Source organism: Streptomyces fragilis (assembly GCF_003112515.1).
GTDB lineage: Bacteria > Actinomycetota > Actinomycetes > Streptomycetales > Streptomycetaceae > Streptomyces > Streptomyces fragilis.
Genome location: NZ_BEVZ01000004.1, coordinates 685029 through 742137, shown reverse-complemented (window position 1 = coordinate 742137; position 57109 = coordinate 685029). Strand labels below are relative to the sequence as shown.

Below are 57109 nucleotides of genomic sequence, written 5' to 3'. Positions count from 1 at the left end.
CGTTCCTGAACATCGGCCGGGGCGCGACGGTCGACCTGGCGGCACTGGAGGCGGCGCTGTCGTCGGGGGCCGTCCGCTCCGCCGTCCTCGACGTCCTCCCCGACGAACCGGCCACCCCCGACCACCCCGTCTGGCACCTGCCCCGCACCACCGTCACCTCCCACACCTCGGGCCCCACCACGGACGAGGACGTCGTCACCGACCTCCTCTCCTGCTGGCGCACCCTGCGGACCGGGCAGACCCCCGCCCTGGCGGTCCCGACGGGGCGCGGCTACTGACCCGCACCGGGCCGTACGGGGCCGAGTCCGAGCCGGTGGCCGCCTGCCCGGTGCGGGATGGGGCGGTTGTGTCCCAGGTGAGTCCCGCATGTGCAGCCACGGCGACACATTCGCGGCTCACCCCGCCACGCCACACATGCGCGCACGACGGTGCCCTGCACGAAAACCGGTGGAGTCGCGCCGGGGTGCGGGACACAATCCGCCGGGGACCGCAGGCCGCGGCGAGAGGGAGCCTGGTTGGACGTGTTCGTGTGCGCCGGGTGCGGCGCGGAGCTGACGGCGCCGGTGTCCCGGGCCGCCCTCCCCGTGCACACCTATTGCGGGGCATGGGAGGAACTCCATCCCCCGCTGATGGATTCCGCGACCTACGCCGTCGACCCGCGGCCCACGGGGACGCCCTGGCGACGGTGGGAGGAGGTCGGGGAGGAGGAGGCCGCCCGGCAGGGCGTGTACGCGCCGGTGTGCTCGCTCTCCTTCGGTGCGCGGAACAGGGTCGTCATCGCCCCCGGCGACTCCCGGGGCATGCGGTTGATCCCCGAGAAGTGCGACGGCTACTGCCGGGGCGTGGACGGCCGGACCGGGCCCAACCTGGCGTGCGAGGGGTGCGGGCGTGCCGTGGCGACCCGCGAGGACGACTGCGGGATGTGGCAGACGGTGTGGCTGGAGCCCGACGCGGTCGTCCGCCGCCCCGCGCCGGGATCACCGGCCGTGCCGCCTCCAGGCTGGGACGACCTGCTGCATGCCGAGCACCGCGTCCCGCCCGTCGAACCCGACGGATCGTGGAGCCGCCGCTGGGAGGCGGCGGTCGGGGTCGCCCTCGCCCACCTCATGGCGGTCACCGAGGCCCGCCCGGTGACCCTTCCCGCCGGCCCCGTCGCCGACCTGCTGGACCACGCCGTCGGCCAGCACCTCCCGGCCGGGCCGGCTCCCCGTTCCGTCGGCCTGGCCGGACCGGGGACCGGCATGCCGCAGCCCCGTCCCGACGTCCTCCTCGTCCCTCGGCACCCGCTCACGGGCGAGCCCTGGCGGGCGCCGGGGGACGAGGGGCCCGTGGTGCCGCTGGACAGCGGTGTCTGGGCCTACCTCGCCCTCCCGGGGGAGACCTCGCCGCTCCCCGCGAGCGGGGTCCTCCCGCCGGGCGTCCTGCGCGACGACTACCCGCTGCCACCGCTCCCTCGGTGGCCGCTGAGGGCACACGGCGGCGCCTTCCGCGACACCCTGGCCCGTCTCCCCGCCGTCCGCACTCCCCGGCTGCGGGAGTACCGCGAGGCACTGCGCCACAGCTGAGCCCGGGCCGCTGCCGTCAGGTCCCGCACGTCCCGGCGAGGGTGCCGAGGGCGCTCAGCAGGATGGCCGCGCGCCTCTTGCCCAGCTCCGGGACGAGCGCGCCGAGGACGACGGGGGCACGGCCGGCGAGGGACAGCACGCAGTACAGGAACGCGCGGTCCTCACGGCTGATGGTGGGGTAGTACAGCCAGCGGGTCAGCCGCTCCCAGTCGCAGGAGGCCGTGCCCGTCGTCGGGTCCTGGACGACGAACAGGTCCCGCACCTCCGCCCGTTCAAGAACCGTGCCCTCCGCGACCAGGGCGAGGACCGCGGCGCGCTCACGTCTCGCGCGCCCGCCGGCCCAGTCGGTGAGGCGGTCGGCGACGGAGGAACGCGCCCGCACGACCGCTGCCCGGGCCCGTTCCGCGGCGTCCGCGGCCGCCTCCGCCGCAGCCATACGCGCCCGGGTCTCGGCGGCGAGGGCCAGGTGGGCTGCGCGGACGTGCGGGCCGGTGAGGGTGACGGAGACGGCGGCGCCGGGCCGTGCGGGGGCCGTCACAGGAGCCCGTTCCGCCGGGCCTCGGCGCGCGGGCCGGGGATCCGGGCGGCGGGCCTCGCCGGCCGGGCGACCGGAGGGTCACCCGGCCGTCCGGCCTTCAGCGCCAGCAACCGCCGCGCGTAGGCGGCGCGGGTGGTGGGTGCGGCGAGCGCGGGCGTCCGGGCGAGCAGCAGCTCACGGTACGGGGGCCACCCACCCGTCAACTGCCGCGCCAGCTCGACCCGGTCGGCCTCGCCGAAGCCGTCGTCCGGTCGTGAGGCCAGCAACAACGCGGCCATGACGTGCGTCCACGCGTGCACGGCGGAGACGCGTTCGCGGGGGAGGGCGCCGGGGGTGCTGCGCCTGGCTCCCGGGTTTGTGCGCCCGGCCGCTTCGGCGGGGCTGGGGATGGGAAGATGCGCCATGGTCAGGTCCTGTTCGTAGCAGGGACTGGCAGCCCGGCCGGCGTGTGCGACCACGTGAGCCGGGGTTGCGCGGAGCCTGGTGTGCGACCACCAGGCTCCGCGGTGTTGGCAGTCCCGGAGGAGTGCGTCCACACGAGCGGGGCTGTGACGAGGCAGCGCGCATGCTGCTCGGAGCTGAACGTAAGGGGTCCCTTACGCTCAGCTCAAGCGGCGTGCCCGAACGAAGGAACCGGCATGCCTGAGGACTCGGTCGACGCGATCGAGGAGGAGGCGCAACGCGTCTTCAGTGCACTGGACGCCGTCGAGCGGATGAGCGATCCCTTGGCGCGGGCCAGGGTGGTCAGCCGTCTGCTGAAGGACCAAGCGGAACGCAACAGGCGGCTGAAGGGAATGCGGCGACAGGTCGTGCTCGACCTGCGCGCACAGGCTGTGCCGTACCGGAGAATCGCCGCCCTGCTGGGGGTGTCCAGCGGCACGGTCCAGGACATCGAACGCGGCTACTCGGGCTCTGGGACCAACAGGCCGAAGAGGGGCGACGCCGCACAGAGCACGTGACGGTGCTCACCAGGTGGCAGTGGCCTTCTCGTAGGCCTGCCTGACGATCTCCATGTCCAACGGTGCGTTCTCCGGGATGTCCACCTGCGTGCCGTGCAGTGATCGATACGCGTCGTAACCCAGCAGGTTCGGGGCGACGTGAACCTTCAGATCGGGCCCTATGGCCAGGAGTTCGTTGTCGAGCAGGCTGTGTATGTCGGCCCGCAGCATCAGCCCTTCCTCCACCCGGTGGACCCCGTGTGCGGCGAACGGGCGGAGGTGTGCGGCCTGGAGGGCCTCGGCCGGCGCGGGGCCGGTGACTGCGCAGATCATGCCGTACTCGCGTATCAGCGCCTGCCGGAAGGCGTCCTGTCCGCGCCGCACGGCTGCCTCGGCACGGCGATGGCCACCGGGGAGCCGACCGGGGTGTCGTCGGCGGTCGGCTGCCTCGCTGGGGGAGGGGAGCCGTATTCCGTACGCAGCCAGCTTCGCCAGCGTGGCATGCCGGTCCATCTCCCGGATCGACTGCTGCTTGGACCGGTGCAGGTACAGGGGCTCCAGTTCGTCCTTGCCGAGGCCACCTTCGAGCGCTTGCCACGTGGCGCCGTAGTGGGCACGGAAGTTGGTCACCTCGAGGAGTTCGATGCAAGGGTCCTCGAACACCCAGCCGCAACGGCTGCACAGGTATCGCTCCGAGACGGGCTTGGTCTTCCGCTCCTTGAACCCGGTGTCCCGGCAGTCCGGGTTCCTGCACCGCCGCCGCGCCTTCTCGCCGAGCCCCAGAACGTCCACGCGCTCCAGGTGACCCACCCCGAGGGCTGCCCGTCCGTCCCGGACCACCACCAGATCACCTGCGGCCACCTGCTTGTGGTTGCCCACCGTCGAGTCGTAGCTGTACGACTCCTCCAGCACGTCGTCGTATCCGGTGTTGCCCTGGAACTGCCGGGCTTCGCCGGCCACCAGGAACGACCAGGCCCTGCGTCCCTGCTCTCCCGCCCCACTCATGCTTGCAGCGTACAAGTGCATTGGCTGCGGCTGCGCCCGAGTTGACGACCCGTCGGGTCCGTCGCCGGGCCGGAGCCTCCGCGCCCCCTCGCTCCTGGGACGCACGTAACCGGGACCCGGGTGGCTGGGTTCTGGTGGTGCGGGATGCTCCAACTACCGAAAGACCTGGGAGGAAAGAAGGCCTGCCAAGCCCCTCCCGCCTCCCCGGCGCGGCGAGGCCCGGCGCGGTGCTCACACGGGTGAGTGAATATGCCCGCCCAGGAGCCGGGTTGGGTGGATCGCGGGCTTACGCTCTGCTCAGACAACCGCAGACATGAGACGACCCCCGCCGGGACGGCAATCCCGGACGAGGGTCTGACCACCGAGGAAGGCCGAACTTCCTGATGGGTAAAGGGCATCTTAGCGGGCGCGTTCTTGACGCCGCCCGGTGCGGCGGCGTGGTGCAGGAGATCCACCGGCACGCCAAGCAGTTCACCGTCGTGGGCAATCACGTCGCCCAGCACCGGTCGCTGTCGTTGACGGCAGTCGGGCTGGCGGTGCACATCCAGTCGCTGCCACCGGGTTCGCCCATCGGCATCAAGACCTTGGCCAAGCGCTGGCCCGAGGGCGCGCTGCGCATCGCTGCCGCGTTGAGGGAGCTGGTGGAGCACGGCTACCTGCGGCGGGAGAAGATCCGTGGCGCGGGAGGCCGGATCCTCACGCGGACCGTGTTCTGCAACAACCCGGAGGCCGCGGCCCGCGGCGAGAGGGCGGAGGTCCGCGAGGAGGGGGCGGGGGAGAACCGGCCCGCGTCGTCGCGCCGTCCCCGGGCGGTCGAGGCTGCCACGACCGCCGATGCGAGGGTCGCCGCGACCGGCACGGCGGAGGCTCCGCCGGTCTGGGGGCCGAGTGCCGCCGAGCCGCAGCCCGCGTCCGCGCCCGCGCAGTCGCGGACCGTGCCGCCCCCCGGGCAATGCGGTGCGAAGGAGCGCAAGCCCTTGCCGCCCGTGCCGCAGCCGTGGCTGTCCCGACCGGACCTGGTGCGACGGGCCGTCGAGCTGCTCACCGGGCTGAGGTCCTACGTGTCCGAGCTCCGGTTCTCCTCGGGCGAGATCGAACACCTCACGCCCGGGGTGGTGGCCTGGCTGGAGCGTGACGTCACCTGCGGGGAGGTGCGGCGAGCCCTGTTCACGGGGCTCCCGGAGGAAGGGCTGCGGCGGCCTGCGGCTTTCGTCGCGTACCGGCTGAACGCCGATCTGCCCCCGCCGCTGCCCCGGCGTCCCTCCGCCGTCGTCGAGCGGCTGCCGGAGCGGCACCCGCTGCGCAACTGCGAGGACTGTGACCGCGGCTACCGGGGGTCGGATCCGGAACGGTGCCCGGAGTGCCTGGCCCGGGCCGACCAGGCCCGTCTCCCCGGTGAGGGCGAGGGCATGGCCGTGCCCGCGCCCGTGCCGACGGGCCTTGGGACGCCGGCACGACGGTGACGGAGGGGCGACGCGGCGCCTCTCAGCTCGCGTCCGGGGCCGGGGCCACGCCCACCGGGCAGGACAGGCCCGTGCCGCCGATGCCGCAGTAGCCGTTGGGGTTCTTGGCGTCGGAGAGGTACTGCTGGTGGTAGAGCTCGGCCGGGTAGAAGGGGTGGGCGGCGGCCGGCTCGATCTCGGTGGTGACGGTGCCGTAGCCGGCCTCGGTGAGGACCCGCTGGTAGGCGGCGCGGGAGGCCTCGGCGGCCGCGGCCTGCTCGGGGGTGTGGGTGAAGACGGCGGAGCGGTACTGGGTGCCGACGTCGTTGCCCTGGCGGTAGCCCTGGGTGGGGTCGTGGGACTCCCAGAAGGTCTTGAGGAGGGCCTCGTAGGAGAGGACGTCGGGGTCGTAGACGACGCGGACGGTCTCGGTGTGGCCGGTGAGGCCCGAGCAGACCTCCTCGTAGGTGGGGTTCTCGGTGAAGCCGCCCTGGTAGCCGACGAGGGTGGTCCACACACCGGCCGGGAGCTGCCAGAACTTGCGCTCGGCGCCCCAGAAGCAGCCGAGGGCGAAGTCGGCCACGGCCATGCCCTCGGGGTGGTCGAACAGCGGCGTGCCGAGGACGGTGTGGGCCCCGGCGGCCTCGGGCGTGAGGACCGGCGCGGCGCGGCCGGGCAGGGCCTGGTCGGCGGTGACCATCACGGGCGTCGTGCGGCCGAAGAGCATGGGGTCCTCCCGGGTCGGGTGGGGGTCGGTGGGCCAGCGGCCCGCCGGAGGGGTGCGCCGGTACAACGCGTGGGACGGGCCGGGGATTCCTCGTCCCGCCCTGGAAACGGCGCGGCCCCGTCCGCCGGGGTGGAGGACGGGGCCGTGCCGCGGGAGCGGCCGGGTCAGGCGGTGGCGGTGTGGGCCTCCGCCGCCTCCAGGACGCGGACGGCGGTGAAGTCGCGGATCGCGGTGTACCGCTCGGCGAAGCGCGGCTTGCCGGCCAGGTAGGTCCACGGGGCGGTGCCGATGTGGCCGTCGATCAGCTTGAACTGCTCCATCGCGGCCTCGTACCGGTCCTGCCAGTACAGCATGTACGCCAGCATGTGCCGCATCGGCAGCAGACGCCGGGCCTTCGGGTCGCCGGCCTCGGCAGCGGCGGCGGCGAGGTCGAGGAGGGCGGCGTCGACCGCCTTCATCAGCTCGGGGCGCTTGTAGTACTCGTCCTCGTCGAGGTCCTTGTGGGCGAACTCGAACTCGAAGTGGGCCTCCAGCAGGACCAGCGTCAGCAGCTGGCCGGGGGCGCCCTTGGCCGCGGCCTCGCGGGCGAAGGAGAGGGCCAGCTCGTGGGAGCCGCGCCACTTGGCGCACCAGTACTGCAGCGCGGACTGGTGGGCGCCCAGATGGTGCGGGGCGCGCTCGACGGCCTGGTCCCACAGGTCGTTGAAGTCCTTGTGGGAGTAGCCGAGGCCCATCGCCAGCGGCATCTCCACCACGTACGGGTTCGGGTCGTCCCCGCCCAGCGCCTGGGCCTCCGCGCAGGCCTCCCGGGCCTGGGCGAGCACCCGGTGGAAGCCGTCGAACTGCTCGCGGGTGGTGTTCTTGGCCTGCATGCTGCCCCGGATCTCCCAGGCCAGGTAGATCATCGACTCCGCGTTGACCAGCGCGGCGTCCGCGTCGCCGGGGCGGGCCGCGCGCCAGGCCAGCAGCCAGGCGTCCTCCTTGGCGGCCTCGTGGCCGAGGATGCTCACCCGTCGGCCGCGCTCCTCCCAGTCCCGGCCCGCCTCGGCCAGGAACCGGGCACCGGCCTCCCAGTCACCGCGCCGGACGGCCTGCAGGACGGCCTCGGCGGCGGGGTCCGCGGCGCCCGGCCGGTCCAGGTCGAGGCGGCCGGCGGGGAGCAGTCCGAGCTTCGCGGCCGCCTCCGCGCCCGCGTTCTCGTCGGGCGCGTCGGGGTCGTGCTTGATGAATGTCTTGACGAAGACGAACCCGAGGTAGAGGCCGAAGGCGACCACGGGCAGGGCGAGGATCCCGAGGATCCAGAGCAGTACGGTCATCACACGCTTTCGATGTCGGTGCCGGTGCCCGTCTCGGCGGGCGTCGGGGGGAGCAGGGCGCGCAGCGGCGCGGTGTCGGGCACGTCGGCGAGCGCGGCGGTGACGGCGGCGTCGAGCGCCTCTCCCGCCGCCTCCGGGTCGCCGCCGGGCAGGACCACGGTGGCCGCCTGCGTCCAGGAGAACTCCCAGTCCAGCAGGCCCTGCTTGCTCAGCTCGGAGATCACCCAGGTGCGCAGGATGCCTTCGAGCGAGGGGCGGACGAACTCGCGGAAGGCGCGCCCCTGGGCGGCGGACGCCTCCTCGGAGAGGGGGAGGCGACGGGCCAGCTGCCAGAGGTGGCCCTCGTCGATCACCTGGAGGAGGGCGGGCAGGGTCGCCGCCGACTTGGTGTAGACGGCGAGGGCCCGGTGCAGCGGGGTGTCGAGCTCGCCGAGGCGGGCCGTCATGCCGGAGCGCAGGACGTCCGGCCAGTCCTCGGCGCGGCGGAAGCCCAGGAGTTCCTCGGCGAGGACGGCGGGCTCCAGCGCGGCGGCCAGGGCGCGCGGGTCGGTGAACAGGCCGAGGGCGGAGCCGCGGCCGTCGTCGGCGCGGCCGTCGTCCGGCAGGGCCTCGACGGCGCGCACGCGCTCGCCGATCGGCGGGTGGGAGTCGTACGGGGAGAGCTGCTGCACGGGAAGCTCGGCGCGCATGTCGGCGAGCTGCAGCTCGCGGGCGGTCAGCAGGTCGCCGAAGCCGCCGAAGAAGGCGCCGTGCGGAGGCATGGTGCGGGCGTCCAGGCCCAGGGTGGCGTACGACTCGAGGTAGAAGTCGTAGGCGGAGGACAGCACCGGGATCTCGCGCAGGGCGGAGGCGGTGGCGTCGCGGCCGGCCAGGCGGGCGGCGGAGCGGTCCGCGGCGAACTCCTCGGCACGGGCGGTGGACTGCGAGGCGCGCAGGAAGAACGTGCCGTACCAGGTGTAGATCTTCGCCATGGCCCGGTAGGTGGCGCCGGCACCGGTGGTGTCGACCTCCTTGGCCTTCTTGCCCTTGGCGACCCGGCGGGCGGACTTCTTCTCCTGCTCGGCGCGCTCCTGGGCGACCTTCTTGTCGGCCTTCTCGTGGAAGTGGGCGATGGTGCGCCGGATCTGCAGGCGGCCGCGGGCCACGATCGGGCCGAGGCGGGTGTCGCCGCCGATGTAATGGCCGTACTCGTGGGCGAGCACCGAGCGGAACTGGGCCTCGCTCAGGCCGGTGAGCAGCGGCAGGCCGAGGTGGAGGCTGCGGCGGCCGGGGAGCAGGCCACCGAGCCGGGGGCGCTCCATCACGGACGCGTTGACCTCGGCGGTCAGGATGATGGTGTCCGGGGCACGGGTCCCGGCGGCGGCGGCCAGTTCGCGGACCATGGCCCACAGCCGGGGCTCGGCCTCCTCGGTGAGCGGGACGCCCGGGGGTTCCTCGATGTCCGGCAGGCGGAGCATGAACATGCCTCGGACCACGGGAACCGCGAGCACGACCGAGACCAGCCAGACCTTGGTGGTCACGCTGCTGGGGGCGTAGACCGCCGCCCAGTCGATGGCCGCCAGGACGCCGAGCAGGACCAGGCTGAGCAACTGGAATCCCGCGAGCAGGATCAGGGCGCGGACGGCCCGCAGTGTGGAACTCATGGAGCTTCCCTACACATCACTGGAAGAGGGCAACGAGGAGGAGCAAAGGGGAAAAGCGGCTGGAAAAGGGCATGACAAGGCGCGGCCGGGGCCGTGTGGGGGATGCGGATTATGACGCACCGCCGCCCCGAACCGCAAAGGTGTTCGGGGCGGCGGCGGTGGACGGCAACCTGTGGGCGACGGACGGCGACCTGGGCGACGGACGGGTGCCGGTGCCGTGGCACCGCCGGTCGGCCCGGTGCCTCCGGAGTGCCCGGGGCGGCGCTGCGGTCAGTGCAGGAGCGACGCCGGGGTGCCGCCGTTGGCCTCGAAGCCGGCCACGGCGAGGGCACGGTAGACGGCGTACTCGGCGGCCGGGTCCTGGCTGAGCGTCCAGGGCAGCGCGCCCACGTGGCCGTCCACGTGGATCAGCTGGCCCATCGCCTCCGACCAGCGGGAGGCGTTCACCAGGAACCAGATCAGCAGGTGACGCACGTGCGGGAGGACCGCGTCGTCGGGCCGGGCGCGGCCCGCCGCGTACAGCGCGCCGTGCATCGCCTTGGTGACGACCTCGCTCTCGTACAGGCTCGCCACCAGGGTCAGTTCCTGCAGGTGCTCGAAGACGGCGAACAGGGGGAGCGCGGACAGGAGCGAGCCCTCGGGGGCCCGGGCGGCCGCCGATTCGGCGAAGGAGTAGGCCAGTTCACGGGAGCCGTACCACTTCTCGCACCAGTAGTGCAGGGCGGCGAGGTGGGCGCCCATGTGGTGCGGGGCGCGGTCCAGGACCTTGAGCCAGAGCTGCTCGAACTCCTCACGGGAGTAGCCGAGCCCGCGGGCCACCGACAGCTCGGTGAGGTACGGGACGGGGTCGCCGGGGGCGAGCAGCGCGGCCTGGCCGCAGGCCTCCCTGGCCTCCTCCATGATGATCCGGAACTCGTCGCTGCCGGGCGTGGAGGTGCGCCAGGCCTGCTGGACCAGGAACTCCGCGTGCACGGCCGCGCCGCCCGCGTCCTTGGGCTGCTCGGTGCGCCACACGCGCAGCCACTGGCCGCCGGGCGTCTGCGACGGGTCGCCGGCCGGCTTGTGGGCGAGCTCCAGCGAGGCCGCGCCCGCGAAGGCCTGCACGCGCTGCCAGCGGGCCTCGCCCTCCTTCTCTGTACCGGCCAGCAGCTGGGCCGCGGCCCGGTAGTCCTGGGTGCGCTGCACCAGGTCCAGGACGTCGGTCAGGTCCTGGTCCGGGCCGGGCAGCCGGACGTCCAGGTCCTCCTGGCGGAGGAACCCGTACGCCGCCGGGTCGGCCGCGTCGGGGTCGCCCGGGCGTGCCAGGGCGATGCCGCCGGCGTTCCTGCGGCGGTAGATCGACGCGACGACGAAGCCGAGGAAGGCGACGGCGAAGAGCACCCAGATGAATTCCATGCCACCAGCGAACCAGACGGGGTGGGGGTGGGGCCAATGTGGGGGTGACCTGGGCGGCCCGGCGCCCGCCCGGTGCCCGGTCCGGGGGCGAGTCGGTCCGGCCGGGCGGGCAGGCCGGCGGTTGGGGCGGTCCGGCCGCGCGGTCCGCGCGGGCCGGGAGACCGGGTCAGTCCGCTATGGCGTAGCCCGCGGCGCGCAGCGCCCGGTGCACCTCGGCGCAGTGCTCGGGACCCTTGGTCTCCAGGTGGACCTCCACCTCCGCCTCGGTGGGGCCCAGGCGCGGGGCGGTCCGGCGGTGACTGACGTCGAGGACGTTGGCGTCCATCTCGGAGAGGACCGACAGGAGGGTGGCGAGGGAGCCCGGACGGTCGTCGAGGCGGACGCGGACCGCGAAGTAGCGGCCCTGCACCGTCATGCCGTGCCGCAGGACGCCCTGGAGCAGCACCGGGTCCACGTTGCCGCCGGACAGGACCGCCACCACCGGGCCCCGGAACGACCGCGGGTCGGCCAGCAGGGCCGCGACCGGGCTGGCGCCGGCCGGCTCCACCACCAGCTTCGCGCGCTCCAGGCAGTGCAGCAGCGCAGCCGACAACTGATCCTCGCCGACCGTGCGCACCTCGTCGACGAGCTCGCTGACCAGGGCGAACGGCACCTCGCCCGGCCGGCCCACCTTGATGCCGTCGGCCATCGTCACCGGCCGGGGCACCGCCACCGGGTGGCCCGCCGCCAGCGAGGGCGGGTAGGCGGCCGCGCCCTCGGCCTGCACGCCCACGATCCTGACGTCCGGGCGCAGGGACTTCACCGCGACCGCGATCCCGGCGGCCAGACCGCCGCCGCCGACACCCACCACGATGGTGCGGACCTCGGGGCACTGTTCGAGGATCTCCAGCCCGACCGTGCCCTGCCCCGTGATCACGTCGGGGTGGTCGAAGGGGTGGATGAAGACCGCACCGGTCTCCTCGGCGTGGGCGATCGCCGCGGCCATGGTCTCGTCGACCACCTGGCCGTGGAGTATGACCTCCGCGCCGTACTCCCTGGTCGCGCTGATCTTGGGCAGCGGGGCGCCCTTCGGCATGAAGACCGTCGCCTTCACGCCGAGCAGCGAGGCGGCCAGGGCGACGCCCTGCGCGTGGTTGCCCGCGCTGGCGGCCACCACGCCGGCCGCGCGCTCCTCGGGGAGCAGGCCGGCGATCCGGATGTAGGCGCCGCGGAGCTTGAACGACCCGGTGCGCTGCAGGTTCTCGCACTTCAGGTGCACCGGGGCGCCCACCAGCCGGGACAGGTACCTGCTGCCCTCCAGGCCGGTGACCCGCGCGATGCCGGAGAGCATCTTCTGGGCGCCGCGTACGTCGTCGAGCGTGACGGGGGACGGAGCCGCGGATGTGCGGTGATTCATGGGGCCAGTCTCGCAGGGAGAACTCGAGCGCCACCTGCCCTGTGGAAAACCGTGGCCGGTCGTGCCCAGGGCCTGACGCTGCGGGGACAGGTTTTCCACAGGCTCATTACGCACCGGTGCGAGTCCGCGTAGCCTGTCCCCCATCACCGGCCCAGATCGAAGTGAGCTTCCGGCCATGCCCACTGCACCCGACATCTCGATGGAGTCGATGGACGTGACGACCACCGACGACGACGGTCTCCTCGAGTCGCTCCAGTACCAGATGGCCCTGTTCGCGCGCCGCGCCGAGCAGACCCGGCTGGGGGCAGTCGGACGGCTGCGCGACTCCATGGACCGTGCGGCGTACCTGCTTCTCAACCGTCTCGAACAGGAAGGCCCGATGGGGGTCAAGGCGCTGGCCGCCGGGATGGGCATCGACTCCTCCACGGTCACCCGCCAGGTGGCGCCCCTGGTCGAGGCCGGCCTGGTCCGGCGGACCTCGCACCCGGAGGACGGCCGCGCCGTGGTGCTCGACCTGTCGCCCCGCGGGCGGGCGCGGCTGGAGGAGGTCCGTGCGTCCCGGCGGCAGCTGATGGCGGAGCTGACCGAGGACTGGTCGGAGGAGGAGCGGCACTCCTTCTGCGGGCTGCTGACGCGGATGAACGACGCGCTGTCGGAACGGATGGCGGGCCAGGCGGGGGGCGGCCTCGGCGGCGCGCGCGGGCCGGCGGAGCCTTCCGGGTCCTGAGGTCCCCGCGGGCCCCGGCGGTCCCGGAGGCCGCGGCTCCGCGGGGGCGGACGGGCGGTGCCTGAGGGGCGGGTGACCGGGGGAGGGGGCGGATGTGACGGCTCTCGGAGTCGGTGGAGGGTGGGGCCAGGAGGAGTTCCGGGTCTTCGCCGCGGCGTCCGGCGGACGGCTGCTGCGCACGGCCACGTTGTTCACCGCCGAGGATCCGCGGGACTGCCCGTCGGCGCGACGGCTGCTGGCGGAGGCGCTGGCGCGGACCTGTGCCCGGTGGGGTCGGAGGATGGACGGGGAGGACCCGTACGACCTGGCGCGGGCCGAGCTCACGCGGGGGTACCTGCGGCGCATTCGCTTCCGGCGGGGCGTCCGGGACGGGTGGCGTGGCCAGGGCAGCGGGCGTGACCGGGGCGACCGGAGCGGTGCTGTCCCACCCGGTTCGGCCGGTGACCTCGCGCCGTTGGCGGAGCTGCGGCCGTTGGCCCGGTTGGTGCTGGTGCTGCGGCTCCACGAGGAGATCGACCCCGAGCGCGCGGGGGTGCTGCTGGGGCTCACGCCGGGTCGGGTGGAGGCCCTGACCACACGGGCGGCCAGTGGGTTCGCGGCCGGGACCGGACCGCAGTGCGAGGCAGCGGCGCGGCGGGCTCTGGGAGCGGTGCGGTTGCCCGCGACGCCGGTGGGGCTGCCGGAGCGGGCCCTCGCGGAGGGCCGGCGGCTGCGGAGGCGGTCGCGGGTGGTGCGGGGAGCGGGGGTGGTGGCTGTGCTGCTCGGGGTGGGGGTGCTCGTCGCGGTGGCCCTCCGCGGGCAGGGGGCCTGGGGGTAGCGGGGCACGGGGCCGGTCTTCACCGGGAGCCGCCCGGCCGCCCCGTTGAGCCTCCGGGGCCTGAGCCCGGCGGGCTTTGAGCCTCCGGGGCCTGAGCCCGGCGGCCTTGAGCCTCCGGGGTCCGACCCCGGCGATTCCGAGCCCCCGTGCCCCTGAGCCCGACGGGCCCGCCCCCCGGAGGGAGACGGGCCCGGTGGACTCGTGTGCGGGAGCCGCGCGGGGCAGGTGAACCCGGTGGGCAAGCACCGTCGGTTCCCCCGGCCCGGGCCCCGCGGCCGGGTGAGGACCTGGCTCGGCCCGAGCCCCGCGGACCCGCGAAGACCTGGTCCGGCTAGGTCCCGCGGCCCCGCGAAGACCTGGTCCGGCTAGGCCTCACGGCCCGGCGAGGACCTGGCCCGGCTCAGGCCCCGCGGCCCCGCGAAGACCTGGTCCGGCTAGGCCTCACGGCCCGGCGAGGACCTGGCTCGGCCCTCGCGCCCCGGCGAGGCCTAGCCCAGGGCCTGGCGGAGGTCCTCCACGAGGTCCTCGGCGTTCTCGATGCCGACGGAGAGGCGCACGAGGTCCGCGGGGACCTCGAGGGCGGACCCCGCGGCGGAGGCGTGGGTCATGCGCCCCGGGTGCTCGATCAGCGACTCCACACCGCCCAGGGACTCGCCCAGGGTGAAGACCTTGGCGCGGTCGCAGACCGCCACCGCGGCCTCCTCGCCACCGGCGACCTGGAAGGACACCATGCCGCCGAACGCCCGCATCTGCTTGGCGGCGACCTCGTGCCCAGGGTGCTCCGCCAGCCCCGGGTACAGGACCTTCGTCACCTTGGGGTGACGGCTCAGCATGTCGACGACCTTCGCGGCGTTCTCCGAGTGGCGGTCCATGCGGACGGCCAGCGTCTTCGTGCCGCGCAGCACCAGCCAGGAGTCGAACGGGCCGGCCACCGCGCCCATGGCGTTCTGGTGGTAGGCCAGCTCCTCGCCCAGCTCCTGGTCGGCGGTGATCAGCGCGCCGCCGACCACGTCGGAGTGGCCGCCCATGTACTTGGTGAGCGAGTGCACCACCACGTCCGCGCCGAGCGCCAGCGGCTGCTGGAGGTACGGCGTGGCGAAGGTGTTGTCGACCACCAGGCGGGCCCCGCCGTCGTGGGCGATCTGCGCGGCGGCGGCGATGTCGGTGATGCCGAGGAGCGGGTTGGAGGGGGTCTCCACCCAGACGGCCTTGGTCTTCGGGGTCATCGCGGCGCGCAGGGCGTCCGGGTCGCTGCTGTCGGCCACCGACCACTCCACGCCCCAGCGGGAGACGACCTTGGCGAACAGGCGGAACGTGCCGCCGTAGGCGTCGTTCGGGATGACCACGTGGTCGCCCGGCGCGAGCAGGGTACGCAGCAGGCAGTCCTCGGCGGCGAGGCCGGAGGCGAAGGCGAGACCTCGGCGGCCGCCCTCGAGCGCGGCGAGGTTCTCCTCTAGGGCGGTGCGGGTGGGGTTGGCGCTGCGGCTGTACTCGTAGCCGCCGCGGAGGCCGCCGACGCCGTCCTGCTTGTACGTGGAGACCTGATAGATGGGCGGAACGACGGCGCCGGTCAGGGGATCGGCGGTGTTGCCCGCGTGGATCGCCAGCGTCTCGAAGTGCTCGCTGAAGTGGGTGTCACTCATGTGCACCGAGCGTAACGGGTCACGGGCGAAGACCTCGTCGCGGTGACGGCGTGTGGGGCCGCCGGACGATGCGCGCGCCACGGCCCGCTGCTCGGGCCCGCCCCGGCGGCGGGCGGGCCGGCGCAGGATGCCGCCGGCCGAGGCGCGCGCCACGGCACGGAACGCCCCACGCGAGGGACGGCCCACCCGTGCCGCCCCCGGCCCACCCGTGCCGCCCCGTCCGGCGCGCGGCAGCGGGCGGGCGCACCTACGCTCGGAGGCGGACGACTGTCGTCGAGCGGGGCCGGAGGCGGTATGCCGGGGGCCATTCGGGCGGAAGGGCTGGTCAAGACCTTCGGGGACGTGCGGGCGCTGGACGGCGTCGACCTGGACGTTCCCCAGGGGACCGTGCTGGGGCTGCTCGGCCCCAACGGCGCGGGGAAGACGACTGCCGTGCGGTGCCTGACGACGTTGCTGCGCCCGGACGCCGGGCACGCCGTCGTCGCCGGGATCGACGTGCTGAAGGACCCCGACGCGGTGCGGCACAACATCGGCCTGTCGGGTCAGTTCGCCGCCGTGGACGAGTACCTCACCGGGCGGGAGAACCTGGTGATGGTGGGGCGGCTCTACCAGATGGGCCGCCGCGCGGCGAAGGCCCGCGCGGACGAGCTGCTGGAGCAGTTCCACCTCACCGACGCCGCGGACCGGATCACCAAGAACTACTCCGGCGGCATGCGCCGCCGCCTCGACCTGGCCGCGGCGCTGGTGGTGCGTCCGCCGGTGATGTTCATGGACGAGCCGACCACCGGCCTGGACCCCCGCAACCGGCTCCAGCTCTGGGACGTGATCAAGGATCTGGTCTCCGGCGGCACGACGCTGCTGCTGACCACCCAGTACCTGGAGGAGGCGGACCACCTCGCCCACGACATCGCGGTGGTCGATCACGGCCGGGTGATCGCCCGCGGCACCTCCGACGAGCTGAAGTCCCGCACCGGCGGGGAGCGCATCGAGGTCATCGTCCGCGCCAGGGAGCTGATGCCGGAGGCCGCCACGGTGCTGAGCGCGTACGGGCTCGGCGAACTCGCCGTCGAGGACCACACCCGCAAGCTGACGGTCCCGGTGAGCGGCGGCCCCAAGCTGCTGGCCGAGGTGATCCGCGAGCTCGACGCGCGCGGCATCGAGCTGGACGACGTCGGGCTGCGGCGCCCGACGCTGGACGACGTGTTCCTCTCGCTCACCGGCCACATGGCCGAGGCGGCCCTTACCGAGGAGGCAACCGGATGAGCGCCGTCACGCAGGCCGAGGGACGCCGGCCCGTCACGAGCCGCGGCGGCCGGGTGCGGCAGTCGTGGCGCGATTCGGTGATCGTGGCGCAGCGCAACCTGATCCGGATGACCAGGATCCCCGAGATCGTGCTGTTCGGGCTCATCCAGCCGGTCATGTTCGTGGTGCTGTTCACCTACGTGTTCGGCGGGTCCCTGAAGGTCGGCGGCTCGACGAGTTCCGAGGCCTACAAGAACTTCCTGATGGCCGGCATCTTCGCGCAGACCGTCACCTTCTCCACCGCCGGCGCGGGCGCGGGCATCGCCGAGGACATGCACAAGGGGCTGATCGACCGGTTCCGCGCCCTGCCGATGGCGCGCGGGGCGGTGCTCACCGGGCGGACGCTGGCCGACCTGGTGCAGACCGCGCTCACGGTGCTGATCCTGGTCGCGGTCGCCCTGCTGCTGGGCTGGCGGGTCGGCACGAACGGGAGCACCGACCCGCTGCGGGTGGCCGCCGGGTTCGGGCTGCTGCTGCTCTGCGGCTACGCGTTCACCTGGATCGGCGCGCTGATCGGCCTCTCGGTGCGCAGCCCGGAGGCGGCCACCAACGGCGGGCTGATCTGGCTCTTCCCGGTCACCTTCATCTCCAACGCGTTCGTCGACCCTTCCAACATGACGCCCTGGCTGCGGCACATCGCCGAGTGGAACCCGTTCAGCGCGATCGTGCAGGCCTGCCGGGTGCTGTGGGCCAACCCGGGGCAGTCCACCTCCGACGCCTGGCCGATGCAGCACCCGGTGTGGGCGTCGCTGATCTACTCGGTGGCGATCATCGTGCTCTTCCGGACGCTGTCGGTGCGCAAGTACCGGTCCGCCACCGTCTGACCGTCCGCCTGACCTGCCCTCCGTGGTCCCGCGCACGGCAGGGAGCGCACGGCGCGCACAACGTGAGGACCCCCGGGCTCGGCGCCAGGGGGTCCTCCTCGTTCGGTTCCGTGTCCTGCGCGGGGACCGCGCGGCACGCCTGCGCGGCTCAGCCCTTGTAGGGCTCGGCCTTCAGGATGCGCACGGAGGCCTTCTTGCCGTTGGGCAGCTCGTACTCCGCGTCCTCACCGATCGTGCGGCCGATCACGCCGCGGCCGAGCGGGGACTGCGGGGAGTACGTCTCGATGTCCTCGCTGGCGTACTCCCGGGAGGCGAGCAGGAAGGTCAGGGTGTCGTCCTCGTCGCCGTCGAAGGCGACCGTGACGAGCATGCCCGGAGCGACCTCGCCGTCGGCGGCCGGCGCCTCGCCGACCTGCGCCGTCTCCAGCAGCTGCTGGAGTTGCCGCACCCGGAGCTCCTGCTTGCCCTGCTCCTCCTTGGCGGCGTGGTAGCCGCCGTTCTCCCGCAGATCGCCCTCTTCGCGCGCGGCCGCGATCTTGGCGGCGATTTCGGTGCGCGCAGGACCAGTAAGGTACGCAAGCTCGTCCTTGAGCTTGTTGTACGCCTCCTGGGTGAGCCAGGTGACGTTCTCGCTGGTCTGGGTCACAGGTGCTCCTCGTCCGTACTGGAAATACAAAGCAACGCCCTACCCAGAAGAATGGTCCCTCATGGGTGGGCGAAACCACGAGCCTAACAATCGCGCCGCGAAAGTGGGAGGAGAAATGCCAGGCGGCCGACGGGCCGCGGCCGCCCGGTCGCAGTCGCCCGGACGGCACGAAGGCCCGGCAGCTCAGCCGGTGTGGCAGCCCAGGAGCTCGGCGGTGGTGCCGCGGCTGGTGGTGCGCAGGGTGACCGTCTTGTGGACGCGGGTGGAGTCCTCGTCGAAACGGAAGTCGGCGCGGCCGACCTCGGCGCCGCTCTCCGCCTGGGAGCGGACCGTGCAGTAGCCCGTGACGCCCTCGTCCTTGAAGACCTCCAGCTCCACCCGGACGGAGTCCTCGGCGGTCCTGAAGGTGATCATCTGACCGCTGATCTCGCTGCCGCCGACGTGGTAGAAGCCGAACCAGGCGACGACGGCGATCAGCAGGGCGCCGAGGACCGAGCCCACGATCTTCAGCGTGCGGTCGGCGCGGCGGTCCGCCTCCGCGTCCGCGGCGCGGCCGTAACGGCCGGCGGGCGGCCGGGAGCCCGTGGGCTGCCCCGCGGACTGCCCCGTGGACTGCTGGGCTTTCGCCGTGCTCATGATCGGTCCTCTCGGGCGGGGGCGGAGCGTCGTGTCCGGACCCCGGAATCATTCGTCCCCCGATTCCGTCACTATAGAAGGCGCGGATGGTACCCGCCCGCACCGGGGACCGCCCGCGCACGCGTGTGCGCCGCCCGGGCGCCGACCGATCTCTGAGGATTGAGCCTTGACCGAGCAGCTGCGACTGATGGCAGTCCACGCCCACCCCGACGACGAGTCGAGCAAGGGCGCCGCCACCATGGCCAAGTACGTGTCCGAGGGCGTCGACGTCCTCGTGGTGACCTGCACCGGTGGTGAGCGCGGTTCGATCCTGAACCCGAAGCTCCAGGGCGACCCGTACATCGAGGAGAACATCCACGAGGTCCGCCGCAAGGAGATGGACGCGGCGCGGGAGATCCTGGGGATCAAGCAGGCGTGGCTCGGTTTCGTCGACTCCGGCCTGCCCGAGGGCGACCCGCTGCCGCCGCTTCCCGACGGGTGCTTCGCGCTGGAGGACGTCGACAAGGCGGCCGGCGAGCTGGTGCGGCAGATCCGGTCCTTCCGCCCGCAGGTCGTCACCACGTACGACGAGAACGGCGGCTACCCGCATCCCGACCACATCATGACCCACAAGATCACGATGGTGGCCTTCGAGGGCGCGAGCGACCTGGAGAAGTACCCGGAGTCGGAGTACGGGCCCGCCTACCAGCCGGTGAAGCTCTACTACAACCAGGGCTTCAACCGGCCGCGCACGGTCGCGCTGCACGAGGCCATGGAGTCGCGCGGGCTGGAGTCCCCCTACGGGGACTGGCTCAAGCGGTGGGACGAGTTCGAGCGGGTCGAGCGCACGCTCACCACGTTCGTGCCGTGCGGCGAGTTCTTCGAGACGCGGGACCGGGCGCTGATCGCGCACGCCACGCAGATCGACCCCGACGGCGGCTGGTTCCGCATCCCGCTGGACCTGCAGCGGGAGGTCTGGCCCACCGAGGACTACGAGCTCGCGAAGTCGTTGGTGGAGACCTCCATCCCCGAGTCGGACCTCTTCGCCGGGGTCCGGGAGAATGGCTGACATGAGCGCAAGCGCAAGCCTCCTGGTTCTGGCCGCGGAGGAATTCGACGAGAACAAGGTCACGCCCGGTGTGCTGGGGTTCATCGTCTTCGCCGTGATGGCGTTGGCGGTGTGGGGGCTGATGAAGTCCATGAACAAGCACATGGAGCGGGCGAAGATGGTGGGCCGTGAGGACGAGGCCGCCGCCTCCTCCGACGCCTCCTCCGACGTCCCCGCCTCCGACGACGCCGCCCCCGCCTCCACGGCGCCCTCCGCCAAGGAGTAGTCCAGGGCCCCGCCCGGCCCGCCCGACGCGGCGGGGCGGACGGCGACCCGGCACCGACCGCCCCGCCTCCGCGCCCCCTCGCGGCGGGGCGGCCTTTCGCGTTCGCCGCCCCCGCGCACGGCCCCGCCCCGCCCACGCGCCGTCACGCCCGCGCCGCGTCCCGCCCGCGCCCCGTCGTGCCCGGTCGCCCGCGCCGCCTCGCCGGCGCCAACCGCCGAACCGCCGGTGCGCCGGTGGCCGGGAAGGGGCTGTTCGGGGGGAAGGGGCGGTTTCGGCCCCCCGGGGGGTGGGGGAGGAACACTGGGCGGCTTCGGGGGACGCACGGGGGCGGAACAGCACCCCTCCGGGCCGCCGCAGGCGCACGGCATCGCCACCGGAGGGGGACCGGACATGCGCGACCCGCACCGCCAGGACGCCGAGAACCTGCTCGACCGCACGGTCAAGGAGGAGGCGCGGCGCAGCGGCGCGGACCCCGCGGTCCTGCTCACCCGCGCCCGCGCCGCCCTGGACGTCATGGCCCGCGCCGCCGAGCCGGAGTACCAGGCCTACCTGCGGGCCCTGGACGCGGCCCGCAACGCGCACCCCACCTTCGCCCGGCGCTTCGCCCGCGAGGGCGGCGGCCCCACCACCCTCCTGGTGGCCGGGGTGGCCGCCGCCACCGCCACCGTCGCCGACCTCGCCCTCGGCACCGGCGGGGCGGTGGCCCTCGGCGCGGGGATCTCCGTCGGGCTGACCGCGACCGCGACCGCCGTTGTGCGGGTCACCGTCTCGCACGTGCCCGCCGCACACCACCACGCCGGTGCCGTGCTGCAGCCCGGAGGGCACGAGGCGCTGCGGCTGCAGTGGCTCACGGCGCTGGAATTGCGCGGCATCCGGCCCTGGCTGGAGCAGCAGCGCCGGCTCGCCGCCCCACCCAGGACGCCGACCGCGCCGCCCCGGCTGCGCGGCACCGACAAGGGTGCCGCCGCCCGCCGCCGCGCCGTGCTGGAACGCTCGTTCGAGCAGTTACCTCCGGCGGACGCCCCCTTCGCGGGCCGCCGCGAGGAACTGGCCGCCATCCGCCGCTGGGCCCGTGCCGCCCGCGCCGACGCCGACAGCCGCCCCACCGTGGTGGTGCTGCACGGCGCCCCCGGGTCCGGCCGCACCGCGCTGGCCGCCCGCGCCGCCCACGACCTGCGCGACGAGTACCGCGGCGCCTGCCTGGTCGACCTGCGCGGCGACTCCCCCTCCGACCCGCCGCTGCCCACCCGGCAGGCCCTGCTCCACCTGCTGAACCGCCTGGGCGCGCCCCGGGAGCAGCTCCTGTTCCGCGAGGGCTCCACCCCCGAGCAGCAGCTGACCCGCCTCACCGAGCTCTACCGCCGCCACCTGGCCGGACTGCCGGTGATCATCGTGCTGGACGACGCCTCGGACCCGGAGCAGGTGCGCGCCCTGCTCCCGGAACGCTCCGAGTGCCTGCTGCTGGTGACCTCCCGGACCCCGCTGGCCCTGCTGCGCGACATGCCCGCCCACTCCCACCAGCTGGCCGTGCAGCCGCTGCCCGTGGAGGCCTCACGGGAGGCCCTCGCCGCCTACACGCCGCCCGGCGCCGAACGCGTCCAGGACGACGAGGCCACCGAACGGGTGCACCGGCTGTGCGGCGGCCTGCCGCTCGCCCTGCGCGTCGCCGGCACCGCCCTCGGCGTCCGCGGCGCGGCCCGGCTCGCCGACGACCTGGGCGCGTACGGCCCGGTCAGCCCCGTCCAGCGCGCCCTGTGGCTGCGCTACTCCGACCAGTCCGAGCAGGCCCGCCGCCTGTTGCGCCGGCTCGCGCTGGCCGGCCGGGCCTCGCTCGGCGCGGCGGCCGCCGCCTCGCTGCTGGACACCGACGAGCGGGACGCCTGGCGGCACCTGGCCTCCCTGGCCCGCGCCGGCCTGGTCGAGCCGGTCCGCGGCACCCGCTGCCGGCTGCACGACGTGGTCCGGGCCTTCGCCCAGGAGCGGCTGCAGGAGGAGGAGACGCCGGCCGAGCGCACCGCCGCCCAGACCCGGCTGATCACCACCTACGCCGCTCTCGCCGACTCGGTGCTGCGGCTGATCGACGGCAACGTCTCCACCCGCACCGGCCTGTCCGCCCCGGCCGGCGCGGCCCCCCAGGGCTTCTCCTCCTTCAAGGAGGCGCTGCGCTGGCTGGACGACGAGTCCGCGTTCATCACCGCCGCGCTGCGCCACGCGGAGGGCGTGGACAGTTCGGCCGTGCACGCCCTGCTCGGCGCGCTCTGCGACTACTGCCTGCTGCGCGGCGACATGTACCGGCTGGGGGAGATCAACGAGCTGGCCCGTTCCGTCGACGAAGGGCTGATGCTCCGCTCGGTGACCTGGCGCACCGGCATCGCCGCCCGGCAGATCGGCGACCTCGACAAGGCGAGAAGCACGCTGTCGTCGCTGGTGGACGACTACCGGGCCTCCGAGCAGGAGGCCGAGGCGGCGCGGGCGATGGGCTCGCTCGGCATCACGCTCCACCACCAGGGCAACCTCCCGGAGGCCGCCGCCAAGCTGCGGGAGGCGGCCGGCCTGCAGGCCGCGCCGGAACTGTCCGCCGACCGGGCGTGGACCCTGCACGCGCTGGGCGCCGTGGAGCGCGACCGGGGGAACCTCGCCGAAGCACGGCAGCTGCTGCGGCAGTCGCTGGCGCTGCACCGGGCCGCCGAGGCGGTGCACGGCGAGGCGTGGGCGCGCTACCAGTTCGGACAGCTGGCGCTGCGCACCGGCGACGTGGAACGCGGACGCCAGGAGCTGCGCGCCGCGCTCGACGGGTACCGGCGCACCCGGGACACCCGCGGCCAGGCATGGACCCGCACCCAGCTGGAGCGCGCCCGGCTGGCGGACGGGGAGGCGGCCGCCGCCGTCGAGGGCCTGCGCAAGGCGGTCGCGCTGCACCGGGAGGTGGAGGACCTGCGGGGCGAGGCGTGGACGCTGCACTACCTGGGCCAGGCGCTGGAGGAGACCGGGGACCTCGACGAGGCGGGCCGCGAGCTGGAACGCTCCCGCGCGCTGTTCTCCCGGATGCGGGACGTGTACGGGCTCGGCTGGGCCCGGCACCACCTGGCCAGGGTGACCCGCGACCAGCGCGCCGCGCGGGCCGGGTCGCTGCGCAACTCCGGGTTCGCGCGGCAGCTGCTGATGGACGCCCGGGCCGACTTCCGGCGCGCCGGGGTGGTGCACGGGGAGGCCTGGAGCTGCGTGGAGCTCGCGGTGATCGACGCGGGCAACTCCCGCGAGGAGCGGGCGCTCGCCCTGTGCGACGAGGCGGTGGAGCTGGCGGCCGCCTGCGGCGACGTCCGGGCGGAGGGCTGGGCGCGGTTCCTGCGCTGCACGCTGCTGCCGTACGCCGTGGCGGACGGCGCCGCGGTGGCCCAGCGGGAGCTCGCCGAGCTCCTCCCCACGGTGAAGGACCCGCGGCTGGCCGACTGCGCGGCCACCTGGGAGCTCTACCTGCGCCGAGGGCTCCCGCCGGGCGAGGCGTGGGCGGCCTGGCGCCTGGGCCTCACCCCGACCCGCGCCGCCCGCGAGATCCTGGGCTGACGGCTGACGGCTGACGGCTGACGGCTGACGGCTGACGGCTGACGGCTGACGGGCGAACGTCCGCGCGGCGGAGCGCGGCTTCTCAGGAGACGCTCAGGGCCCAGTGCGCCCACAGGGGGAGCAGGAGCAGCGAGACGACCGAGGTCTTGACCACCAAGGACGCGGACAGGCCCACCCCGACGTCGTAGCGCTGGGCGAGGACGAACAGGTTCTGCGGCGCGGGCATGGCCGCGATCAGGACGAGTTGGCCGAGCCACGCGCCCCCGAGGCCGAACACGTGGCGGCACACCAGATGGACGAGGAGCGGGAGGGCGACGCACTTGGCGGCGACCAGCCACAGCTCCTCCCGGGTGGTGCCGCGCACCGTCAGGCCGACGCCGCCCAGATGGAGTCCGAGGGCGAACAACGCCACGGGCGAGGCGCTGCCGCCGACGAAGGCGAAACCGTCGAGGACGGCCTCCGGCACGGTCACCGGGAGGAGGTTGAACAGGATGCCGGCGTTGCAGGCGAGCACCACGGGGGTCGTCAGCGAGGCGGTGACCGCCGACCCCAGCCGCCGGGCCGGGCCGCCGGAGCGGTCCGGCCGCCCCAGCTCCATGACCGCGATGACCACCAGGGACAGCACGCAGACCTGGAGGAGCAGCACCGGGAAGACCGGCGCGGCGTCCCCGAACAGCATGATGAACACCGGCACGGCGAAATAGGCGGTGTTCACCTGGACCGCCGCCATGACGCGCAGAGCCACTCCGCGCGGATCGGTCACTCCGGACGCGCGGGCCGCCACGGCGACGAGCAGGGCCGCGGTCGCGGCGGCGGCCGCGTAGCCGCCGACGGCCCGTACGTCGAACAGCGCCCCGAGATCGCTGCGGTAGACGTCGCCGAACAGGAAGCAGGGCACGGCGAAGAGGAACGCGTAGTCCGCGAAGGCCTTGGAACTCTCGGCCGGCACCACCTTGCGCCGGGCGAGGACGACCCCGCCGCCGAACGCGAGCACCACCGGCAGCAGCTTCTCCAGAGCCGCGACGGCTCCCGTCACGCGGACCCCAAGGTGTCGGCCGGCGCCGGCGGCCGGCGCCGGCCAGGCGTGCGGAAGGCGAAATGCCGCGGCCGGCCAGGGCGACGTCGCGGTCAGGGCATACGTCGGGAGTGGCCGGCCGCGGGGTACGCGGGGAGCTGGGTCAGCCGAGGCGGCGGACCAGGGACTCGTACTGGTCCCACAGCTCCTTCGGCGTGTGGTCGCCGAAGGTGTCGAGGTGGTCGGGCACCAGGGCGGCCTCCTGCTTCCAGACGTCCTTGTCGACGCTCAGCAGCAGGTCGAGGTCCTCCTCCGGCATGTCCAGGCCCTCGGTGTCGAAGGAGGACTTCGCCGGCAGGATGCCGATGGGCGTCTCGACGCCCTCCGCCTTGCCGTCGAGCCGGTCGACGATCCACTTCAGCACCCGGCTGTTCTCGCCGAACCCGGGCCACACGAAGCGGCCGGAGTCGTCCTTGCGGAACCAGTTCACGTAGTAGATCTTCGGCAGCTTCGCCTGCCCGTCCTCGCCGGCGGCCTTGCCGACCTCGACCCAGTGGGCCATGTAGTCGCCCATGTTGTAGCCGCAGAACGGCAGCATGGCGAACGGGTCGCGGCGCAGCTCGCCGACCTTGCCCTCGGCGGCGGCCGTCTTCTCGCTGGCCACGTTGGCGCCGAGGAAGACGCCGTGGTTCCAGTCGAAGGACTCGGTGACCAGCGGCACCGCGCTGGCGCGGCGGCCGCCGAAGAGGATCGCGGAGATCGGGACGCCCTTCGGGTCCTCCCACTCGGGCGCGATGATCGGGCACTGCGCGGCCGGGACGGTGAACCGGGCGTTGGGGTGCGCGGCGGGCGTGCCGGACTCCGGGGTCCAGTCGTTGCCCTTCCAGTCCGTGAGGTGGGCCGGGGGCTCCTCGGTCATGCCCTCCCACCAGACGTCGCCGTCGTCGGTGAGCGCCACGTTGGTGAAGACCGCGTTGCCCCAGAGGGTCTTCATCGCGTTGGCGTTGGTGTGCTCGCCGGTGCCGGGGGCGACGCCGAAGAAGCCGGCCTCCGGGTTGATGGCGTACAGGCGGCCGTCCTCGCCGAAGCGCATCCAGGCGATGTCGTCGCCGATGGTCTCCACCGTCCAGCCGCGGACCGTGGGCTCCAGCATGGCGAGGTTGGTCTTGCCGCAGGCGCTCGGGAACGCGGCGGCGACGTACTTCGACTCGCCCTGCGGCGGCGTCAGCTTGAGGATCAGCATGTGCTCGGCGAGCCAGCCCTCGTCGCGCGCCATCACGGAGGCGATCCGCAGGGCGTAGCACTTCTTGCCGAGCAGCGCGTTGCCGCCGTAGCCCGAGCCGTAGGACCAGATCTCACGGCTCTCGGGGAAGTGCGAGATGTACTTCGTGGAGTTGCACGGCCACGGCACGTCCTGCTCGCCCGGCTCCAGCGGGGCGCCGAGGGTGTGGACGGCCTTCACGAAGAAGCCGTCGTCGCCCAGCTCGTCCAGGACCGGCCGGCCCATCCGGGTCATGGTGCGCATCGAGACGGCCACGTACGCCGAGTCGGTGATCTCCACGCCGATGGCGGAGAGCTCGGAGCCCAGCGGACCCATGCAGAAGGGGACGACGTACATCGTCCGGCCGCGCATCGAGCCGCGGAAGATGCCGCCCTGCCCGTCCGTGCCCCGGAAGACCTCGCGCATCTCGGCGGGGGCCTTCCAGTGGTTGGTGGGACCGGCGTCCTGCTCGCGCTCGGAGCAGATGAACGTGCGGTCCTCGACCCGGGCGACGTCGGTGGGGTCGGAGGCGGCGTAGTACGAGTTCGGGCGCTTGACCGGGTCCAGCCTCTTGAAGGTGCCCTTGCGGACGAGCTCCTCGCACAGCCGGTCGTACTCGGCCTCCGAGCCGTCGCACCAGACCACCCTGTCGGGCTGCGTCAGTTCGGCGATCTCGTCGACCCACGAGATCAGTTCACGGTGCTTGGTGGGGGGTTCTTCCGTCGCGTCGGTGGGGACGGTCGGGGGAGCCTCGATGTCGCGCGCCACGAATTGCTCCTAATCAGGGTTGCTGCGGGTGCTCTTGCCCGGGACGTGGGTGGTGCCCTTTTGGTGCGTTTCGACCGCCCCGGATGATTACGGGTGCTCATTCGCGGCGGATCTCACTCATATGATCTTCAAGGAAGGGTGCCCATCTGTCCAGGGGGGCGCACACCTGAGCGGCGTGAGCAACCTCACTGGTTGTGGTGTTTGGCAGCCGGGAAGGGCACACTTGCCTGGTCGCGGGCCTTTCGTGGCCTGGGTACTCACCTGTAACTTACGGTCCCGTAGGTACGATGATCGACATGACCGCACCCTCACTTCCGGAGCAGATCTCGCGGGAGATCAAGCCCCGGCTGCGCGGCTGGCTGCACCTGGGGATGTTCCCGGCAGCTCTGATCGCCGGACTCGTCCTGACCGCTCTCGCCGATTCCGCCCGGGGACGCGTCGCCTGCGGGGTCTACACCCTCACGGCATGTCTTCTCTTCGGGGTGAGCGCCCTCTACCACCGCGGTGACTGGTCCCCCCGAATGGACGGCGTACTGCGCCGACTGGACCACGCCAACATCTTCCTGATCATCGCCGGCACCTACACGCCGCTGACGATCCTGCTGCTGCCGGACGCCCAGGGCCGGTGGCTGCTGTGGGGCATCTGGGCCGCCGCGGTGGCGGGCATCCTCTTCCGGGTCTTCTGGGTCGGTGCGCCCCGCTGGCTCTACACGCCCTGCTACATCGCGATGGGCTGGGCCGCGGTCTTCTTCCTGCCGGACTTCCTGCGCGCCGGCGGGGTCGCCGTCCTGGTGTGCGTGGTGGTCGGCGGGGTGCTCTACAGCGTGGGCGGCGTGATCTACGCCCTGAAGAAGCCGAACCCGTCGCCGCGGTACTTCGGGTTCCACGAGGTCTTCCACGCGTTCACGCTGGCGGCGTTCATCGCCCACTACGTGGGCATCTCGCTGGTCGCCTACACGAAGGCGTGACGCCCCGGGGCGGGCAGGTGCGTCCGTGCGCCCGGGCGGAGCGGAAATTCTCTCCGGTCCGCCCGGGCGCACGTGTCATTCTGGCCGCATGGTCGGCAGTGCGAGCACAGGCGCGGGTACGGGTGCCACGGGCACGGGGGCGGGAACGGGCGCCGGGGGCGCCGGGGCGGGCAAGGATTCCGGGGCGGGTGCCGGGGCCGGGCCAGGCGCGGGGGCCGGTGCGGGCAAGGGCGCCGGGGTGGCGGGGATCCACGTGCGGGTGGCGCCCGAGCTGCGGCTCTTCGTGCGCGCGGGGGAGGCCACGGCCCGGGTCGACGGGGTGTCGACGCTGGGGCACGTCGTGGAGTCGCTGGGGGTGCCGCTGACCGAGGTCGGCGAGCTCCTCGTCGACGGCCGGACGGTGCCGGTCTCGCACGCCCCGACGGCCGGGGAGAGCGTGGAGGTCCGCCCGGTGCGGCCGCCGCAGCTCACCCCGGGGGCGCCGGAGGTGCCCCTGCGGTTCCTGCTCGACGTCCACCTGGGGACGCTGGCGCGGCGGCTGCGGCTGCTGGGCGTCGACGTCGCCTACGAGTCGACCGACATCGGCGACCCCGCCCTGGCCGCCCGGTCCGCCGCCGAGCGCCGCGTGCTGCTCAGCCGGGACCGGGGGCTGCTGCGGCGGCGGGAGATCTGGGCGGGCGCGTACGTCTACAGCACCCGGCCCGAGGAGCAGCTGGGCGAGGTCCTGCGCCGGTTCGACCCGCGGCTGCGGCCGTGGACCCGGTGCACGGCGTGCAACGGGGAGCTGCGGTCCGCCACCAAGGCGGACGTCGCGGACCGGCTGGAGGCGGGGACGTCGCGGTCCTACGAGGTGTTCGCCGAGTGCGGGGGGTGCGGGCGGGTGTACTGGAAGGGCGCGCACCACCAGCAGCTGGTCGACATCGTCGACCGCGCCGTCGCCGAGTACGGCCCCGGCACGTCCTGACCGCCCACCCGCACCACCGGGTGCGTCCTGCCCCCCCGCCCGCACCACCGGGTGCGTCCCGACCGCACGTGACCCGCCCCCGCGGGTCCGCCCGTCGCGGCCCCCCTTCGCGGGGGCCCGGGCCGCGGGCTCGCCCCCGCGCTCCAGGCCGGCCCGACGCCGCGACCCGGGTCCCGGCCGGCTCGACGTCAGGGGCCCAGGCCCCGGCCGGCCCCGACGCTGCAAGCTCTGGCCCGGCTTGCCCTGCCCCCGCAGGCCCAGGTCCCTGTCGGCTCGATGCCCGCCAGCTCTGGCCCCGCTCGCCCCGCCCCGCGGGTTCAGGCCCCGTTCGGCTCGTCGCCGCGGGCCCAGGCCCCGGCCAGCCCGGCGCCGCCAGCGCTGGCCCCGCTCGCCCCGCCCCCGCGGGTTCAGGCCCCGTTCAGCTCGACGCCGCGGGCCCAAGCCCCGTTCAGCTCGACGCCGCGGGCCCAGGCCCCGCTCGCCCCGCCCCCGCGGGCCCAGGCCCCCGTCGGCGCGCCCCCGCGGGCCCCGGCCCCGTTCGGCGCGTCGCCGCGGGCCCAGGGCCCCGGCCGGCCCCCCGGCGGCTCAGGCCTGCGGGGCGTTGAGCACCTGGGCGAGGTGGGAGGGGTCGGTGGTGGGTGCGTCGCAGGTGAAGTGGCGGCAGACGTACGCGGCGGGCGCCCCGCCCACCAGCGGCCGGTCCGCCAGCAGCGGGAACTCGTCGCCGCCCTCCGCGCCCACCGCCACCACCGCGCCCGGCGCCGTGCCGAGCAGCGCGGTCCGGTGCAGCGCGCGCGTCGCCTCGTCGTCCCGCGGGCCGACCAGGGCCACCTCGCGCGGCCCGTCGATGCCCGCCTCGGCCACCGCGAGCCCCCAGCCGATGAAGCGCGGGACCCGCCGGGACAGCAGCCGCACCACGCCCAGCGCCCGCTCCGCCGCCGTGCGGTGCTCGTCGGACCCGGTGTGCGCCGCGTAGGACAGCATCGCCCCGGCCGCGGCCGTCCACCCGGAGGGCGCCGCGTTGTCGGTGGGGTCCTGCGGGCGACGGAACAACCGCTCGGCGTCCGCCGCCGTGTCGTAGAGGGTCCCGCTCTCCTCGTCGGTGAACCGCTCCCGCACGTGCCCGAGCAGCAGCCCCGCGAAGTCCAGCCAGACGCCCTCCCCGGTGACCCCCGCCAGGGTGATCAGGCCCTCGGCGACGTCGCCGTAGTCCTCCAGGACACCCGCGTTGGCGCCCGCCCGGCCGTCCCGGCTGGTCCGGGCCAGCCCGGCGTGCTCGTCCATGTGGACCCGCACCAGCAGGTCCGCCGCGGCCACCGCCGCCTCCACCAGGTCCGGCCGGGCGAAGTACGCGCCGGTCTCCGCGAGCGCAGCGACCGCCAGCCCGTTCCACGCCGCGACCACCTTGTCGTCCCGGCCGGGAGCCGGCCGCCGGGAACGGGCCTCGGCCAGCCGGCGCCGGATCGAGGCGATCCGGTCGGCGTCGAAGACGCCCTCCTGCTGCGGCAGCCGCAGCACCGAGGCGCCCTCCTCGAAGGTGCCCTCCTCGGTCACCCCGAAGTGGCGGGCGGCCAGTTCGCCGTCCTCCTCGCCGAGCACCTCGGTCAGCTGCTCCGGCGTCCAGACGTAGTACGCGCCCTCCACGTGGCGGCCCGCGCCGTCGTCGCTGTCCGCGTCCAGCGCGGAGGCGAACCCGCCCTCGGCGGTGCGCAGTTCGCGCACCATGAAGTCGGCGGTCTCCAGCGCCACCCGGCGCGCCAGGTCCGACCCGGTGGCCCGCCACAGGTGGGCGTAGACCCGGCAGAGCAGTGCGTTGTCGTAGAGCATCTTCTCGAAGTGCGGCACGATCCAGTCCCGGTCCACCGAGTACCGGGCGAACCCGCCGCCGAGCTGGTCGTAGATGCCGCCGCGCGCCATCCGCTCGCAGGTGTCGGCGGCCATCTGCAGCGCGCCCTCCGAGCCGGTGCGCGCGTGGTGGCGCAGCAGGAACTCCAGCACCATGGACGGCGGGAACTTGGGCGCGCCTCCGAACCCGCCGCGCACCGCGTCGTATTCGCGGGTCAGCCCCAGCAGGGCCGCCGCCATGTCCTCCTCGCCGGGCGCGGAGTCCCCCGCGTCGCCGAACGGCATGACCCGCCCCGACAGGTCCTGGACGATCTTCCCGGCGACGTCGGTGACCTCGTCCCGCCGTTCCGCCCAGGCGGCGTGCACGCCCTGCAGCACCTGCAGGAAGCCGGGCTGGCCGTGACGCGGGGAGGGCGGGAAGTAGGTGCCGAAGTAGAACGGCTCGGCGTCGGGGGTGAGGAAGACGGTCATCGGCCAGCCGCCCTGCCCGGTGGCCGCCTGGACCGCCTCCATGTACACCGCGTCCACGTCCGGCCGCTCCTCGCGGTCGACCTTGACGGGCACGAAGTGCTCGTTGAGGTAGGCGGCGATCGTCTCGTCCTCGAAGCTCTCGTGCGCCATCACGTGGCACCAGTGGCAGCTGCTGTACCCGACGCTGAGCAGCAGCGGGACGTCCCGCCGGCGGGCCTCCTCGAAGGCGGCGGGTTCCCACTCCCACCAGTCGACCGGGTTGTCGGCGTGCTGGAGGAGGTAGGGGGACGTGGCCTGCGCGAGTCGGTTTGCCATGTCTCCATCCTCGCGCACGCCGTCCGGCGGCGGGTGGCGCGCAGGCGGGACATGCCCTTCGCACAGGGGCGGCATGCCCCGGCGCCCGTTACCCGGTGCCTGGTACACGGTTGTCACACAATTCCCTTGTGCCCGTTCCTGCCCTGGCGCTTCGATGTGTCCCGCGCGCGGCATCGCGTGATGCCGCGCCTCGACGACACCTGTGGGGGGCGCAGTTGAACGTTTACGGGGCACGAGGGGGCGGCAGGGTCAGGACGGCCCTGCTGGCCGTCGTGATGGCGGGGGCGGGCCTGACGGCCACGGCGGGACCGGCGGCGGCGGGGACCGCCCCGGAGGCGGGGACGGCGGGGACGGTGGTGAAGCTGCCCGTCTCCTCCTTCTCGCAGTTCGCCGTGGACGCGGCCAACCGGCGGGTGTGGATCGCCGACGAGAACACCGCCGACGGGGGCCGCGGCCCGGGGACGATCCTCGGCTACGACTTCGACGGCGTCCTGCGCGCCCAGCGGCAGACCGAGGGGCGGGTCTCCGGCATCGCGGCCGAGCCCGGCGGGGCGCGCGTCCTGGTCGGTCAGCGGGACGGCATCCAGGCCTTCGACGCGGAGCTGTCACCGCTCGGGGTCACCCCGGCCCCGGTCGACGACTGCGGGCGCGAGCTGTTCCACGCCGGCCACCTGCTCTTCTTCACCAGCCAGGAGGGCGCCTCGCCGCAGGACTGCGCCGAGGCGACGGCGATGCCCACCGTCCACGCCACGGCGGCCGACGGGACGGAGCCGCGGACCGTCATGTACCTGAGCGAGCGCGGCCATCTCGAGGCCGGTCCCACGGACATGCTGATGATCGTCCCGGAGCGCAGCGCGTCGAACGACGACCCGAACATCAACCTGTACCGGGTCGTCGAGGAGAACGAGTACGGCGGCGTGCTGGACTTCCTCGGGGAGACCTGGCTCAGCGAGGACGGCACGGGGCTCGGTGGTCTGGACTTCCGTGACGCCGCCTTCTCGCCGGACGGCTCCACCCTCGCGTTCGCCGACCCGGCCCGCGGCACCGCGCTGCTGACCCCGCCCGGCCTGTCCGCCAGGGAGAACCCGTACGCGCCGCTGCCCGAGGGCGCCGAGCCGACGGCCGTCGCCTACAGCGGTGACGGCACGTGGTTCGCGCGGGGCGCGGCGGCCTCCGGCGACGCCGCCGACCTGCTGCTGGGGCCGGCCGACCCGGCGGACACGCGCCCGCCCGTCGAGGTGGTCCTGGAGGGCGAGGGCGGCGACCGCGTGGTGCCGCGCGGCGTCGAGTTCGCGCCGGACGGCCGCTCGCTGTTCGTCGTGACGACCGACGCCGCGGGCACCGGGTACTGGCTCCACGTGATCCCCACGCCGGACGGCCTGTCCGCCTCCCGGTTCGCGGACGGCACGAGCCAGGAGCCGGCCCGGGCCACCGCAGGGGAGCGGGTGACGCTGCGCGGCCGCCTCGAGCTGGACGGACCCGCACCCGCCGACGCCCCGCGGATCGAGGTGGTGCGGGAGGACGCCGACGGCGCCCACGCCCTCGAGTCCGTCACGGCCGGCGCGGACGGCGCCTTCACGGTGAGCGACGTGCCCCAGCTGGTGGGCGAGGCCACCTACCGGTTCTCCTACGCGGGCGACGGCCTGCACAAGGCGGCCGAGGACGCGCGGGTCACCGTGCCCGTGGCCAAGGCGTCCGCCGCGCTGGAGCTCACCGCGCCGGCCGAGGCGACCCGCAAGGGGGGTGTGGAGATCACCGGCGCCCTGCGCGCCCGGGGGCTGCCGCTCGCCGCTCCCGCCACCCTGACGGTGACCGCCGCCGACCGCGACGGCGTCGTGCGGCTCGCGCCGGTGACGGCCGGGGCCGACGGGACGTTCACGGTCAGGCACGCGCCGCGCTCCAAGGGGGACGTGACGTACACGGTCACCTGGGCGGGCGACGCCCTGCACGAGGGCGCCGAGGCCTCGGCCACGGTGCGCGTGCGCCGCTGACCCGGCGGTGCCTTCCGCGGCGTCCCGCGTGGCGGGTCTCGTGGCGCCCGGTCCGCGCCGCTTCGTGGCAGGCGCGGACCGGGGCCGCTCGGGGGAGCCTCAGCAGGGGCTGAGGGGGCGCGCGGCGGCCTCGGCGTGGGCCTCCATGCGCTGGGCGGCGAGGATGGCCGCCCGGGTGTCGGCCCGGGACGCGGCGACGACCAGCGCCCGGCCGGCGAGGTCGTACGCCCGGCGGTGCAGCGCCGTGACCTGGGCCCGGTGTCCGTCCTGCGCCGACGGGCCGGGGAACGCCGCGCGGGCCGGGGCGGAGCCGCCGCGCAGCCGGGCCACCTGCTGGGCCAGCTGTTCGGCCGCCTCGTCCAGGCCGGCGCACGGCGCCAGGGCCCGGAGCTCGTCGGTCACCGCGAGCAGCGCGCCCAGGTGGCCGGCCAGCTGGAACTCCAGCTCCGCCTCACGGGACCTGCGGGGGACGTCCGCGCCGGCGCCGGCCATGGTGTGGACCGACTTGCTGCGGATCGGTTCGTACATGGGAGGGCCTCCTGCGCTTCGACAGGAAGCCATCCTACATTGGAACCAGTCTAAAGTTGTGTCGAGTCGCGGCTCGGTGCGGCGTGCCGGACACGGCGGCGGGCCGCGTCCGCGGCCGCTCGCTCAGTTCTGGCGGTAGGTCTCCAGGAACCGTCCGATGCGGCCGATCGCGTCCCGCAGGTCGGTGACCGAGGGCAGCGTGACGATCCGGAAGTGGTCCGTGTCGGGCCAGTTGAAGCCGGTGCCCTGCACGACCATGATCTTTTCGCGGCGCAGCAGGTCCAGCACCATCCGCCGGTCGTCCTTGATCGGGTAGACCTTCGGGTCCAGTCGCGGGAAGAGGTAGAGCGCGCCCTTCGGCTTGACGCAGCTCACGCCCGGGATCCGCGTCAGCAGCTCGTGGGCGACGTCCCGCTGCTCGCGCAGCCGGCCGCCCGGGAGCACCAGGTCCTGGATCGACTGCCGGCCGCTGAGCGCGGCGACCACGCCGTGCTGTCCGGGCATGTTGGCGCACAGACGCATGTTGGCGAGGATGTTCAGGCCCTCGATGTAGGAGTCCGCGTGCGCCTTGGGGCCGGAGATCGACATCCAGCCCACCCGGTAGCCCGCCACCCGGTACGACTTCGACATGCCGTTGAAGGTGAGGGTCAGCAGGTCCGGGGCGATCGCCGCCGTGGGGGTGTGGGTGGCGTCCTCGTAGAGGATCTTGTCGTAGATCTCGTCCGAGCAGACCAGCAGGTTGTGGCGGCGGGCGATGTCCGTCAGCCCGCGCAGCAGGTCGTCGCTGTAGACGGCGCCCGTCGGGTTGTTCGGGTTGATGATCACGATCGCCTTGGTGCGGTCGGTGATCTTGGCCTCGATGTCGGCCAGGTCCGGCATCCAGTCGGCCTGCTCGTCGCAGACGTAGTGGACCGGGGTGCCGCCGGAGAGGGCCACGGCCGCCGTCCACAGCGGGTAGTCCGGGGCGGGGACCAGCACCTCGTCGCCGTTGTCCAGCAGCCCCTGCATGGCCATCACGATCAGCTCGGACACGCCGTTGCCGACGAAGACGTGCTCGACGTCCGTCTCGATGCCCAGGGTCTGGTTGTGCATCACCACCGCGCGACGGGCGGCCAGCAGGCCCTTGGCGTCGCCGTACCCGTGCGCCGAGCCGACGTTGCGCAGTATGTCCTCGAGGATCTCCGGCGGGCACTCGAACCCGAAGGCGGCCGGGTTGCCGGTGTTCAGCTTGAGGATGCGGTGACCGGCAGCCTCCAGCCGGGTCGCCTCCTCGAGCACCGGGCCCCGGATCTCGTAACAGACGTTGGCGAGCTTGGACGACTGGATCACCTGCATGACGTGAGCCTACGGGGATACGCCCCGGGTCGCCTCGTGTTCTCCGACACGTCCGGACGCCCGGCGCGGGGGAGCGGGATGGGGCGGTTCGTCACCGTTCGCGGTGTGCGGAGGCCCGTTCGGCGGCGCGCGCGGGCGGGGCCGGGGGACTCCGGGTGTGTCCTGCGCCACGCCTGTCCCTACACTTCGCACCCATGTCCCTCACCCCTGAACACGGGCCGGGCGCACACGGTGCCCAGGAGCCGCCGGCGATGCCTCCGACCGAGGTACCCGCCCCCTCCGGGTGGCCCGCCGCGGGCGACCCGGAGGCCACCCGTGAGCTGCCGCCGGTGCGGGGCGGCCGCCCGGACGGGGAGCACGACGGGGCCACGCGTGAGCTTCCGGTGACGCCCGGCGGTCCCGCCTCGTACGGGTACCCGCCCGCGGGGTACGCCGGTGCGGGCACCGGGAGCGGGGCGGACGCGTACCCGGGCCCCGGCGTGTACGGCGACACCGCCGCGTACGGCGGGGCCTCCGCCGCCGGCTTCGACGACTTCGCGTCCTACGGCGCCCACCGCCCCGCCGCCGAACGGAGCGGCCACGGCGGACAGGCCGGGCAGGCCGGTCACGGCGGGCAGGCCGGGCGGACGGGGGCGGTGCCGGCGGGCCGGGCCGCGGCGCGGGAGGCCGCCCGGGCCGCGGAGCGGGAGGGGGCGCGCAGCCGCCGCGTCCGCAGCCGCCAGATGCTGCTGGCCGGCGGCGCGGGCGTGGTCGGGCTCGGGGCGCTGACGGTGCTGGGGTTCGCGCTGACCTCCGGTTCCGAGGAGCCGGTCCGCGGCGGCAACGGCCCCAACGCGCCGGGGTTCTCGGTGGGCGACATGGCCGACCCCGGGTCGTTGCCGTCCGTGGAGGAGTCGAAGGCGCCCGCCGCGGCCGTGGCCACGGCCACCGCTCCGGCCGCGCCCGGCGCCGCGCCGTCGAGAACGGCGGCCGCGGCCCCCTCGGCCACCCGGACGGCGTCGCCCACGCCGACCGGGGAGCCGGAGAAGGAGGAGAGCCCGACCGCCTCGCCCACGGTGGGGTGGCCGGAGGACGACGACGGCAACGGCGGCCGCGGCAACGGCTGGGGCAACGGCACCCGCCGCCCCCGCTAGCGCGCCCCGCCGGGTCACGCGCGGCGCCCGCCCCGCCCGCCCCGCCGCGTCAGCCGCGCGGGCGGCCCGGCCGCACCGAACGCCCCGCCAGGACGTCCGTGCGGCGGCCGTCGTCGATCGCGAGGCGGCCGTCCACCAGGACATAGGGGATGCCGGCCGGCGGTGTCCGGGGCGCCGCGAAGGTGGCGCCCTCGGCGACGGTCGCCGGGTCGAAGAGGACCAGGTCGGCCCGGTGGCCCTCGCGGACCAGGCCCCGGTCCGGCAGGCCCAGCCGCGCGGCCGGCCGCCCCGTCAGGTGCGCGACGCACTCCTCCAGCGTCAGCACGCCCAGCTCCCGCACGTACGTGCCGAGGTAACGGGGGAAGGTGCCGTAGGCCCGGGGGTGCGGCTTGGTGCCGTGCAGGATGCCGTCGGAACCCCCGGTGTGCGCCCGGTGCAGCATCAGCGCCCGGACGTTCTCCTCGTGGCCGACGTGCTGGAGGACGGACGTGCCGAGCCGGTCCGCCAGCAGCAGGCGGCGGGCCTCCTCCCAGGGGGAGGACCCCGAACCGGCCGCCAGCTCGGCGACCGTCCGCCCCACCCGCCCGGTGAGCGCGGGGTCGACCACCCCGGAGATCTCCACCGTGTCCCACTCCACCGGCACGCCGTGGCAGCCGTCCGAGCCGGACACCTCCAGGTCGTGCCGGATCCGCTCCGCGGCCGCGTCGTCCCGCAGCCGCTCCAGGGTGGCGGCGGGACCGCCCTCGCTCGCCCAGCCGGGCAGCAGCGCGGCCAGCGTGGTGGCGCCAGGGGTGTAGGGGTAGGTGTCCAGCGTCAGGTCGCAGCCGGCGTCCAGCGCCTCGTCCAGCAGGGTCTCCAGCTCGCCCGAACGCCCCTTGTTCTCCGCGAAGTTGAGCGTCGCGTGGGCCAGGTGCAGCGCGCAGCCCGCCTCCCGGGCGACACCGATCACCTCCTGGTAGGCCGCCAGGGCCCCGGCCCCGTACGAGCGGTGGTGCGGGCACCAGTAACCGCCCGCCCGGGCGACCACGCGGCACAGCTCGGTCAGCTCGCCGGGGCCGGCGTACATGCCGGGCGGGTAGGTGAGCCCGGACGACATGCCCACCGCCCCCTCGCGGAGCCCGGCCGCCACCAGCTCGCGCATCCGCTCCAGCTCCGCCTCCGTCGGCGGGCGGTTCTCCCAGCCCATCGCCAGCATCCGGACGCTTCCCTGCGGCACCAGGTACGCGGCGTTCACCGCGATGCCCTCGCCGTCGACGCCCCGGTCCAGCCGGTCCAGGTACTCGCCCACCGACCGCCAGTCGAAGTCGACGTCCTCGCCCGGACCGTTCCAGCCGGCCACCGCCTGCCGCACCTCGGCCAGCGTGCGGTCGTCGACGGGCGCGTAGGAGAGCCCGTCCTGGCCCACGACCTCCAGGGTGACGCCCTGCGCGAGCTTCGCCGAGTGGTCCGGGTCGGTGAGCAGCGCCAGGTCGCTGTGCGAGTGCATGTCCACGAACCCGGGCGCCAGGGCCAGGCCCTCCGCGTCCAGCATCCGCGTGCCGACGGGGCGCTGGCACCCGGCCGCGGCCGCCTCACGGACGATCTGCACGATGCGGCCGTCCTTGACCGCCACGTCGGCCCGGTAGGACGGGCCCCCGGTGCCGTCCACCACCTCGGCGTCCTGAACGACCAGATCGGCCAGATGCACGGCGGTCCCCACTTCACCGGGCGGACGGCCGCGGGGCCGTCCGCCGTCCGTCAGAAGAACGTACGGATGTAGTCCACCACCGTGCCGTCCGCCTCGACCAGAGGGATCAGCTGCCATTTGTCGAAGACGGTGCACGGGTGCGACAGCCCCATGCCCACCCAGTCGCCGACCTCCAGGTCCGCGCCGGGCCCGGTCTCCAGCCAGGCGTGCTGGTCGGACAGCCTGGTGACGGCGATCTGCTCGGCCGGACGCTCGGCGTCGCCGCGGCGCACCACCTGCGCCTCCGGCATGCCCAGGTCGTACGCGGCGTCCCGCTTGCCCGCGTTGAGGAACGCCTGCTCGCCGGTGGGACGGGAGACCACCTGCGCCCACAGCCGGAACGCCGGCTCCAGCGCGCCCTCCTCGGGGACGCGGACGAACGGCGTGATCGACCGGTAGTGGCCGTCGTCGTGCGAGACGTACGCTCCCGAGCGCAGCAGCTTCAGCGCGGGCCGGCTGAGCCCCGGCAGCCGGGCGAAGACCTCGGCGACCGTGTCGAACCAGGCGCTGCCGCCCGCGCTGACCACGATCTCCTCCAGGCCGGTGCCGGTGAACAGCCCCGCCCCGTCCAGCCTCGCCGCCAGCTCCACCAGCCGCACCAGCCAGGCCCGCACCCGCTCCTCGGTGGCGTCCGGGACCTCACCCTCGTAGCCCGCCACGCCCGCCAGCCGCAGCGACGGCGCCGCGGCCACCGCCTCGGCGACGGCCAGGCAGTCGGCCTCGGTCCGCGCCCCGGTCCGCGCGCCGTCCCCGGCGGCCAGCTCCACCACCACGTCCACCGGCCGCCCGCCCGCCTCCCGCAGGGCCGCGTCCATCAGTTCGACGCCGCGCACCGAGTCGGCGTAGCAGATGAAGCGGAACGCCGGGTCGGCGGTCAGCTCGGCGGCGACCCACCGCAGCGCGGCCGGGTCGACCAGCTCGTTGGCCAGGAAGACCCGCCGCACCCCGAAGGCCCGCGCCACCCGCACCTGGTGCGGCACGGCCAGCGTGATGCCCCACGCGCCGTGTTCCAGCTGCTCCCGGAACAGCCGCGGGGCCATCGTCGTCTTGCCGTGCGGGGCGAACGCCAGGCCGTGGCGCTCGGTGTACGACTCCATGAGCCGCAGGTTGTGGCGCAGGCGCTCCGCGGAGAGGGTCAGCACGGGGGTGGTGAACCCGCCGGTGAACAGGTTCCGCCGCTGCGCCGCCAGTTCGCCCACGGTCAGACCGTCCGCGTCGAGCGGCAGACCCTTGAACCGGTGGTCGATCCGCTCCCCGGAAAGACGGGTGACGGCATCCGCGGACATTCGGGCCTCCTGTGCGCTGCGGGATCCGGGCTGTTTCACTTTCCCATGATCGGGACCCCGTCCACGAGCATCCGGAGGATGACCATGACCGAGAAGACCGCACTGACTCCCAGTACCCACACCGCCCCGCCCGCGGCTTTCTCGCACGGGCTGCGCAAGGGGAACATCCTCCAGGTCGCCGGACAGGTCGGCTTCCTGCCCGCCGAGGAGGGCAGGCCGCCCACGCCGGCCGGCCCGACGCTGCGCGAGCAGACCCTGCAGACCCTCGCCAACGTCGAGGCGGTGCTGAAGGAGGGCGGTTCCGGCTGGGACGACGTGATGATGCTGCGCGTCTACCTCACCGACGTGGACCACTTCGCGGAGATGAACCAGATCTGGAACGACTACTTCGGCGAGCGGCTCACCCAGCCCCCGGCCTGCCGCACCACCGTCTACGTGGGCCTGCCGCCCGACCTGCTGATCGAGATCGACGCGCTGGCCGTCCTGGACTGACGCCGGCTCGGGCCGGTCTCCGCCGGGCCGCGCCGACGCGGCCCGGCGGAGACGACTTCTCCGCGAGGGAGGCCCACATGATGGCCCCCATGTTCCCCAGGACCTCCCCGCGAAGAAGCACCGGCGCCCGACGGTCCCCCGATCACCGGCGAGCGCGGCGAAGGCCATCCTGACTCCTCGTCATGTTGACCACGCGTGCCCAGGCGTCACTGGACAATTACTGGACAACGTGAGATCAAAGCGAACATCGCCGAGTGGCCGGGGGGCGCACAGGACATGGGACGCCGGGAGAAGCCGATCGAGCCCGGGCAGGGGAAGGCCGCCGAGTTCGCGGCCGACCTCCGCATGCTCCGGCGGCGCACCGGCAACGTGCCGTACCGCGAACTCGCCTCCCGGGTGCCCTACTCGGCGTCCAGCCTCTCCGCCGCCGCCTCCGGGCACCGGCTGCCCGCCTGGCCCGTGGTCGCCGCCTACCTGGAGGCCTGCGGGGTCACCGGCACCGGCGAGTGGCACCGGCGCTGGCGGCAGGCGGCGGGACTGGCGCCCGAGGCGGAGCCGGCCTCCCGCACGCCGTCCGGGCCGCCGCCCCGCCGGGCCGCCGCCCCCTCCTTCCCGTTCACGGGCTCCGCGACGGCCTCCGCACGGGGCCCGGACCCGGCGGACGAGGACGGCCCGGGCGCCGCCGCCGAGGGGATTCCGCACGCGCCGCGCGGCGTGCCCGACCCGCCCACCCGCTTCGTCGGCCGCGACCACGAGGTCGAGGAGGTGTGCCGGCTGCTCGCCGAGCACCGGCTGCTCACCCTCACCGGCGTCGGGGGCGTCGGCAAGACCCGCCTCGCCCAGCGCGCGGCCCGCACCGCCGGACTGCTGCTGCGCGACGGCGCCTGCTGGGTGGAACTCGCCGAGGTCGGCAGCCCCGACGTCCTGCCCTACGCCGTCGTCGAGGGACTCGGCCTGGCGCCGGTGCCCCCGCACACCACGCCGACGGCCCACCTGGCCGACGCCCTGCACGGCCGCGAGATCCTGCTGGTGCTCGACAACTGCGAGCACCTGGCCGCCGCCTGCGCCCGGCTCGCCCACCTGCTGCTGGCCTCCACCACCGGAGTCCGCCTGCTCGCCACCAGCCGCCTGCCGCTGGGCCCGGCCGCCGAACGGCTCTACGTCGTCCCGCCGCTCCCCGAGGACGCCTCGCTCGCCTTACTCACCGACCGCGCCGCCCTGCTGGCCGACGCCACCTGGTCGCCGGACGACGTGGAGCACGCCCGCGCCGTCATCCGCCGCCTCGACGGGCTTCCGCTGGCCATCGAGTTCGCGGCCCGGCGGCTCCGCGCCCTCTCCCCGGGACAGCTCCTCGACCGGCTCGACGAACGCCTGCCGCTGCTCAGCAAGGGCGACCCGGTGGCACCCGAACGGCACCGCTCGCTGCGCGCCATGCTGGACTGGAGCCACCAGCTGTGCACCCCCGCCGAACAGCGGCTGTGGGCGCGCCTGTCGGTCTTCGTCGGCTCGATATCGCTGGAGGCGGCGCACGCCGTGTGGGAGGCCCCCGGCGCGGGCGAGGCCCCCGGCTCCGGTGAGGGTCCCGGCCCTGATGGGGCCCTCGGTGCCGACGGGGTTCCTGGCCCTGGTGTGGTTCTCGGTGCCGGTGAGGCTCCCGGCCCCGGTGTGGCCCTCGGTGCCGGTGAGGGTCCCGGCTCTGGTGTGGCCCTCGGTGCCGGCGGGGCTCGCGGCCCTGGTGTGGCTCCCCACTCCGGTGTGGCGACCGGCTCGGGTGTGGCGACCGGCCCCGGCGAGGGCGCGGGCCCGGAGGAGCTGCTCGACGCCGTCGACGGTCTGATCGACCACTCCCTGCTGCTCACCGAGCCCGGTGACGGCGCCGGCCGCCGCTACACCATGCTGGAGACGGTCCGCGAGTACGGCCGCGACCGGCTGGCCCGCGGCGGGGACCTTGACGACGCCCGCACCCGGCACCTGCTGTGGTTCCGCGACACGGTGCGCGACGCCTACGGACGGTGGGCGGGCCCCGGCCAGGCCGGGCGGCTGCGCGAGCTGGGACGCGAGCTGCCCAACCTCCGCCAGGCCCTGGAGTACGGGGTGCGGGAGGACGCGGAGCCGGCGCAGGCGCGCGCCGCCCTGGACATCGCCCACGGCCTGGTCTGGTACTGGACCGCCACCGGCGCCGCCGAACAGGGCGTCGGGTGGCTGCGCCGCGCCCTGGCCGCCACCGCCCCCGCGGACGGTGACCCGGCGGTGCGGGCCGCCCGGACCCGGGCCATGTGGGCCTGCGCCTTCCTGGCCGTCTTCCCCGCCGACCTGGAGGCCGCCGCCGGCCAGGCCGCGGAGGCCGCCGCGCGGGCCCGGGCCGACGGCGACCAGGCGTCGGTGGGATGGGCCACCACGGTCACCGCCCTCGCCACGCTCACCGGCGGCGGCGTCGAGGAGAGCCTGGACGCCTTCCGCGCGGCGGTGGCCGACCTGCGGGCCGCCGGCGACCGCTACGGCGAGCAGAACGCGCTCAGCATCCTGGCCAGCGCCCTGTGCTCGACCGGCCGCCTCGAGGAGGCGGTGCGGTGCCTGGAGCGCGGCTTCGACCTCTCCCGGGAGCAGGACGAGCGCTGGCACCGTCCCTACCTGCACTGGGTGCGGGCGAAGACCCGGATCGTCGAACGGCGCCTCACCGGGTCCGACGGCGCGCTGGCGCACGTCCTCGACATCCTCGAGCCGCAGCGGGACTTCGCCGACCCGCGCGCCCTCGCGCTGGGCCACGACACGCTGGCCCACTGCGCCTGGCTGCTCGGCCGCCACCGCGAGGCCGCCCGCCTGCTCGGCGCCTCCGAGGCCCGCTGGCCCGTCGAGGAGACGCGCATCGCGGCCTACCGGGTCGCGGCCCTGGACACCGCGCGGTGCCTGCGGGAGCTGCGCGCCGCGCTGGGGGAGGACGCGTACCGCGCGGCCAGGGCCGAAGGCGCCGCGCTGCCGGCCGAGGAGGCGCGGGAATGGGCCATCCGTTTCGCCTCGGATGCCATGTAAGTCCCCCGGGCCGGGCCCAGGTTCCTCGGTAACGATGCGACGACGGGTTTTCCGCGGGGTGGGGTCGTGGACCATACTGCGGGCTGTGGAGCAGCGCATCGGTTCGAACACCAAGCCCCTGACCCCGCCCGCCGCCGTCGACCCGGCCCTGATCCCGGGGCTCACCGTCCCGGTGACGGCCGACGGCGCGCCCGAGGACGCCGCCGTGCCCGACGCGGCGTCCGACGAGGCCGACGCCGTCGTGGAGGACGCCGCGCCGGAGCCGGAGGGCGCCGCCGGGGCGGCCGCCGCCGGTGGCGCCGACGACTCCGGCGAGGCCGCCGAGGACCTGGGCGAGGGCGCCTCGGCGCCCGCGCCCGTTCCGGACGGTCCGGTCCTCGAGGCCAAGGACTTCCGCGCGCGCCTCGTCGCCGACCACGCCGGCATCCGCCTGTGCCTGGACGACCAGGAGTGCGAGTTCCGCTGGGACGAGATCGCCGCCGTGGAGACGTCGACCTCGCGCTTCGGCAAGCGGTACACGGTCGTCGTGCACACCCCGGAACGCCGGTGGTACTGGATCGAGATCGACGCCAAGTCCCGTGCGGACGTCGCTCGTTGGGAGACGGAGCTGGACGCCGTCCTCGACGTGTACTTCGAGGAGGCCGCCGGGGAGGCGGCCGACGCGGACGGCGCTGCCGACGCCGAGGACGACGCGAAGCCGGCCGGCGACGCCGACGCCGAGGCCGACCCGAAGGCTGCGGCCAAGGCCGACGCGGAGACCGACGGGGACGGCGGGCGGAAGCCGGGGGCGGCGCAGGCGTAGCCCGCGCGGGGCCGGGGGAGCGGCGGACGTCGTCCTGCCGCGCCCCTTGCCGGGTCGGCCGGGGTCGGCCAGGTTGATCACCATGGCTGACAACACGAGTAACCCCGCACCCCGGAAATCGAGTTGGAAGTACATCGGCCCCGGCATCGTCGTCGCGGCGACCGGCGTGGGCGCCGGCGACCTGGTGGCGACCCTGGTGGCCGGGACCAACTTCGGCTACACGCTGCTGTGGGCCGCCGTCATCGGCTGCGTCGTCAAGATCGCCCTCGCCGAGGCGGCCGGCCGCTGGCACCTGGCCACCGGCCGCACCCTCTTCGACGGCTGGGCCTCACTCGGCTCGTGGACCACCGTCTTCTTCGTCGTCTACGCGGTCGTCTGGGGCTTCGTCTACGGAGCCGCCGCCATGTCGTCGAGCGGACTGCCGCTTCAGGCGCTGTTCCCCGGCGTGATGGACCTGGAGTGGTGGGCGGTGTCCACCGGCCTGGTCGGGCTGGTCTTCGTCTGGTTCAACCGGTACGCGGTGTTCGAGAAGGTCATGACCGTCCTGGTGGGCGTCATGTTCCTGGTCACCGTCTACCTGGCGATCCGCGTGGTCCCCCATCTGGGTGGACTCTTCGCGGGCCTGCTGCCGGTCCTCCCGGACGGGAAGGACTCCGTCCTCAACACCCTCGGTCTCATCGGCGGCGTCGGCGGCACCATCACCCTGGCCGCCTACGGCTACTGGGTGAACGCCAAGGGCTGGACCCACACCGGCTGGATGAAGGTGATGCGGCTCGACAACCGGGTCGCCTACATCACCACCGGCATCTTCGTCGTGGCCATGCTCATCGTGGGCGCCGAGCTGCTGCACTCCTCGGGCATCGCGATCGCCTCCGGCGACAAGGGCCTGATCCAGCTCGGCGACATCCTGGAGGAGGAGTACGGGGCGGCCACCGCCAAGTTCTTCCTGATCGGCTTCTTCGCCACCTCCTTCACCTCCCTGATCGGCGTCTGGCACGGCGTGAGCCTGATGTTCGCCGACTTCGTCGCCCGCTACCGCACCAAGCGGGCCGCCACCGGCGAGGAGGTCGCCGAGGGCCGCCGTGAGAAGTCCTGGGCCTTCCGCGGCTACCTGCTCTGGCTGACCTTCCCGCCGATCGTGCTGCTCTTCCAGGGCCAGCCGTTCCGCCTGATCATCCTCTACGGCGTGCTGGGCGCGGCCTTCATGCCGTTCCTGGCGCTGACCCTGATCTGGCTCCTCAACTCCTCCCGCACGCCCGCCGAGTGGCGCAACGGGATCGCGAGCAACGTGATGCTGGCGGTCGCCGGACTGCTCTTCCTGGTGCTGTGCGTCAAGCAGGTCTGGGACCAGGACTGGGCGAAGTTCTTCTGACCGACAGGTGTCAGGCGGTGCGCTCGGCGCGCAGCACCGCGTCGTGGACGGTGACCTCGCGGCCCTCGTGGGTCACCGTCCGCGGCCGGGCCTCCCGGGTGTGCACGGTCCAGCCGCCGGCCGGGACGAGGTCGTCGGCCAGTTCGTCGGCCGTGCAGAACAGGTCCGGCTCCGGCGGCCGCGGCACGGCGCCGTCGGTCAGGTCCCGGGGATGGTGCAGGACCACGACCAGGCTGCCGCCCGGCGCGACGGCCTCGGCGAGACCCGCGAACACCTGGCGGCGCACGTGCGACGGCAGGTGCAGGAACGTCGTGAACACCAGCTGGTAGGCGGCCGTCTCCGGCATCCAGTCCAGCACGTCGGTCCGCCGCCAGGTGACCTGCCCGGCCAGCTCCGGCGGGGTGTGCCCGGCGGCCCGGTCCAGGGCGACCTGCGAGACGTCGGTGCCGGTGACCGTCCACCCCTGGCGGGCGAGCCAGAGGGAGTCCGCGCCCTCCCCGCACCCGGCCTCCAGCGCCCGGCCAGGCGTCAGCCCGGACACCTCCTCCACCAGGGCGGGATTGGGGTCGCCGCTCCACAGGCGGTCGGCGGAGGAGTAGCGCTCGTCCCAGAATCCGGCGGTGAAGCGGGGATCGTCGGTCATGTTCCGCAGGCTACCCGCCCGCCCGGCGGCCACCGGTGCGCGGCACAGGCTCCGCCCGTCCGCCGGAGAGGGGTTCCGCGCGCACCCGCCCCCGCAACGGCGTCGCGCTGCGGGGGCGGGGCCCGCCTCCTGGCGGGGGGGGAGGTAGGGAGGCGGGGTTTTCGGGCGTGGGGGGATCAGCCGAGACCGTGGACGTGCGGGCCGACGGCGTTGGACCAGGCGTTGCCGGCGGTGGCGTCCCAGTTGGTCGACCAGGTCATCGCGCCCCGCAGGTCCGGGTAGGCCTTGGAGGGCTTGAAGGTGCCGCAGTTGGTGAGCTTGGTCAGGCAGTCCAGGGCGTTGTTGACGACCGTCGGGGAGACGTAGCCGCTGCCGGCGCCGCGGGTGGAGGCCGGGACGCCGATGCCGACCTGGGAGGGCGCGAGCCCGCCCTGCAGCTGGATGCAGGCCAGCGCGGTGAGGAAGTCCACCGAGCCCTGCGAGTAGACCTTGCCGTCGCAGCCCAGCATGGAACCGCTGTTGTAGTACTGCATGTTGACGACGGTCAGGATGTCCTTGATGTTGAGCGCCGTCTGGAAGTAGGTGCCCGAGGTCGACTGCATGTCGATGGTCTGCGGGGCCATGGTGATGATCAGGTTCGGCCCGGCCTTCGCCGACAGGGAGCGCAGCGCCTGCGTCATGTAGGTCGCGTTGAGGCCGTTCTCCAGGTCGATGTCGACGCCGTCGAAGCCGTACTCCTGCATCAGTGCGTACACCGAGTTGGCGAAGTTGGTCGCGGAGGCCGAGTCGGCCACCCGCACCGCGCCGAGCTCGCCGCCGACGGAGATGATGACCTTCTTGCCCGCCGCCTGCTTGGCGCGGATGTCGGCCTTGAACTGGGCCTCGGTGTAGCCGTTCAGGCCGGCCGAGTCGAGGGTGAAGTCGACGGCGCCCGGCGTGCTGGTGGCGTCGGCGAAGGCGACCGCGATGATGTCGTACTGACTCTGCACCTGGGCGAGCGTCTGCACGGCGGCGCCGTTGTTGAAGTTCTGCCAGTACCCGGTCACCACGTGCTTGGGCAGGGCGGTGCCGCCACCGGTGCCGGTGGGCTGGGTGGTCGCGTTGACCGTGGCGGACTTCGCGGACTCGCCCGCCGCGTTGGTCGCGGTCACCTGGAAGGAGTACGCGGTGGACGCGCTGAGCCCGGTGACGGTCGCCGAGGTGCCGGTGGCGGTCGCCACCCGGGTGCCGTTCCGGTACACGGTGTAGCCGGTCGCGCCCTGCACGGTGTTCCAGGTGAGGGAGACGGAGGACGAGGTCGTCCCCGAGACCGTCAGCCCGGCCGGGGCCGCGGGGATCGCCGGCTGCTCCGGCTCGCCGCCCCCGCCGCCTCCGCCGTCGGGGCCGAGGACGGAGAAGTCGTCCACGTAGTAGGGCGCCTGGCCGTACCAGCCGTGGGTGTAGACGGTCACCGAGGTGGTGTTGGCGCCCGTGGTGAAGGTGGTGCGCAGCTCCTTCCACGCCCCGGAGTCCGGGGTCCAGGTGGAGACGTCCGTGGTGCCGGTGCCGGTCACGCCCAGGTAGGCGTAGCCGCCCTGCACCCAGGTGCTCAGCGTGTAGGTGGAGCCGGGCTTCACCGCGACCACCTGGCTGCAGCGGGCGTTGTCCTGCGCCGCCGGGGTGGCCTTGAGGGCGCGCGAGCCGCCGTGCACCGGGGAGGTGACGGACGCGCCGCTCGCCGCGGAGCAGGTCCAGTCGGTGAGGCCCGACTCGAAGCCGCCGTTGCGGACGTTGTTCACGTCGGCGGCGGCCGCGGGGCCGGCCGCGAGGGCGGTGCCCGCGAGGGCGAGCGCGGAGGTCAGGACGGTGGCGAGTATCCGGGGTCTCGCCTGGGGAGAGGTGAGGGTGGGACGCGTGCGCTTCATGGGGGCTCCCTGCGTGTGAGGGGGAGGTGCGGGGGGTCGCCGGAGCGGAATCGGGCCGGGGTGGCCGGATCCTGCGGCGTGTCCAGCCGGTCTAGACCAACTTGGTCCAGACCAATGCTGGTGTCAAGAGTCGCGGCGGCACCGTAACTTCACACCTGTGGATGCGAGTTGGCGTATATGCCGACACGCCGCGATCACCGGACAGGTCCCGGTTGAGACGATCTCCGCCAAGCAGGTGTCGCAGGCCCTGAGCCGGGGATATCGTGCTGGTGAAAGCGCTGCGCACGCACGTGAAGACGGGGGCGACGGGGGAGGGTGGAGCGGTGCCGACTGCCATCAGTGTGTCCGGTCCCGGCCTGGTACTCCCCGCCGGAGACCGGCACACCCCGCCCGCCGTTCTCCAGCCGCGGGCGACCGTCGAGGAGACGGTCTACGAGCTCAACTCGCTCGTCGAGCAGCAGGGTTACGTCGTCGCAGTGCACCCCGCGGTCACCGACCCGGCCGTCGTGCGGCGGCTGCACACCGCGCGCTCACTGCTGGAGACCGACCGGGTGGCCATCGTCGCCGCCGACCTCCCGCCGCTCGGTGTCGCGGTACTCGCCCAGCAGTTACGGCAGCTCAGCGTCTGCGACTTCGGACCCGGGGTGCTCGCCTCGGCGGCGCGGCTGCTCGCGCACTACATCTGGTCGGGGGCGCTGCTCAACTCCGTGACCCGGCTCGACCACGTGCCGGTCACGATGACGGCGCACGCCAGGTCCTGGCTGCCGGGCGCCCAGTTCGCGGTCCTGGCGACGCCCCGGCCCGCGCTGGTGCGGGTCGGCGGCGAGGACCGGCTGCCGGGGCCCGAGTTCGCCACGCGGATGGTCGCCGCGACCGGCGCGGGCTTCGGGAGCGGCACCCCGTCCGACTGGGTCGGCTCCACGCTCGCCCCCGACTGGCGGGTCCAGCACTTCTCCACGGTGCCGGTGCCGGCGGAGTCGGCGTCCTGGTGGGGGACGGCCAAGCTCGTCGAGTTCGCCGCCGGGCTGCCCGACGTGTCGGTGCTCTACCAGCTCGTCTCCTCCGTGCGGCGGGACCGGTGCCGGTGGTGCGGGCTGGAGATCATCGGGGACCGCTGCGCCTTCTGCGCCTCACCGCTCGCGCCGCCGCCGGAGTTCCCCGCGAGCACGCACAGCGTGACGGGGAGCGCGGTGGTCGGTGCGGGAGCGGGTGCCGGTGCGCGTGCGGTGCGGCCGGGGGCTGCCGGGACCGCGCCGCTCTCGCGTCCGCCGGGGCCCGCGGCCGCCATAGGGCCGGGCGGCGGCCCCCGCCCGACCGGCCCCGAGGGCCTGCGCCCGATACCGGCTCCGCGCCCCGGCACGGGACCGGGTGCGCCGGGGGCGCGTCCTGGCACGGGACCGGGTGTGCCGGGTGCGCGGTCCGGTGAGGGACCGGGTGTGCCTGGGGCGCGGTCCGGTGCGCGGCCGGGCGTGGGTCCGGGAGAGGCCGGTGCTCGGTCTGGTGCAGGTCCGGGTGTGCCGGGTGCGCGGTCCGGTGAGGGACCGGGTGTGCCTGGGGCGCGGTCCGGTGCGCGGTCTGGCGTGGGTCCGGGAGAGGCCGGTGCTCGGTCTGGTGCAGGTCCGGGTGTGCCGGGGGCGCGGGCCGGTGAGGGTCCGGGGGTGCCCGGTGCTCGGCCGGAGGCTGGTTCCGGGGAACCGGGCCTGCGGTCCGGTCCTGGTCCGGCCGTACCCGGCTCACGGTCCGGCCCGGCCTCCGCTTCCGGTCACGGGCCTGCCCCGGTCGTACCCGGGTCGCACCCGGGTCCGGCTCCGACGGCACCTGACGCCCGCTTCGGTCCGGGCTCAGGTCCGGGTTCCGCGTCGGCGGCGCCCAACTCCGGCTTCGGGCCTAGTGCCGCGCCGACAGGACCCGGCTCGCGGCCCGTTCCCGGCACCAGGCCTGGCGCTCCCGCGACCGTGCCTCGCTCCGGTTTCGGTCCGGGCTCAGGTCCCGCTTCCGCGTCGGCGGTGTCCGGCGCGCACGCCGGTCACGGGCAGGCTGGGCGGCCCGACTCCGGCTTCGGTGCTCCCTCCGGTCCCGGTTCCGCGGGGGTGCCCGGCGGGCGTCCCGGTCCGGGTGACGTGACGGGCTCGTCCGACTCCCGCCCTGGTGCGGGTGGTTCCGCCCCGGACGCCCGCTTCGGGCCGGGGGCCTCCGGACCCGGTTCTCCCTTGGCCGCACCCGGTGTCCGTCCCGGTGCCCCAGGGCCGGGGGCCCGCCACGGGTACGCCCAGGGGCGTCCCGGTCAGGCCCCGGCCGGTTCCGTGCCGTACCCCGGCCGTGCCCCGGGGACCGACGGGCCGCCCCGGCCCGTCCAGGGGGACGGTGCCGGGCACGGGCCCGCGCCGCGGTTGCCGCAGGACGGACCCGGGGTCCGGCCGCGCCCGGCAGCGGGGGAGGAGCCCGACCCCGTGCGGCCGTCGGGGCACGGTGCCGGACGTCCGGACCCGGACACCACCACGGCAGGCACGGCAGATACGGCAGGCACGTCCGGGCCCACCCCGGGTACCGGACCGGTGATGCCCGGCGCCGATGCCGGCACGCACGACCGTCCGCACCGACCCGACCGCCACCCCGGCCCCCCGCCACCGCAGTCGCCGCCCCGTTCGCCCTGACCGGGCACCACCCGGCCGGCCCGCCCCGCCCGACCCGAACCACCGTTCCCGACCCACGAGGTGAAACAGACCGTGAACTCCCGCCAGCGCCGCGGCGTTCTGCTGCTGGTCCTCTCGGCGATAGCCGCCATCGCGGCGTTCGCCGGAGTGCTCGCCGTGGTCAGGGACGTGAAGTCGAAGGTCGGCCCCGAGACGACCGCCTACCGGCTGAAGACGGACGTCGCCCCGTACCAGGAACTCACCCCCGGCCAGTTCGAAAAGATCAGCATGCCGAAGCGCTGGCTGTCCGGCACCGCCGTCACCGACCTGTCGAAGATCCGCGGGAAGATCGCCGTCACCACCCTCCGCGAAGGCTCCCTGCTCCAGTCCGACATGGTGGTCGACCGCCCCGAACTCCAGCGCGGGCAGCAGGAGATCGCCATCATGATCGACGCCTCCACCGGCGTCGCGGGAAAGATCACCACCGGCGCGCGGGTGAACATCTTCGCCACCTTCGAGGGCGAGGACCGCGGCCGTGACCAGTCCCGCCTGATCGTGCAGAACGCCCGCGTCATCGACGTCGGCAAACTGACCGCCCTGGAACCCGACGGCAGCGGCCCGAACCGCCGCACCGCCACCGAGGCCGTGCCGATCACCTTCGCGCTCTCCACCGCCGACGCCCAGCGCGTCGCCTACGCCGAGTCGTTCGCCGAGCACGTGCGCCTCGCCCTGGTGGCCGGCGGCGACGACACCTCGGTGCCGCCAGCCGACCGGACGTACACCCTCGAGCAGGACAAGCAGTGAGGGGGCGTCGATGACCGTCCGCATCCTCCCCGCCGTGGGAGACGTCGACTCCGCCCGCGCCCTCGCCGCCCTCCTCGACCAGCTGCCCGAGGTCGTGCCGGCCCCGCCCGTGCACGACTCGGCCACCCTGCTCGACGCCCTCGGCGCGGGCGCCGCCGAGTCGGTGGACGAGCTGCCCGAGGTGGTCCTGGTCCACGAACGGATCGGCCCGGTGCCGGCGCTGGAGCTGATCCGGGAGATCGTGCTGCGCCACCCGGCGGTCGGCGTCGTGCTGATCACCGCCGACTCCTCCTCCACCACCCTCACCGCCGCCATGGACTCCGGCGCCCGCGGCATCGTCACCCTGCCGCTCAGCCCCGAAGGGCTGGCCGAGCGGGTGCACGCCGCGGCCTCCTGGGCCGCCGGGATGCGCCGCCACCTCACCGCCGGCGCGGGCGCCGACCCGTACGGCCGCGGCTCGGGCGGCACCGTCGTCACCGTCACCGGGGCCAAGGGCGGCGTCGGCGCCACCGTCACCGCCGTCCACCTGGCCCTGGCCGCGCGCGCCTCCGGCCGCACCGTCGCCCTCGTCGACCTCGACCTGCAGTCCGGTGACGTCGCCTCCTACCTGGACGTCCAGTACCGGCGGTCCGTCGCCGACCTGGCCGGCATCCACGACATCAACCCGCGCGTCCTGCAGGACGCGATCTACACGCACGACTCCGGCATCGCCCTGTTGCTCGCCCCCGCGGAGGGCGAGCGCGGCGAGGAGGTCGGCGACCGCACCGCCCGCCAGGTCCTGTCCGTGCTGCGCTCCCGCTACGACGTGGTCGTCCTCGACTGCGGGGCCCGGATGGACGCCGCCACCGCCGCCGCGGTGGAGTCCGCCGACCACGCGCTGCTGGTCGTCACCCCCGACGTCATCGCGGTGCGCGCCGCCAAGCGCATGGTCCGCCTCTGGGACCGGCTCCAGATCCGCAAGGCCGAGGACACCCTCACCGTCGTCAACCGGCACGCCCGCGGCGCCGAGATCAACCCCCAGCTCGTCGAGCGGGTCACCGGCACCCGCACCGCCGCGACCCACGTGCCCGCCGCGTACAAGGAACTCTCCGCCGTGGTCGACGCCGGCCGGCTGCAGGACCTGGAGGCCAAGTCCTCCGTCAAGCGCGCCCTGTGGACTCTGGCAGGCGAACTCGGCCTGGTCGCCGCCGCGCCGGAGGACGAGGCCGGGGCGCGCGGGCGGCGCCGCAAGCCCGGCAACGGCCTCGCCCTGCGCCGCGGCGCGGGTGACCGGGGCTCCGTCACGCTGGAGTTCGCCGGGATCTTCCCCATCCTGCTCGTCGTCATGGGCCTGCTCTGGCAGGCGGTGCTGTGGGGCTACACGTTCTCCCTGGCGGGCAACGCCGCCGACGAGGCCGCCCGCGCCGCCACCGCCGCGCACGCCGTCCACGGCGACTGGGCCGGTGCCTGTTCCGCCGCGGGGACCAAGCACCTCCCCGACGCCTGGAGCGGCGCGGACATCCGGTGCGCCCCCGAGGGCGACCTGATGCGCGCCACGGTCCACGCGGACGTGCCCCTCTTCTTCCCCGGCGTCGACGCGGGCTGGTCCGTGGACGGCACGGCGGGTGCGGCGCTGGAGGGGGGCGACCTCGGGTGACGCGGACCATGACGCCGGCACGGCACGGACGGACGGGCCGGCCCCCCGGCCCCTCGGCGCCGCGCGTGCGCGGTGACCGCGGGGTCTCCTCCCTCGAGCTCGCCGGGTACCTCCCCGTCCTCCTCGTGATCGCCATGGCCGCCCTCCAGCTCGGCCTGGTCGGCTACGGCGCCAACCAGGCCGGCACCGCCGCCCGGGCCGCCGCCCGCTCCGCCTCCCAGGACGGCGACGGTGCCGCCGTGGGCACCGCCGCCGTGAGTTCCTGGCTCGACCCCGCCGTCAGCACCGCACCCGGCGCCGAGACCACCACCGCCCGCGTCACCGTGCACGTCCCGTCCGTCATCCCGCTGCTCGGCGACGGCTGGGACATCGTCCGCGAAGCCACCATGCCCACCGACCGCTCCGCCGCGTCCGGCGGCTGACCGAGGAAGGAGACCCGCCCCCCATGAGCCTGCGATCCCGCCTCGCCGCCGCGAACGGCCCCGACGGCGCCCCGTCCGCCCTCCCCGGCCAGAACGGCGCCGCCGACGGGCACCGCGAGGACAACCACCTCGTCGCCGTCTACCGCTCCAAGCTCCTCGAGGAGATCGACCTCGCCGAGATGTCCGCCCTCGACGCCACCGAGCGCCGCACGCGCCTGGAACGCGTCCTGGGCCACATCATCAGCCGCGAGGGCCCCGTCCTCTCCTCCACCGAACGCGCCCGCCTGATCCGCCGCGTCGTCGACGAGGCCCTCGGCCTGGGCGTGCTCGAACCCCTCCTCGCCGACCCGTCGATCACCGAGATCATGGTCAACGGCCCCGACTCGGTCTTCGTCGAGCGGGCCGGCCGCGTCGAACACCTGCCGCTGCGCTTCGCCTCCGCCGACCAGCTGATGCAGACCATCGAGCGCATCGTCTCCACCGTCAACCGGCGCGTCGACGAGTCCAACCCGATGGTCGACGCCCGCCTGCCCACCGGCGAACGCGTCAACGTGATCATCCCGCCGCTCGCGCTGACCGGCCCCACCCTCACCATCCGCCGCTTCCCGCGCGCCTACACGCTCCCCGAGCTGATCGGCCTCGGCTCCCTCGACGAGCAGATGCTGCTGCTCCTCGCCGCCTTCGTCCGCGCCCGGTTCAACGTCATCGTCAGCGGCGGCACCGGCTCCGGCAAGACCACCCTGCTCAACGCGCTGTCCGGCCTGATCCCCTCCCACGAGCGCATCATCACCATCGAGGACTCCGCCGAACTGCAGCTCCAGCAGAGCCACGTCATCCGCCTGGAGTCCCGTCCCGCCAACATCGAGGGCAAGGGCCAGGTCACCATCCGCGACCTGGTCCGCAACTCCCTGCGCATGCGGCCCGACCGGATCATCGTCGGCGAGGTCCGCGGCGGCGAGACCCTCGACATGCTGCAGGCCATGTCCACCGGCCACGACGGCTCGCTCGCCACCGTGCACGCCAACACCGCCGAGGACGCCCTGATGCGCCTGCAGACCCTCGGCTCCATGTCCGAGGTGCACATCCCCTTCGAGGCGCTCACCGACCAGATCAACTCCGCCGTCGACGTCGTCGTCCAGCTCGCCCGGCAGGCCGACGGCACCCGCCGCGTCGTCGAGATCGCACTGCTGGTCTCCCGCGGACGCCAGCCCTACCGCATCGCCACCGTCTCCCGCTTCGTGCCCCAGCCGATGGGGCCCGACCGCGTGGTCCGCGGCCACTACCAGCACCTCCCGCTGCCCCGGGAGGCCGCCGACAAGCTGTTCCTCGCCGACGAGGCCGTACCGCCCGCCTACGGCGTCACCGACGCGCTCGACTCCCGCAACACCCGGGAGGCGCTGACGTGAACTGGTCCCTCCTCGCCCTCGGCGCGGCGCTGCTCGCCTGCCTCCTCGCGGTGGCCGGCGTCCACGTGTACGCCTCCGGCCGCGCGCAGCGGCAGGCCCTCGTCGACCGCCTCGAGGCGGAACAGGGCGCCGTCGGCCTGGTCGGCGGCCGCCCCCGCCGCTTCACCGCCGTCGACCGCCGCCTGCGCCGCACCCGGCTGGGCCGCGCCGTCCAGCTCCGGCTGGCGGCCACCGGACTGGACGTGACCGTGGGGGAGTTCGCCGCGTACGCGTGCGGCGCCGCGCTCGCCCTGTGGCTCGTCGCCTCCGCCGCCCTCGCCCCCTTCTTCGGGCCCATCGCCGCCTTCGTCGCCCTGTGGTCCGCGGGCGTCTACCTCAACTGGCAGCGGCAGCGCCGCATCGAGGCGTTCATCAACCAGCTCCCCGACGTGGCCCGCCTGATCGCCAACGCCACCGCCGCGGGTCTCGCCCTGCGCACCGCCCTGGCCATGGCGGCGGAGGAGCTCGACGACCCGGCCGGCTCCGAACTCGCCCGCGTCGCCGACCAGCTGACCCTCGGCCGCTCCATCGACGACGCGCTCGGCGAACTGGCCGAACGCCTTCCCTCCCGCGAACTCATCGTCCTCGTCACCACGTTGGTGCTGTCCAACAAGGCCGGCGGCTCCGTCGTCTCCTCCCTGCGCAACCTCACCAAGACCCTCGAGGAGCGCAAGGAGACCCGTCGCGAGGTGCGCACCATGCTCTCCGAGGTCAACGCCACCGCCCTGACCGTCCCCGCGCTCGGCATCGGCTCGCTGCTGCTGGTCGACGCCTCCAACGAGGGCGCGCTGGCCCGCGTCACCGGCTCCCCGGTCGGCCAGGCCCTCGTCCTGCTCGCCCTCGGCCTGTACGTCGTCGGCTTCCTCGCCATCCGCCGCCTCGGAAAGATCGAGGTGTGACCGATGACGCCGTCCTCGCTCCTGCCTCTCGGCCTCGCCCTCCTGATGGCCCTCGCCGCCGTCGGCGTCGTCCAGGGCATACGCCTCCTGCGCTCCGAGGCGGCCCTCCCCGACGACCTGGCCCTCGCCCTCGAGGTCGGCTCCACCCGCGTCGGGCGCCGTGACTCCGCCGTCGACCGCCTCGGCATGCGCTTCGCCCCCACCGTCCTGCGGCTCATGGGCCCCCGCCGCGCCGACGCCAAGCGGCGCCGCATCGACATGGCGGGCAACCCGGGTGGACTGACGCTGCAGCGCTATGCGGCGCGGCGCGCGGTGTACGGCCTCTTCGGCGCCTTCATGTTCCTCGTCTTCGCGACCAACGCGTCCTGGCCGATGGCCCTCCTGTCGCTGGCCTTCGGCCTCTTGGCCGCCGACGCGCAGATCTGGCAGGCCGTCCGCGAACGCCGCGAGGTCATCGACCGCACGCTGCCGGACTTCCTCGACGTCCTCGCCGTCGTCGTCTCGGCCGGCCTCGCCTTCCGCCAGGCCCTGGACCGCGTCGCCGAACGGTACGAGGGTCCCTGGGCCGACGAACTGCGCATCACGCTGCGGCAGATGGACATGGGCGTCCCGCGCCGCCAGGCCTTCGACGAACTGCGCCGCCGCAACGACAGCGAACAGGTCGCCCAGTTCGTCTCCGCGCTGCAGCAGGGCGAGGAGCTGGGGTCCCCCATCGCCGAGACCCTCATCCAGATCGCCACGGACATGCGCCGCACCGACGCCCAGAACGCCCGCCGCCGCGCCGCCAAGACGATCCCCAAAGCCACGCTGGTGACCCTGCTGTTCATGCTCCCGGCGACATTGATCCTCATCGCCACGGGAATGTTCCTCGGCACAGCCACCGGCATCGGTTCCATCCTGGGGGGCGAATGACCACGTCACCCCGGGCATCAGCAGTGACACGACGCCACCAACTGGAGGACTGCCATGACCCGACTGCACACCTGGACCCTGACCACCCTCGCCCGCCTACGCGGCCCGGACCGGGACCGCGGGGCCAGCTTCGTGGAGTACGCGGGGCTGCTGATCATCGTGGCGGGGATCTTCGTCCTGATCGACGGTCTGGCACTCGACAGTCTGATCTCCGACGCCATACTGAACGCGGTGAACGACGTCATCGGTGGCTGAGATGTGTCCGTGCTGGAGACGATACGGGACAATCTCTCCCGCTCTACATCTGGCTGACGACCATCCTCCTGTTCGCGGGGCTCGCATTCTTTGCCTTCGCTCAGGCTGCTTCGGCGCGAAACGGCGCCCAGACCGCTGCTGACGCCGCCGCGCTCGGTGCGGCGCAGAGTGCTCGCGACGACCTGGTGAACGGTCTCCTGCTGGCTCTCCAGGACGGAGACGACTGGCTCCGCTGGCTTGACGGTGATGGTGACCTGGGCGTTGGTGCCCCGTCGGCCGCGCAGGCCCTGGCAGCCGAGAACGGAGCAACTGTCACAGCTGGTCCTCAGGCCACTTCCGTTCGTGGGTTTCCCGCGTTTCGGGTCGCTGTGCAAATGGCCTCAACCGTAGGAGACTCCGTAATCCCGGGCACGGAAGGAATGCGGGCGAAAGCCACAGCGACGGCAGTGATCGAGCCTCGGTGCGCGTTCGATGCGGATGCGAAGCCTGACGAAGCCGTAGAACTGGATTGTGACGGGCAGACCGTGACCATCGATCCCCAGGATTTCGAGCCGGACGATCTCCCGGACGGGTCCGACCTGTTCTCCGTATACCTTGCAGAATGAGAGGACCTGTAATGCATCGGCACCCCATCTTCGGGCGCGCCGCCTTGTCGGCCACTTCTGTCGCAGCCGTTCTGCTGCTCACCCTCACGGCTTGTAGTGACGGCGGCGATGACAAGGCCAAGACTGCAGACCCCACCCGCTCCTCTGCCAAGGGCAATGACAAAAGGACTCCCTCCCAAGCCGCCGAAGAGGTCCTGGCCGAGGTCAAGGGG

49 protein-coding genes (2 of these 49 only partly in view) are annotated in these 57109 nt (G+C 74.2%); 28 read left to right on the top strand and 21 right to left on the bottom strand.

The features are described 5' to 3' along the window. Both Sfr03f_RS16535 and Sfr03f_RS16530 read left to right on the top strand, forming a co-directional pair. On the top strand, window positions 1–278 hold the final stretch of the coding sequence (locus tag Sfr03f_RS16535) for an NAD(P)-dependent oxidoreductase (RefSeq protein WP_108955028.1). The gene continues 679 nt to the left of window position 1, outside the view; the window shows 278 of its 957 coding nt (coding positions 680–957); its start codon lies beyond the left edge, outside the window; it ends in the stop codon at window positions 276–278. A gap of 237 nt (window positions 279–515) precedes the next feature. Then, window positions 516–1565 (top strand): hypothetical protein, encoded by a 1050-nt coding sequence (locus tag Sfr03f_RS16530; RefSeq protein WP_108954650.1) that lies wholly within the window; start codon window positions 516–518, stop codon window positions 1563–1565. A 16-nt stretch (window positions 1566–1581) separates the two neighbouring features. Here the strand turns inward: Sfr03f_RS16530 and Sfr03f_RS16525 are convergent, their stop codons facing one another. Continuing rightward, window positions 1582–2103, bottom strand: a complete 522-nt coding sequence (locus tag Sfr03f_RS16525) for a hypothetical protein (protein WP_108954649.1) — start codon at window positions 2101–2103, stop codon at window positions 1582–1584. Next, on the bottom strand, window positions 2100–2507 hold the full coding sequence (locus Sfr03f_RS16520; RefSeq protein ID WP_159105657.1) for a hypothetical protein: 408 nt from the start codon (window positions 2505–2507) through the stop codon (window positions 2100–2102). Before Sfr03f_RS16520 ends, Sfr03f_RS16525 begins: the two co-directional genes overlap by 4 nt. A gap of 234 nt (window positions 2508–2741) precedes the next feature. Here Sfr03f_RS16520 and Sfr03f_RS16515 point away from each other — a divergent pair, with 234 nt between their 5' ends. Further along, window positions 2742–3062 (top strand): helix-turn-helix domain-containing protein, encoded by a 321-nt coding sequence (locus tag Sfr03f_RS16515; protein ID WP_108954647.1) that lies wholly within the window; start codon window positions 2742–2744, stop codon window positions 3060–3062. Window positions 3063–3068: 6 nt separating this feature from the next. On the opposite strand, the gene Sfr03f_RS16510 is transcribed toward Sfr03f_RS16515, so the two are convergent. Then, the gene (locus Sfr03f_RS16510; RefSeq protein ID WP_108954646.1) at window positions 3069–4046 is read right to left on the bottom strand and encodes an HNH endonuclease; all 978 of its coding nucleotides are present in this window, start codon (window positions 4044–4046) and stop codon (window positions 3069–3071) included. Window positions 4047–4483: 437 nt separating this feature from the next. On the opposite strand from Sfr03f_RS16510, the gene Sfr03f_RS16505 reads away from it, so the two are divergent. Then, a complete protein-coding gene (locus Sfr03f_RS16505) occupies window positions 4484–5509 on the top strand; it encodes a helix-turn-helix domain-containing protein (protein ID WP_174721596.1) in 1026 nt (341 codons plus the stop codon). A gap of 22 nt (window positions 5510–5531) precedes the next feature. Here Sfr03f_RS16505 and msrA read toward each other — a convergent pair whose 3' ends face one another. The 5 genes from msrA to ilvA form a co-directional block, all read right to left on the bottom strand. Next, entirely contained in the window at window positions 5532–6215 is a 684-nt protein-coding gene (msrA, locus tag Sfr03f_RS16500; RefSeq protein ID WP_108955027.1) for a peptide-methionine (S)-S-oxide reductase MsrA, read from the bottom strand. A 164-nt stretch (window positions 6216–6379) separates the two neighbouring features. Continuing rightward, a complete protein-coding gene (locus Sfr03f_RS16495) occupies window positions 6380–7531 on the bottom strand; it encodes a hypothetical protein (protein ID WP_108954645.1) in 1152 nt (383 codons plus the stop codon). Then, entirely contained in the window at window positions 7531–9174 is a 1644-nt protein-coding gene (locus Sfr03f_RS16490; RefSeq protein WP_108954644.1) for a M48 family metalloprotease, read from the bottom strand. Before Sfr03f_RS16490 ends, Sfr03f_RS16495 begins: the two co-directional genes overlap by 1 nt. A 270-nt stretch (window positions 9175–9444) precedes the next feature. Continuing rightward, window positions 9445–10569, bottom strand: coding sequence for a hypothetical protein (locus Sfr03f_RS16485; protein ID WP_108954643.1), 1125 nt, complete (start codon window positions 10567–10569; stop codon window positions 9445–9447). A gap of 166 nt (window positions 10570–10735) precedes the next feature. Continuing rightward, a complete protein-coding gene (gene ilvA, locus Sfr03f_RS16480; RefSeq protein WP_108954642.1) occupies window positions 10736–11965 on the bottom strand; it encodes a threonine ammonia-lyase in 1230 nt (409 codons plus the stop codon). A gap of 175 nt (window positions 11966–12140) precedes the next feature. Between ilvA and Sfr03f_RS16475 the strand changes: the two genes are divergently transcribed. Together Sfr03f_RS16475 and Sfr03f_RS16470 are read left to right on the top strand one after the other, a co-directional pair. Then, a complete protein-coding gene (locus tag Sfr03f_RS16475) occupies window positions 12141–12692 on the top strand; it encodes a MarR family winged helix-turn-helix transcriptional regulator (protein WP_108954641.1) in 552 nt (183 codons plus the stop codon). Between the two features lie 94 nt (window positions 12693–12786). Continuing rightward, a complete protein-coding gene (locus tag Sfr03f_RS16470) occupies window positions 12787–13509 on the top strand; it encodes a SigE family RNA polymerase sigma factor (protein ID WP_174721595.1) in 723 nt (240 codons plus the stop codon). Window positions 13510–13997: 488 nt separating this feature from the next. On the opposite strand, the gene Sfr03f_RS16465 is transcribed toward Sfr03f_RS16470, so the two are convergent. Further along, the gene (locus Sfr03f_RS16465) at window positions 13998–15152 is read right to left on the bottom strand and encodes a cystathionine gamma-synthase (protein WP_108955026.1); all 1155 of its coding nucleotides are present in this window, start codon (window positions 15150–15152) and stop codon (window positions 13998–14000) included. Between the two features lie 294 nt (window positions 15153–15446). Between Sfr03f_RS16465 and Sfr03f_RS16460 the strand changes: the two genes are divergently transcribed. After that, the gene (locus Sfr03f_RS16460; RefSeq protein WP_108954640.1) at window positions 15447–16415 is read left to right on the top strand and encodes an ATP-binding cassette domain-containing protein; all 969 of its coding nucleotides are present in this window, start codon (window positions 15447–15449) and stop codon (window positions 16413–16415) included. After that, window positions 16412–17278 carry an ABC transporter permease gene (locus Sfr03f_RS16455; protein WP_108954639.1) on the top strand — a complete coding sequence of 289 codons (867 nt, stop codon included), beginning with the start codon at window positions 16412–16414 and terminating at the stop codon, window positions 17276–17278. Before Sfr03f_RS16460 ends, Sfr03f_RS16455 begins: the two co-directional genes overlap by 4 nt. 148 nt (window positions 17279–17426) lie before the next feature. On the opposite strand, the gene greA is transcribed toward Sfr03f_RS16455, so the two are convergent. Both greA and Sfr03f_RS16445 read right to left on the bottom strand, forming a co-directional pair. After that, the gene (gene greA / locus Sfr03f_RS16450; RefSeq protein WP_108954638.1) at window positions 17427–17924 is read right to left on the bottom strand and encodes a transcription elongation factor GreA; all 498 of its coding nucleotides are present in this window, start codon (window positions 17922–17924) and stop codon (window positions 17427–17429) included. Window positions 17925–18107: 183 nt separating this feature from the next. Further along, complete coding sequence (locus tag Sfr03f_RS16445; protein WP_108954637.1) at window positions 18108–18560, bottom strand: DUF4307 domain-containing protein; 453 nt, start codon at window positions 18558–18560, stop codon at window positions 18108–18110. Between the two features lie 166 nt (window positions 18561–18726). On the opposite strand from Sfr03f_RS16445, the gene mca reads away from it, so the two are divergent. The 3 genes from mca to Sfr03f_RS16430 all read left to right on the top strand — a co-directional run bounded on the left by mca (window position 18727) and on the right by Sfr03f_RS16430 (window position 23437). After that, window positions 18727–19608 carry a mycothiol conjugate amidase Mca gene (gene mca, locus Sfr03f_RS16440; protein ID WP_108954636.1) on the top strand — a complete coding sequence of 294 codons (882 nt, stop codon included), beginning with the start codon at window positions 18727–18729 and terminating at the stop codon, window positions 19606–19608. After that, window positions 19601–19873: a hypothetical protein gene (locus Sfr03f_RS16435; protein ID WP_108954635.1), complete on the top strand. Its 273-nt coding sequence runs from the start codon at window positions 19601–19603 to the stop codon at window positions 19871–19873. The genes mca and Sfr03f_RS16435 overlap by 8 nt, the downstream gene beginning before the upstream one ends. A gap of 390 nt (window positions 19874–20263) precedes the next feature. Beyond that, window positions 20264–23437: a tetratricopeptide repeat protein gene (locus tag Sfr03f_RS16430; RefSeq protein WP_108954634.1), complete on the top strand. Its 3174-nt coding sequence runs from the start codon at window positions 20264–20266 to the stop codon at window positions 23435–23437. Window positions 23438–23519: 82 nt separating this feature from the next. On the opposite strand, the gene Sfr03f_RS16425 is transcribed toward Sfr03f_RS16430, so the two are convergent. Together Sfr03f_RS16425 and Sfr03f_RS16420 are read right to left on the bottom strand one after the other, a co-directional pair. Next, complete coding sequence (locus tag Sfr03f_RS16425) at window positions 23520–24473, bottom strand: AEC family transporter (protein ID WP_108954633.1); 954 nt, start codon at window positions 24471–24473, stop codon at window positions 23520–23522. A gap of 142 nt (window positions 24474–24615) precedes the next feature. After that, window positions 24616–26481: a phosphoenolpyruvate carboxykinase (GTP) gene (locus Sfr03f_RS16420; protein WP_108954632.1), complete on the bottom strand. Its 1866-nt coding sequence runs from the start codon at window positions 26479–26481 to the stop codon at window positions 24616–24618. A gap of 287 nt (window positions 26482–26768) precedes the next feature. Between Sfr03f_RS16420 and trhA the strand changes: the two genes are divergently transcribed. Beyond that, entirely contained in the window at window positions 26769–27449 is a 681-nt protein-coding gene (gene trhA, locus Sfr03f_RS16415) for a PAQR family membrane homeostasis protein TrhA (protein WP_108954631.1), read from the top strand. 238 nt (window positions 27450–27687) lie between these two features. Continuing rightward, window positions 27688–28413 carry a Mut7-C RNAse domain-containing protein gene (locus Sfr03f_RS16410; protein WP_176586660.1) on the top strand — a complete coding sequence of 242 codons (726 nt, stop codon included), beginning with the start codon at window positions 27688–27690 and terminating at the stop codon, window positions 28411–28413. A 585-nt stretch (window positions 28414–28998) separates the two neighbouring features. Here Sfr03f_RS16410 and Sfr03f_RS16405 read toward each other — a convergent pair. Next, window positions 28999–31044 carry a thioredoxin domain-containing protein gene (locus tag Sfr03f_RS16405; RefSeq protein ID WP_170145096.1) on the bottom strand — a complete coding sequence of 682 codons (2046 nt, stop codon included), beginning with the start codon at window positions 31042–31044 and terminating at the stop codon, window positions 28999–29001. Between the two features lie 215 nt (window positions 31045–31259). Between Sfr03f_RS16405 and Sfr03f_RS16400 the strand changes: the two genes are divergently transcribed. Continuing rightward, window positions 31260–33035, top strand: a complete 1776-nt coding sequence (locus tag Sfr03f_RS16400) for an Ig-like domain repeat protein (protein ID WP_159105656.1) — start codon at window positions 31260–31262, stop codon at window positions 33033–33035. A gap of 99 nt (window positions 33036–33134) precedes the next feature. On the opposite strand, the gene Sfr03f_RS16395 is transcribed toward Sfr03f_RS16400, so the two are convergent. Then, window positions 33135–33563, bottom strand: a complete 429-nt coding sequence (locus Sfr03f_RS16395; RefSeq protein ID WP_108954627.1) for an SCO4983 family protein — start codon at window positions 33561–33563, stop codon at window positions 33135–33137. A gap of 123 nt (window positions 33564–33686) precedes the next feature. Continuing rightward, window positions 33687–34898, bottom strand: coding sequence for a pyridoxal phosphate-dependent aminotransferase (locus Sfr03f_RS16390; RefSeq protein ID WP_108954626.1), 1212 nt, complete (start codon window positions 34896–34898; stop codon window positions 33687–33689). Between the two features lie 251 nt (window positions 34899–35149). Between Sfr03f_RS16390 and Sfr03f_RS16385 the strand changes: the two genes are divergently transcribed. Then, the gene (locus Sfr03f_RS16385) at window positions 35150–36031 is read left to right on the top strand and encodes a hypothetical protein (protein ID WP_108954625.1); all 882 of its coding nucleotides are present in this window, start codon (window positions 35150–35152) and stop codon (window positions 36029–36031) included. A gap of 49 nt (window positions 36032–36080) precedes the next feature. Here the strand turns inward: Sfr03f_RS16385 and Sfr03f_RS16380 are convergent, their stop codons facing one another. Both Sfr03f_RS16380 and Sfr03f_RS16375 read right to left on the bottom strand, forming a co-directional pair. Next, on the bottom strand, window positions 36081–37718 hold the full coding sequence (locus Sfr03f_RS16380; RefSeq protein WP_372514386.1) for an N-acyl-D-amino-acid deacylase family protein: 1638 nt from the start codon (window positions 37716–37718) through the stop codon (window positions 36081–36083). Window positions 37719–37768: 50 nt separating this feature from the next. Continuing rightward, complete coding sequence (locus tag Sfr03f_RS16375) at window positions 37769–39043, bottom strand: amino acid deaminase (RefSeq protein ID WP_108954623.1); 1275 nt, start codon at window positions 39041–39043, stop codon at window positions 37769–37771. 84 nt (window positions 39044–39127) lie between these two features. Here Sfr03f_RS16375 and Sfr03f_RS16370 point away from each other — a divergent pair, with 84 nt between their 5' ends. The 4 genes from Sfr03f_RS16370 to Sfr03f_RS16355 all read left to right on the top strand — a co-directional run bounded on the left by Sfr03f_RS16370 (window position 39128) and on the right by Sfr03f_RS16355 (window position 44739). After that, on the top strand, window positions 39128–39535 hold the full coding sequence (locus tag Sfr03f_RS16370; RefSeq protein WP_108955025.1) for a RidA family protein: 408 nt from the start codon (window positions 39128–39130) through the stop codon (window positions 39533–39535). Window positions 39536–39811: 276 nt separating this feature from the next. Beyond that, window positions 39812–42565 carry an ATP-binding protein gene (locus Sfr03f_RS16365; RefSeq protein WP_108954622.1) on the top strand — a complete coding sequence of 918 codons (2754 nt, stop codon included), beginning with the start codon at window positions 39812–39814 and terminating at the stop codon, window positions 42563–42565. 85 nt (window positions 42566–42650) lie between these two features. After that, the gene (locus Sfr03f_RS16360) at window positions 42651–43367 is read left to right on the top strand and encodes a hypothetical protein (RefSeq protein WP_245967584.1); all 717 of its coding nucleotides are present in this window, start codon (window positions 42651–42653) and stop codon (window positions 43365–43367) included. 82 nt (window positions 43368–43449) lie between these two features. After that, window positions 43450–44739 carry an Nramp family divalent metal transporter gene (locus Sfr03f_RS16355; RefSeq protein WP_108954620.1) on the top strand — a complete coding sequence of 430 codons (1290 nt, stop codon included), beginning with the start codon at window positions 43450–43452 and terminating at the stop codon, window positions 44737–44739. Window positions 44740–44749: 10 nt separating this feature from the next. Here Sfr03f_RS16355 and Sfr03f_RS16350 read toward each other — a convergent pair whose 3' ends face one another. The 3 genes from Sfr03f_RS16350 to Sfr03f_RS30795 form a co-directional block, all read right to left on the bottom strand. Further along, window positions 44750–45382, bottom strand: a complete 633-nt coding sequence (locus tag Sfr03f_RS16350; RefSeq protein WP_108954619.1) for a class I SAM-dependent methyltransferase — start codon at window positions 45380–45382, stop codon at window positions 44750–44752. 176 nt (window positions 45383–45558) lie between these two features. Continuing rightward, window positions 45559–47286 (bottom strand): chitinase, encoded by a 1728-nt coding sequence (locus tag Sfr03f_RS16345; protein WP_108954618.1) that lies wholly within the window; start codon window positions 47284–47286, stop codon window positions 45559–45561. Between the two features lie 676 nt (window positions 47287–47962). Beyond that, window positions 47963–48289 carry a hypothetical protein gene (locus Sfr03f_RS30795; RefSeq protein WP_159105655.1) on the bottom strand — a complete coding sequence of 109 codons (327 nt, stop codon included), beginning with the start codon at window positions 48287–48289 and terminating at the stop codon, window positions 47963–47965. Between the two features lie 1723 nt (window positions 48290–50012). On the opposite strand from Sfr03f_RS30795, the gene cpaB reads away from it, so the two are divergent. The 9 genes from cpaB to Sfr03f_RS16295 form a co-directional block, all read left to right on the top strand. Continuing rightward, a complete protein-coding gene (gene cpaB, locus Sfr03f_RS16335; RefSeq protein ID WP_108954617.1) occupies window positions 50013–50723 on the top strand; it encodes a Flp pilus assembly protein CpaB in 711 nt (236 codons plus the stop codon). Between the two features lie 10 nt (window positions 50724–50733). Next, window positions 50734–52359: a CpaE/TadZ family protein gene (locus tag Sfr03f_RS16330; protein ID WP_108954616.1), complete on the top strand. Its 1626-nt coding sequence runs from the start codon at window positions 50734–50736 to the stop codon at window positions 52357–52359. Between the two features lie 65 nt (window positions 52360–52424). After that, window positions 52425–52781: a TadE/TadG family type IV pilus assembly protein gene (locus tag Sfr03f_RS16325; RefSeq protein WP_359289363.1), complete on the top strand. Its 357-nt coding sequence runs from the start codon at window positions 52425–52427 to the stop codon at window positions 52779–52781. Between the two features lie 23 nt (window positions 52782–52804). Next, on the top strand, window positions 52805–54187 hold the full coding sequence (locus Sfr03f_RS16320) for a TadA family conjugal transfer-associated ATPase (protein WP_108954615.1): 1383 nt from the start codon (window positions 52805–52807) through the stop codon (window positions 54185–54187). After that, on the top strand, window positions 54184–55125 hold the full coding sequence (locus tag Sfr03f_RS16315; protein WP_108954614.1) for a type II secretion system F family protein: 942 nt from the start codon (window positions 54184–54186) through the stop codon (window positions 55123–55125). The genes Sfr03f_RS16320 and Sfr03f_RS16315 overlap by 4 nt, the downstream gene beginning before the upstream one ends. Window positions 55126–55128: 3 nt before the next feature. After that, window positions 55129–56037 (top strand): DUF5936 domain-containing protein, encoded by a 909-nt coding sequence (locus tag Sfr03f_RS16310; RefSeq protein WP_108954613.1) that lies wholly within the window; start codon window positions 55129–55131, stop codon window positions 56035–56037. A gap of 54 nt (window positions 56038–56091) precedes the next feature. Next, window positions 56092–56292 (top strand): hypothetical protein, encoded by a 201-nt coding sequence (locus Sfr03f_RS16305; RefSeq protein ID WP_108954612.1) that lies wholly within the window; start codon window positions 56092–56094, stop codon window positions 56290–56292. Next, window positions 56289–56897 (top strand): pilus assembly protein TadG-related protein, encoded by a 609-nt coding sequence (locus Sfr03f_RS16300; RefSeq protein WP_108955023.1) that lies wholly within the window; start codon window positions 56289–56291, stop codon window positions 56895–56897. The genes Sfr03f_RS16305 and Sfr03f_RS16300 overlap by 4 nt, the downstream gene beginning before the upstream one ends. A gap of 11 nt (window positions 56898–56908) precedes the next feature. Next, window positions 56909–57109 carry the 5' portion of a hypothetical protein gene (locus Sfr03f_RS16295; RefSeq protein WP_245967583.1) on the top strand. Its footprint extends 375 nt past the window's final position, so 201 of the gene's 576 nt are visible here — the first part of the coding sequence; the start codon lies at window positions 56909–56911; its stop codon lies beyond the right edge, outside the window.

Coding starts and splice junctions, on each gene's coding strand:
- Sfr03f_RS16520 (WP_159105657.1), bottom strand. CDS start 2,507: ATGGCGCATCTTCCCATCCCCAGCCCCGCCGAAGCGGCCGGGCGCACA.
- Sfr03f_RS16515 (WP_108954647.1), top strand. CDS start 2,742: ATGCCTGAGGACTCGGTCGACGCGATCGAGGAGGAGGCGCAACGCGTC.
- Sfr03f_RS16510 (WP_108954646.1), bottom strand. CDS start 4,046: ATGAGTGGGGCGGGAGAGCAGGGACGCAGGGCCTGGTCGTTCCTGGTG.
- msrA (WP_108955027.1), bottom strand. CDS start 6,215: ATGCTCTTCGGCCGCACGACGCCCGTGATGGTCACCGCCGACCAGGCC.
- Sfr03f_RS16495 (WP_108954645.1), bottom strand. CDS start 7,531: ATGACCGTACTGCTCTGGATCCTCGGGATCCTCGCCCTGCCCGTGGTC.
- Sfr03f_RS16490 (WP_108954644.1), bottom strand. CDS start 9,174: ATGAGTTCCACACTGCGGGCCGTCCGCGCCCTGATCCTGCTCGCGGGA.
- Sfr03f_RS16485 (WP_108954643.1), bottom strand. CDS start 10,569: ATGGAATTCATCTGGGTGCTCTTCGCCGTCGCCTTCCTCGGCTTCGTC.
- ilvA (WP_108954642.1), bottom strand. CDS start 11,965: ATGAATCACCGCACATCCGCGGCTCCGTCCCCCGTCACGCTCGACGAC.
- Sfr03f_RS16475 (WP_108954641.1), top strand. CDS start 12,141: ATGCCCACTGCACCCGACATCTCGATGGAGTCGATGGACGTGACGACC.
- Sfr03f_RS16465 (WP_108955026.1), bottom strand. CDS start 15,152: ATGAGTGACACCCACTTCAGCGAGCACTTCGAGACGCTGGCGATCCAC.
- Sfr03f_RS16460 (WP_108954640.1), top strand. CDS start 15,447: ATGCCGGGGGCCATTCGGGCGGAAGGGCTGGTCAAGACCTTCGGGGAC.
- Sfr03f_RS16455 (WP_108954639.1), top strand. CDS start 16,412: ATGAGCGCCGTCACGCAGGCCGAGGGACGCCGGCCCGTCACGAGCCGC.
- Sfr03f_RS16445 (WP_108954637.1), bottom strand. CDS start 18,560: ATGAGCACGGCGAAAGCCCAGCAGTCCACGGGGCAGTCCGCGGGGCAG.
- Sfr03f_RS16435 (WP_108954635.1), top strand. CDS start 19,601: ATGGCTGACATGAGCGCAAGCGCAAGCCTCCTGGTTCTGGCCGCGGAG.
- Sfr03f_RS16430 (WP_108954634.1), top strand. CDS start 20,264: ATGCGCGACCCGCACCGCCAGGACGCCGAGAACCTGCTCGACCGCACG.
- trhA (WP_108954631.1), top strand. CDS start 26,769: ATGATCGACATGACCGCACCCTCACTTCCGGAGCAGATCTCGCGGGAG.
- Sfr03f_RS16405 (WP_170145096.1), bottom strand. CDS start 31,044: ATGGCAAACCGACTCGCGCAGGCCACGTCCCCCTACCTCCTCCAGCAC.
- Sfr03f_RS16395 (WP_108954627.1), bottom strand. CDS start 33,563: ATGTACGAACCGATCCGCAGCAAGTCGGTCCACACCATGGCCGGCGCC.
- Sfr03f_RS16390 (WP_108954626.1), bottom strand. CDS start 34,898: ATGCAGGTGATCCAGTCGTCCAAGCTCGCCAACGTCTGTTACGAGATC.
- Sfr03f_RS16385 (WP_108954625.1), top strand. CDS start 35,150: ATGCCTCCGACCGAGGTACCCGCCCCCTCCGGGTGGCCCGCCGCGGGC.
- Sfr03f_RS16375 (WP_108954623.1), bottom strand. CDS start 39,043: ATGTCCGCGGATGCCGTCACCCGTCTTTCCGGGGAGCGGATCGACCAC.
- Sfr03f_RS16370 (WP_108955025.1), top strand. CDS start 39,128: ATGACCGAGAAGACCGCACTGACTCCCAGTACCCACACCGCCCCGCCC.
- Sfr03f_RS16365 (WP_108954622.1), top strand. CDS start 39,812: ATGGGACGCCGGGAGAAGCCGATCGAGCCCGGGCAGGGGAAGGCCGCC.
- Sfr03f_RS16355 (WP_108954620.1), top strand. CDS start 43,450: ATGGCTGACAACACGAGTAACCCCGCACCCCGGAAATCGAGTTGGAAG.
- Sfr03f_RS16350 (WP_108954619.1), bottom strand. CDS start 45,382: ATGACCGACGATCCCCGCTTCACCGCCGGATTCTGGGACGAGCGCTAC.
- Sfr03f_RS16345 (WP_108954618.1), bottom strand. CDS start 47,286: ATGAAGCGCACGCGTCCCACCCTCACCTCTCCCCAGGCGAGACCCCGG.
- Sfr03f_RS16330 (WP_108954616.1), top strand. CDS start 50,734: ATGACCGTCCGCATCCTCCCCGCCGTGGGAGACGTCGACTCCGCCCGC.
- Sfr03f_RS16320 (WP_108954615.1), top strand. CDS start 52,805: ATGAGCCTGCGATCCCGCCTCGCCGCCGCGAACGGCCCCGACGGCGCC.
- Sfr03f_RS16310 (WP_108954613.1), top strand. CDS start 55,129: ATGACGCCGTCCTCGCTCCTGCCTCTCGGCCTCGCCCTCCTGATGGCC.
- Sfr03f_RS16305 (WP_108954612.1), top strand. CDS start 56,092: ATGACCCGACTGCACACCTGGACCCTGACCACCCTCGCCCGCCTACGC.